49 protein-coding genes, 2 tRNA genes and 1 pseudogene (1 of these 52 running past the window's edge) are annotated in these 57671 nt (G+C 48.6%); 41 read left to right on the forward strand and 11 right to left on the reverse strand.

Annotation, left to right across the window (positions count from 1 at the left end; genetic code table 11):
- Positions 1-64: 64 nt before the first annotated feature.
- Together PGS38_RS09625 and uvrB are read left to right on the forward strand one after the other, a co-directional pair.
- Positions 65-388: pseudogene (locus PGS38_RS09625) on the forward strand (HEPN domain-containing protein); the annotation flags it as partial.
- Positions 389-848: 460 nt separating this feature from the next.
- A complete protein-coding gene (uvrB, locus tag PGS38_RS09630; protein WP_055228290.1) occupies positions 849-2849 on the forward strand; it encodes an excinuclease ABC subunit UvrB in 2001 nt (666 codons plus the stop codon).
- Positions 2850-3060: 211 nt separating this feature from the next.
- Here uvrB and PGS38_RS09635 read toward each other — a convergent pair whose 3' ends face one another.
- The gene (locus PGS38_RS09635; RefSeq protein WP_055228291.1) at positions 3061-3279 is read right to left on the reverse strand and encodes a helix-turn-helix domain-containing protein; all 219 of its coding nucleotides are present in this window, start codon (positions 3277-3279) and stop codon (positions 3061-3063) included.
- A gap of 172 nt (positions 3280-3451) precedes the next feature.
- Between PGS38_RS09635 and PGS38_RS09640 the strand changes: the two genes are divergently transcribed.
- The gene (locus PGS38_RS09640) at positions 3452-3817 is read left to right on the forward strand and encodes a hypothetical protein (RefSeq protein WP_022461735.1); all 366 of its coding nucleotides are present in this window, start codon (positions 3452-3454) and stop codon (positions 3815-3817) included.
- Between the two features lie 77 nt (positions 3818-3894).
- Here the strand turns inward: PGS38_RS09640 and PGS38_RS09645 are convergent, their stop codons facing one another.
- Positions 3895-4113 (reverse strand): helix-turn-helix domain-containing protein, encoded by a 219-nt coding sequence (locus tag PGS38_RS09645; RefSeq protein WP_055218403.1) that lies wholly within the window; start codon positions 4111-4113, stop codon positions 3895-3897.
- A gap of 284 nt (positions 4114-4397) precedes the next feature.
- Here PGS38_RS09645 and hrcA point away from each other — a divergent pair, with 284 nt between their 5' ends.
- From hrcA to PGS38_RS09710, 13 genes are all read left to right on the forward strand, one after another.
- Complete coding sequence (hrcA, locus tag PGS38_RS09650; protein ID WP_022461073.1) at positions 4398-5456, forward strand: heat-inducible transcriptional repressor HrcA; 1059 nt, start codon at positions 4398-4400, stop codon at positions 5454-5456.
- A 49-nt stretch (positions 5457-5505) separates the two neighbouring features.
- A complete protein-coding gene (gene grpE / locus PGS38_RS09655; RefSeq protein WP_055218747.1) occupies positions 5506-6117 on the forward strand; it encodes a nucleotide exchange factor GrpE in 612 nt (203 codons plus the stop codon).
- A gap of 66 nt (positions 6118-6183) precedes the next feature.
- Complete coding sequence (gene dnaK, locus PGS38_RS09660) at positions 6184-8061, forward strand: molecular chaperone DnaK (protein WP_118641121.1); 1878 nt, start codon at positions 6184-6186, stop codon at positions 8059-8061.
- A gap of 255 nt (positions 8062-8316) precedes the next feature.
- Positions 8317-9525, forward strand: a complete 1209-nt coding sequence (gene dnaJ / locus PGS38_RS09665) for a molecular chaperone DnaJ (RefSeq protein ID WP_117761695.1) — start codon at positions 8317-8319, stop codon at positions 9523-9525.
- 167 nt (positions 9526-9692) lie between these two features.
- Entirely contained in the window at positions 9693-10469 is a 777-nt protein-coding gene (gene hisA, locus PGS38_RS09670) for a phosphoribosylformimino-5-aminoimidazole carboxamide ribotide isomerase (protein WP_117761694.1), read from the forward strand.
- A gap of 301 nt (positions 10470-10770) precedes the next feature.
- Positions 10771-11298: a ribosome hibernation-promoting factor, HPF/YfiA family gene (hpf, locus tag PGS38_RS09675; protein ID WP_055218411.1), complete on the forward strand. Its 528-nt coding sequence runs from the start codon at positions 10771-10773 to the stop codon at positions 11296-11298.
- A 234-nt stretch (positions 11299-11532) separates the two neighbouring features.
- The gene (secA, locus tag PGS38_RS09680; RefSeq protein WP_055218413.1) at positions 11533-14103 is read left to right on the forward strand and encodes a preprotein translocase subunit SecA; all 2571 of its coding nucleotides are present in this window, start codon (positions 11533-11535) and stop codon (positions 14101-14103) included.
- Between the two features lie 141 nt (positions 14104-14244).
- Positions 14245-15352, forward strand: a protein-coding gene (gene prfB, locus PGS38_RS09685; protein ID WP_117509617.1) for a peptide chain release factor 2 whose coding sequence is annotated in 2 segments (ribosomal slippage) — positions 14245-14295 and positions 14297-15352 — 1107 coding nt in all. Because the reading frame shifts where the segments join, the coding sequence is not laid out codon by codon here.
- Positions 15353-15463: 111 nt separating this feature from the next.
- Entirely contained in the window at positions 15464-16717 is a 1254-nt protein-coding gene (locus tag PGS38_RS09690) for an SPFH domain-containing protein (protein WP_022461321.1), read from the forward strand.
- Positions 16718-16773: 56 nt separating this feature from the next.
- Positions 16774-17883, forward strand: a complete 1110-nt coding sequence (locus PGS38_RS09695; protein WP_055218422.1) for a TFIIB-type zinc ribbon-containing protein — start codon at positions 16774-16776, stop codon at positions 17881-17883.
- Complete coding sequence (locus tag PGS38_RS09700; protein WP_117804610.1) at positions 17880-18725, forward strand: TPM domain-containing protein; 846 nt, start codon at positions 17880-17882, stop codon at positions 18723-18725. Before PGS38_RS09695 ends, PGS38_RS09700 begins: the two co-directional genes overlap by 4 nt.
- A gap of 106 nt (positions 18726-18831) precedes the next feature.
- Entirely contained in the window at positions 18832-19278 is a 447-nt protein-coding gene (locus PGS38_RS09705; RefSeq protein WP_118666415.1) for an ACT domain-containing protein, read from the forward strand.
- A 30-nt stretch (positions 19279-19308) separates the two neighbouring features.
- Positions 19309-20526: a homoserine dehydrogenase gene (locus tag PGS38_RS09710; protein ID WP_119188677.1), complete on the forward strand. Its 1218-nt coding sequence runs from the start codon at positions 19309-19311 to the stop codon at positions 20524-20526.
- Between the two features lie 321 nt (positions 20527-20847).
- Here PGS38_RS09710 and PGS38_RS09715 read toward each other — a convergent pair whose 3' ends face one another.
- Positions 20848-21666 (reverse strand): DUF975 family protein, encoded by an 819-nt coding sequence (locus tag PGS38_RS09715; RefSeq protein ID WP_118666414.1) that lies wholly within the window; start codon positions 21664-21666, stop codon positions 20848-20850.
- Positions 21667-21685: 19 nt separating this feature from the next.
- Entirely contained in the window at positions 21686-22162 is a 477-nt protein-coding gene (locus PGS38_RS09720; RefSeq protein ID WP_119188676.1) for a DUF4190 domain-containing protein, read from the reverse strand.
- A gap of 209 nt (positions 22163-22371) precedes the next feature.
- Here PGS38_RS09720 and PGS38_RS09725 point away from each other — a divergent pair, with 209 nt between their 5' ends.
- From PGS38_RS09725 to PGS38_RS09740, 4 genes are all read left to right on the forward strand, one after another.
- On the forward strand, positions 22372-24516 hold the full coding sequence (locus PGS38_RS09725; protein WP_022461314.1) for a Tex family protein: 2145 nt from the start codon (positions 22372-22374) through the stop codon (positions 24514-24516).
- Between the two features lie 66 nt (positions 24517-24582).
- On the forward strand, positions 24583-25347 hold the full coding sequence (locus tag PGS38_RS09730) for a YlmH family RNA-binding protein (protein WP_270476197.1): 765 nt from the start codon (positions 24583-24585) through the stop codon (positions 25345-25347).
- A gap of 164 nt (positions 25348-25511) precedes the next feature.
- Positions 25512-26597: a tryptophan--tRNA ligase gene (trpS, locus tag PGS38_RS09735; RefSeq protein WP_022461312.1), complete on the forward strand. Its 1086-nt coding sequence runs from the start codon at positions 25512-25514 to the stop codon at positions 26595-26597.
- 102 nt (positions 26598-26699) lie between these two features.
- On the forward strand, positions 26700-27395 hold the full coding sequence (locus PGS38_RS09740) for an anaerobic ribonucleoside-triphosphate reductase activating protein (RefSeq protein WP_055228308.1): 696 nt from the start codon (positions 26700-26702) through the stop codon (positions 27393-27395).
- Positions 27396-27403: 8 nt separating this feature from the next.
- Here the strand turns inward: PGS38_RS09740 and PGS38_RS09745 are convergent, their stop codons facing one another.
- Positions 27404-28642, reverse strand: a complete 1239-nt coding sequence (locus PGS38_RS09745; RefSeq protein WP_270476198.1) for a DUF6128 domain-containing protein — start codon at positions 28640-28642, stop codon at positions 27404-27406.
- A 50-nt stretch (positions 28643-28692) separates the two neighbouring features.
- On the opposite strand from PGS38_RS09745, the gene tadA reads away from it, so the two are divergent.
- The 12 genes from tadA (at position 28693) to PGS38_RS09805 (ending at position 44261) form a co-directional block, all read left to right on the forward strand.
- The gene (gene tadA, locus PGS38_RS09750) at positions 28693-29241 is read left to right on the forward strand and encodes a tRNA adenosine(34) deaminase TadA (protein WP_055218439.1); all 549 of its coding nucleotides are present in this window, start codon (positions 28693-28695) and stop codon (positions 29239-29241) included.
- Between the two features lie 179 nt (positions 29242-29420).
- A tRNA-Ser gene (locus PGS38_RS09755) sits at positions 29421-29506 on the forward strand.
- A 172-nt stretch (positions 29507-29678) separates the two neighbouring features.
- Entirely contained in the window at positions 29679-31112 is a 1434-nt protein-coding gene (locus tag PGS38_RS09760) for an RsmF rRNA methyltransferase first C-terminal domain-containing protein (RefSeq protein WP_119188670.1), read from the forward strand.
- 190 nt (positions 31113-31302) lie between these two features.
- On the forward strand, positions 31303-32586 hold the full coding sequence (locus PGS38_RS09765; protein ID WP_270476200.1) for a PcsB-like coiled-coil domain-containing protein: 1284 nt from the start codon (positions 31303-31305) through the stop codon (positions 32584-32586).
- A 236-nt stretch (positions 32587-32822) separates the two neighbouring features.
- Positions 32823-32896, forward strand: a tRNA-Pro gene (locus PGS38_RS09770).
- A gap of 99 nt (positions 32897-32995) precedes the next feature.
- Positions 32996-33781 (forward strand): Cof-type HAD-IIB family hydrolase, encoded by a 786-nt coding sequence (locus tag PGS38_RS09775; RefSeq protein WP_242857168.1) that lies wholly within the window; start codon positions 32996-32998, stop codon positions 33779-33781.
- Between the two features lie 510 nt (positions 33782-34291).
- Positions 34292-37498, forward strand: a complete 3207-nt coding sequence (locus PGS38_RS09780) for a response regulator (protein WP_270476202.1) — start codon at positions 34292-34294, stop codon at positions 37496-37498.
- Positions 37499-37556: 58 nt separating this feature from the next.
- Complete coding sequence (locus tag PGS38_RS09785) at positions 37557-39401, forward strand: ABC transporter substrate-binding protein (RefSeq protein ID WP_270476204.1); 1845 nt, start codon at positions 37557-37559, stop codon at positions 39399-39401.
- A gap of 146 nt (positions 39402-39547) precedes the next feature.
- Positions 39548-41689 carry an ATP-binding protein gene (locus tag PGS38_RS09790; RefSeq protein WP_270476205.1) on the forward strand — a complete coding sequence of 714 codons (2142 nt, stop codon included), beginning with the start codon at positions 39548-39550 and terminating at the stop codon, positions 41687-41689.
- Between the two features lie 173 nt (positions 41690-41862).
- Positions 41863-42327, forward strand: a complete 465-nt coding sequence (locus PGS38_RS09795) for a MarR family winged helix-turn-helix transcriptional regulator (RefSeq protein WP_022463031.1) — start codon at positions 41863-41865, stop codon at positions 42325-42327.
- Positions 42311-43660, forward strand: a complete 1350-nt coding sequence (locus tag PGS38_RS09800) for an MATE family efflux transporter (protein WP_118641097.1) — start codon at positions 42311-42313, stop codon at positions 43658-43660. The genes PGS38_RS09795 and PGS38_RS09800 overlap by 17 nt, the downstream gene beginning before the upstream one ends.
- 163 nt (positions 43661-43823) lie before the next feature.
- Positions 43824-44261 (forward strand): MarR family winged helix-turn-helix transcriptional regulator, encoded by a 438-nt coding sequence (locus tag PGS38_RS09805; RefSeq protein WP_022463033.1) that lies wholly within the window; start codon positions 43824-43826, stop codon positions 44259-44261.
- A 90-nt stretch (positions 44262-44351) separates the two neighbouring features.
- Here PGS38_RS09805 and PGS38_RS09810 read toward each other — a convergent pair whose 3' ends face one another.
- Both PGS38_RS09810 and PGS38_RS09815 read right to left on the reverse strand, forming a co-directional pair.
- Positions 44352-44993: an endonuclease III domain-containing protein gene (locus PGS38_RS09810; protein ID WP_117509586.1), complete on the reverse strand. Its 642-nt coding sequence runs from the start codon at positions 44991-44993 to the stop codon at positions 44352-44354.
- A gap of 45 nt (positions 44994-45038) precedes the next feature.
- Positions 45039-45914 (reverse strand): AraC family transcriptional regulator, encoded by an 876-nt coding sequence (locus tag PGS38_RS09815; RefSeq protein ID WP_117509585.1) that lies wholly within the window; start codon positions 45912-45914, stop codon positions 45039-45041.
- Between the two features lie 167 nt (positions 45915-46081).
- On the opposite strand from PGS38_RS09815, the gene PGS38_RS09820 reads away from it, so the two are divergent.
- The 3 genes from PGS38_RS09820 to PGS38_RS09830 all read left to right on the forward strand — a co-directional run bounded on the left by PGS38_RS09820 (position 46082) and on the right by PGS38_RS09830 (position 51766).
- Positions 46082-47032, forward strand: a complete 951-nt coding sequence (locus PGS38_RS09820) for an MraY family glycosyltransferase (protein ID WP_118641095.1) — start codon at positions 46082-46084, stop codon at positions 47030-47032.
- Positions 47033-47335: 303 nt separating this feature from the next.
- Positions 47336-49654: an alpha-xylosidase gene (gene yicI / locus PGS38_RS09825; RefSeq protein WP_118641091.1), complete on the forward strand. Its 2319-nt coding sequence runs from the start codon at positions 47336-47338 to the stop codon at positions 49652-49654.
- 84 nt (positions 49655-49738) lie between these two features.
- On the forward strand, positions 49739-51766 hold the full coding sequence (locus PGS38_RS09830) for a glycoside hydrolase family 31 protein (protein WP_118641089.1): 2028 nt from the start codon (positions 49739-49741) through the stop codon (positions 51764-51766).
- An 84-nt stretch (positions 51767-51850) separates the two neighbouring features.
- On the opposite strand, the gene PGS38_RS09835 is transcribed toward PGS38_RS09830, so the two are convergent.
- Complete coding sequence (locus PGS38_RS09835; RefSeq protein WP_118641087.1) at positions 51851-52672, reverse strand: HipA domain-containing protein; 822 nt, start codon at positions 52670-52672, stop codon at positions 51851-51853.
- A complete protein-coding gene (locus PGS38_RS09840; RefSeq protein ID WP_118641085.1) occupies positions 52653-53288 on the reverse strand; it encodes a helix-turn-helix domain-containing protein in 636 nt (211 codons plus the stop codon). Before PGS38_RS09840 ends, PGS38_RS09835 begins: the two co-directional genes overlap by 20 nt.
- Before the next feature lie 149 nt (positions 53289-53437).
- On the opposite strand from PGS38_RS09840, the gene PGS38_RS09845 reads away from it, so the two are divergent.
- Positions 53438-53713, forward strand: coding sequence for a hypothetical protein (locus PGS38_RS09845; RefSeq protein WP_118641083.1), 276 nt, complete (start codon positions 53438-53440; stop codon positions 53711-53713).
- On the opposite strand, the gene PGS38_RS09850 is transcribed toward PGS38_RS09845, so the two are convergent.
- Together PGS38_RS09850 and PGS38_RS09855 are read right to left on the reverse strand one after the other, a co-directional pair.
- Positions 53699-53899, reverse strand: coding sequence for a hypothetical protein (locus PGS38_RS09850; RefSeq protein ID WP_147398277.1), 201 nt, complete (start codon positions 53897-53899; stop codon positions 53699-53701). The genes PGS38_RS09845 and PGS38_RS09850 overlap by 15 nt on opposite strands.
- Positions 53900-53937: 38 nt before the next feature.
- Positions 53938-54180 (reverse strand): hypothetical protein, encoded by a 243-nt coding sequence (locus PGS38_RS09855; RefSeq protein WP_055265060.1) that lies wholly within the window; start codon positions 54178-54180, stop codon positions 53938-53940.
- Positions 54181-54316: 136 nt separating this feature from the next.
- Between PGS38_RS09855 and PGS38_RS09860 the strand changes: the two genes are divergently transcribed.
- The 5 genes from PGS38_RS09860 to PGS38_RS09880 all read left to right on the forward strand — a co-directional run.
- Positions 54317-54799, forward strand: coding sequence for a glycoside hydrolase family 3 N-terminal domain-containing protein (locus PGS38_RS09860; protein ID WP_416388409.1), 483 nt, complete (start codon positions 54317-54319; stop codon positions 54797-54799).
- A 206-nt stretch (positions 54800-55005) separates the two neighbouring features.
- A complete protein-coding gene (locus PGS38_RS09865) occupies positions 55006-55269 on the forward strand; it encodes an IreB family regulatory phosphoprotein (protein WP_022461716.1) in 264 nt (87 codons plus the stop codon).
- Positions 55270-55280: 11 nt separating this feature from the next.
- Entirely contained in the window at positions 55281-55724 is a 444-nt protein-coding gene (gene ruvX / locus PGS38_RS09870) for a Holliday junction resolvase RuvX (protein ID WP_022461717.1), read from the forward strand.
- Between the two features lie 15 nt (positions 55725-55739).
- Positions 55740-56000, forward strand: a complete 261-nt coding sequence (locus tag PGS38_RS09875) for a DUF1292 domain-containing protein (protein WP_022461718.1) — start codon at positions 55740-55742, stop codon at positions 55998-56000.
- 178 nt (positions 56001-56178) lie between these two features.
- Positions 56179-57671: the 5' portion of a ribonuclease J gene (locus PGS38_RS09880; RefSeq protein ID WP_055218756.1), read on the forward strand. It continues 172 nt past the right edge of the window; 1493 of the gene's 1665 nt are visible here — the first part of the coding sequence; the start codon lies at positions 56179-56181; the stop codon falls past the right edge of the window.

Here is a 57671-nt window from a genome sequence, read left to right on the forward strand (position 1 = left end):
GCCGATATTTTGTCTGCCGCCTAAAGCGGTCTGAAGCACGTGACTTTAGTCATGTGAGGTTCACGATTATAAAGGAGCCAATAACAGGGCATACTATTCTATTTTTCATGCAATTAAGGCAGTACATGCTGTAAGCGGTAAAGCATATAAAAGGCATAAGGATGCTGTGGCTAACTTCAATAAGGATTATGTGAAAACATCAGTGTTTCCAAGAGAAATGGGAAGGAAAATCGGACAGGCAGAAGAGATTCGCCATGCCAGCGATTATGATGATTTTTATATTGCAAGTAAAGAAGAATCAGAACGGCAGATTTCAGTTGCAGATGAATTTATAATTCTGGCAGAAAAATATTGTATGGAACAGCTTGAAAAACAAAAGGAAAATTGAAATGAACGAGGATGCCCCTCAGGGTTTGAAGCCCTGAGGGATATTTTATGTAAAAGTATATTATTCTAATAAGCGCAACGGATGCTCCACATACCACAATGGAAATATTATAGCTGAGGAGATTCCGCCGGAATTGCTTTCTTATATGGAAGAAGTATTACCGGAAAAGAAGGAGCTGGATACGGAAATTGTTCTGGATACAATGATAAATGTAAATGAATTTTTGAAGAACTAATGTTCGCATCATATATACAATTTTAAATTTCCATGATATAATATCTCTTACATTTGAGTGTTAATTCGTCCACGTTAGTTTTACTACTTTTTATCAGTCTATAAAATATCGGGTGGTGAACAGAATTCGTCGAGAGGCATATTCGGCTAAAATCAGAGAATGTGCTTCGACGAATTTCTGACTGATAGACGAACTTTTTTGATATAAAAACCAGGAGGTGCTTTTTTGCAGAATTCACAACAAATATTCAAATTACACTCCGAATACCAGCCTACAGGCGACCAGCCCCAGGCAATCGAAAAACTGGTCAAAGGCTTTCAAGAAGGCAATCAATGCGAGACTTTGCTGGGCGTTACAGGTTCCGGCAAGACCTTTACCATGGCAAATGTTATTGCACAGTTAAATAAGCCAACCTTGATCATAGCGCACAATAAAACACTTGCAGCACAGCTGTACGGTGAGTTTAAGGAATTCTTCCCTGAGAATGCAGTAGAATATTTTGTCTCCTACTACGACTACTACCAGCCGGAGGCTTACGTGCCGTCTTCGGATACGTATATTGCGAAGGACTCTGCGCGGAACGATGAGATTGATAAGCTGCGGCTTTCCGCGACTTCTGCACTGAGTGAGCGGAACGATGTCATTGTGGTTTCCAGTGTTTCGTGTATCTATGGAATCGGAAGCCCGAAGGACTACATGGAGATGATTATTTCGCTCCGCCCGGGAATGGAAAAGGACCGGGACGATGTGATCCGGCAGTTGATTGATATTCAGTATGACCGGAATGATATGGATTTCCACCGCGGTACGTTCCGCGTGCGCGGTGATGTATTGGAGATTTTTCCGGCGGAAGAGACGGACAAGGCGGTGCGCGTCGAGTTCTTCGGGGATGAGATTGACCGTCTGGTGCAGATCGATACGCTGACGGGTGAAATCTTATGTGAACTGAACCATATCGCAATCTTTCCGGCCTCCCACTACGTTGTGCCGATGGACACGATCCTGAAAGCAACAGGCGAGATTGAAAAGGATATGGAAGAGCAGGTGAAGTTCTTCAAGCACGAGGGAAAACTGATCGAGGCCCAGCGCATCGAGGAGCGGACCAATTTCGATATTGAGATGCTCAAAGAAACCGGCATCTGTTCCGGCATCGAAAACTATTCGCGTTACCTCTCCGGATTAAAGCCAGGCGAGCCGCCCTACACACTGATGGACTATTTCGGAGATGATTTCCTCATCATCGTGGATGAGTCGCATAAGACTGTTCCGCAGATCCGCAGCATGTATGCCGGCGACCAGTCGCGGAAATCGACGCTGGTGGACTATGGATTCCGTCTGCCGTCCGCAAAAGACAACCGTCCGTTGAACTTCGGCGAGTTCGAGGACCGGATCGATCAGATCCTCTTCGTATCTGCCACGCCGGGCGACTACGAGGCAGACCACGAGCTGCTGCGCGCCGAACAGATCATCCGCCCGACCGGCCTTCTCGACCCGGATGTCGAGGTGCGCCCGGTGGAGGGACAGATCGACGATCTGATTTCGGAAGTAAAGAAAGAAACTGAAAAACACAACAAAGTTCTCGTGACGACGCTGACGAAGCGTATGGCAGAGGATCTGACCGACTATATGAAAGAGGCCGGCATCCGCGTGCGCTACCTGCACTCCGATATCGACACCCTGGAACGGACCGAGATCATCCGTGATATGCGTCTCGATGTCTTCGATGTGCTCGTCGGCATCAACCTTCTGCGTGAGGGTCTCGACATCCCGGAAATCACACTCGTGGCGATCCTGGATGCCGATAAAGAAGGTTTCCTGCGTTCCGAAACCTCCCTGATCCAGACCATCGGCCGTGCCGCGCGAAACAGCGAGGGCCATGTTATCATGTACGCCGATGTGATGACCGATTCCATGCGCCTCGCGATCGACGAGACGAAGCGCCGCCGTGCCCTGCAGGAAGCCTACAACAAAGAACACGGCATCACTCCGACCACCATCAAAAAAGCCGTCCGCGATCTCATCAGCATTTCGAAAGAAGTGGCAAAGACAGAAGAAAAGATGGAAAAAGACCCGGAGTCCATGAGCCGCGAAGAACTGGAAAAACTGATCGGCCAGGTACAGAAACAGATGAAAGCCGCTGCCGCCGAACTCAACTTCGAAATGGCCGCCGAGCTGCGTGACAAAATGATCACACTGAAGAAGAGCCTGGATGACATGGAAGAATAAAAAATGAGAAATAAAAAAGAAGAAAAGAGCATGAAAAAAAGCGTGCCGGAAAAGCGACAGAAAACTTTCCGGCACGCTTTTTTGCGTCCGATTTTGATTCCTTCTTGTTCAGAATTGACGCAAAATAAGAATACCATTATAATATAAAATACGACCAAACGGTCGTATCAAAACGAAAAACACAAAAATAAAAAAGACAACAATAAAAAAATTAATCGCCGAATTTTCTCTTTTTACTGGAAACACTCAGCAGATAGTCGACCGAGCAGTCATAGAACCGTGCAAGCCGGATCACATAGTCGATCGGGATGTCGCGGATTCCTTTTTCGTAGCGGGAATAGACGTCGCGGTTGCATTCGAGCAGGGCAGAAATCTCTTTGATGGTGAGATCCTGATCGATCCGCATATCTTCAATTCTCTGGTATTTCATACGTTGTACCATCCTTTCAGATTCAAACCCATACTACCAAACGGTTGGATGGACAAAGTTAAATCAGATCATATGGTCGCAAATTGGAGAATGGGGCGGGAGAGAGAAACGGCGGGTGAAGACAGCCTGTGCAGAAAACAGAAAAATATGTACGGCAGAAATGGGGGAACGAATGGGAAAAGCAGAAAGAATAGAAATAGAAGATTTTGTCCAGAATATAGTGGAACGGATGGAGACGCCGGAAGCGTTTGAAAAAATGATCAGCCGGGAGGAAGAATGCGAAGCGCAGGGGCAGGAGAGCCGTCTGAGGGATGTGCTGAAGAAAGAATGGCCGGTGGACGAAAAGGGAGAGCGTATCTATCAGATCACTAATATATATGAAGAAAAAGCAGAAGAACTCCTCATTGTAGAACTGTATACCGGCATCCACCTGGAAAACGGAGTCCCGTGCGGGCATTTTACGCTGTATCTCTGCGGGGAGCCGGACGGATGGAAACTCAGCGAAACGCGGATGATGGAATATCTGCAGAATCTGTAAACGAAAAAGCAAAACAAGGAGAACAGGGAAAAGAAAAACTGTCCTCCTGCTTTTGCTGCGGCGGAGACACTGAAAAGTCAGGATCCATACGGCCGCTTCTCATCGCTGATGCCGACCAGATAATCCAGACTGACCTGATACAGCTCCGCCAGACGGATGGCAATGGAGATCGGCAGCTGCCGGACGCCTTTTTCATATCGGGTATACACATCGCGGTTGCAGCCGAGATAGTCGGCAACCTGGCGGATCGTCAGATCGTGGTCCGTGCGCAGATCCTCCAGTCTCTGATATTTCATGATTCATCACCTCTGAGAAAATGCTACTAAATGGTCGTATCGAAATGGCAGAATCCTACCATACGGCTATAGCGCCTTTGAAACAGTAGAATGCAATAAAAAAGAAAAGTCAGATTCCTTTTCAGAAAGAAAACGGTTTATACTTTTTTCACAATTTCTTCATAGAAAAACCGGGAAAAGGTGTTGACAAACAAAAGGCAGAGTGCTATCTTAAGAGCATAGATGTTAGCACTCCACTGAAACGAGTGCTAACAGGACTATACAACAGGAAGGAGCTTATCTTAGTGGATACAGAATTGGATGAAAGAAAAAGAAAAATATTAAAAGCGATCATCCAGACGTATCTGGAAACGGGTGAACCGGTCGGCTCAAGAACGATTTCCAAATACACGGATTTGAATTTAAGCTCCGCCACAATCCGGAATGAAATGTCCGATCTGGAAGAGATGGGTTACATCTTACAGCCCCACACTTCCGCAGGACGCATTCCTTCCGATAAAGGCTACCGCCTCTATGTAGATGAGCTGATGCGGGAAAAAGAACAGGAAGTTGCAGACATCAAAAACATGGTCATTGAAAAAACAGACCGAATGGAAAAAGTTCTGCAGCAGGTTGTCAAAGTCCTCGCTTCATCTACCAACTATGCAACGTTGATTACAGGACCGGAATATCACAGAAATAAAGTGAAATTCATCCAGCTCTCAAAAGTCAATGAAGAGCAGCTCCTGGCCGTCATCGTCGTAGAAGGCAACCTGGTGAAAAACCAGATGATCGACCTCGACGAGACCATCAACGATGAACAGATATTAAAGCTGAACCTGCTTCTGAACACACAGCTCAATGGCCTGACCATTGAAGAAATCAATCTTGGCATGATTAAGAAGATGAAAGAGCAGGCAGGCATCCACTCCGGCATCATCAGCAAAGTGGTCGATACCGTAGCGGAAGCCATCGCAGTCAGCGAAGAAGATGTGCCGGTGTACACCAGCGGCGCAACCAACATTTTCAAGTACCCTGAGCTTTCCGACAGCAGCAAAGCCAGCCAGCTGATCTCCACATTCGAGGAACGGCAGAAACTGGTCGATATGATCAAAGGAGCTGCCGAGGAGCAGGACGGAGAGGAAAATACCGGTATTCAGGTATACATCGGAAATGAATCTTCGATGGAACCCTTACGGGACTGCAGCGTGGTCACCACCACATACGATATGGGAAACGGTATGCGCGGAACAATCGGTATCGTGGGACCAAAGCGGATGGATTACGAAAATGTGGTAGATAACCTGAAAACATTAAAAGTTCAACTGGACGCCGTCTTCAAAAAGCCGGACACAGGTGAGTAGAAAGGTGGAATGATCAGTGAGCGAAGAAAATAGAAAGAAAGAGGAAACCATGGAAGAACCTACACGCGAGATGGAAAAAGAAACCGGAGCAGAGACCGATCTGCCGGAAACCGAACCGGCTGCGGAGCAGGAAGAAGCAAAGAAAGCAGCAGAGGCAAAAGAAGCGGAAGCTGCAGAAGAAACTGCTGAGGATGGCAAAGAACGAAAGTTCTTCAAAAAGAAAAAAGATAAAAAAGATGAGAAAATCGAAGAGCTGACTGACCGCCTGACCCGTCAGATGGCAGAGTTCGATAACTTCCGCAAACGCACCGAAAAAGAAAAAGCAAATATGTATGCCATTGGAGCAAAAGACATCATCGAGAAGATTCTTCCGGTTGTTGACAGCTTCGAGCGCGGACTTGCAACGGTGGAAAACCCGGAGGAAGATCCGTTCGCAGACGGCATGAATAAAGTATACAAACAGTTTACCACAGCACTCGATGAACTCGGTGTAACCGTGATCGAGGCCGTTGGAAAGGAATTCGATCCGAACCTGCACAACGCAGTGATGCATGTGGAGGATGAGGAAGCCGGCGAGAACATCGTCGTAGAAGAGTTCCTGAAGGGCTACATGTACAAAGGTTCCGTAGTCCGTCACAGTATGGTCAAGGTGGCTAACTAAGCCTTGAAGATAAATAAATAGAAATTAAACCATTTTTTAGCATAATTCATTGAGGAGGAAACAACAATGGGCAAAATTATTGGTATTGACTTAGGAACAACAAACAGCTGTGTAGCCGTTATGGAAGGTGGAAAACCAACCGTTATCGCAAACGCAGAGGGTGAAAGAACAACTCCATCTATCGTAGCATTCACAAAAACAGGTGACCGTCTGGTCGGCGAGCCGGCAAAACGTCAGGCTGTAACAAACGCAGACAGAACCATCCGTTCCATCAAACGTGAGATGGGTACTGATTATAAAGTAGACATCGAAGGAAAGAAATACTCTCCGCAGGAGATCTCCGCTATGATCCTTCAGAAACTGAAAGGTGATGCAGAGAACTACCTTGGTGAGAAAGTAACAGAAGCAGTTATCACCGTTCCGGCTTACTTCAACGACGCACAGCGTCAGGCTACCAAAGATGCCGGTAAAATCGCAGGTCTTGATGTAAAACGTATCATCAACGAGCCTACCGCAGCAGCTCTGGCATACGGACTGGATAACGAGAAAGAGCAGAAGATCATGGTATACGACCTTGGCGGCGGTACTTTCGATGTTTCCATCATCGAGATCGGTGACGGTGTTATCGAAGTTCTTTCCACAGCAGGAAACAACCGTCTGGGCGGCGATGACTTCGACCAGAAAGTAACAGATTATATCCTCGCTGAGTTCAAAAAACAGGAAGGTGTAGATCTTTCCAACGACAAGATGGCTCTGCAGAGAATCAGAGAAGCAGCAGAGAAAGCAAAGAAAGAGCTTTCCAGCGCAACTACAACCAACATCAACCTGCCGTTCATCACTGCAACCGCAGATGGCCCGAAACATCTTGATATGAACCTGACAAAGGCTAAATTCGATGAGCTGACCCACGACCTGGTAGAGAAAACCGCAGAGCCGGTACAGAGAGCACTTTCTGATGCAGGCCTTCAGGCATCCGAGCTTTCCAAAGTCCTTCTGGTAGGCGGATCTACCCGTATCCCGGCTGTACAGGATAAAGTAAGACAGCTGACCGGACATGAGCCGAGCAAGAGCCTGAACCCGGATGAGTGCGTAGCACTTGGTGCTTCCGTACAGGGTGGTAAACTTGCAGGAGACGCCGGCGCAGGCGATATCCTTCTTCTGGATGTAACTCCACTGTCTCTGTCCATCGAGACCATGGGAGGTATTGCAACTCGTCTGATCGAGCGTAACACCACAATCCCGACCAAGAAGAGCCAGATCTTCTCCACAGCAGCAGATAACCAGACTGCAGTAGATATCAACGTTGTACAGGGTGAGCGTCAGTTCGCGAAAGACAACAAATCCCTCGGCCAGTTCCGTCTGGATGGAATTCCGCCAGCAAGAAGAGGCGTTCCGCAGATCGAGGTTACCTTTGATATCGATGCCAACGGTATCGTAAATGTATCTGCAAAAGACCTGGGAACAGGAAAAGAGCAGCACATCACCATCACCGCAGGCTCTAACATGTCCGACAGCGAGATCGACAAAGCAGTCAAAGAAGCTGCTGAGTTCGAGGCTCAGGATAAGAAACGAAAAGAAGCAATCGACGCAAGAAACGATGCAGACTCCATGGTATTCCAGACCGAGAAAGCAATCGAGGAAGTCGGCGACAAGCTTGATGCAAACGACAAAACAGCAGTAGAAGCTGACCTGAACGCACTGAAAGATCTCATTGCAAAATGCAATCCGGAAGAGATGACCGATGCACAGGTAGCTGATCTGAAAGCAGCTCAGGAAAAACTGATGACAAGCGCTCAGAAACTGTTTGCAAAACTGTATGAGCAGCAGGGCGGCGCAGCAGGCGCTGGTGCTGGAGCAGCAGGTGCAGGCCCGGATATGGGAAATGCAGGAGCGGCAGGCGGCCATGACGACGATGTCGTAGACGCTGACTACAAAGAGGTTTAACAAATCAGACCCGGTGAAATACCGACTGTGAGTTGAAACAATAAATAAGATACAGAAAGGGCCCTGTGAGGCTGGTATTTACGGGGGACGGATCCGATTCCGCCCCCTGTATTTATGTCGATGGACAGGACAGCCGTTTGCTTTTGCGGAAGTACTGGCATTGTCCTTTGACATGTGTTATAGTAAAATATGTTTGAGCATAAACAGATGCTGAAACAGTATTTTGCGAAACAGAAATGAAAAAGGTGAACATAAATGGCAGAAAAAAGAGATTATTATGAGGTGCTTGGTGTAGACCGCGGAGCGGACGATGCAACCTTGAAAAAAGCATACCGTAAACTGGCAAAAAAGTATCATCCGGATATGAACCCGGGCGACAAAGAGGCCGAGGCAAAATTTAAAGAGGCGACAGAAGCCTATGGCGTGCTGAGTGATCCGGACAAACGGCGTCAGTACGATCAGTTTGGCCACGCTGCATTTGAAAACGGCGGTGGCGGCGCAGGAGCCGGCGGATTCGGCGGCTTCGACTTTGGCGGCGGAGATATGGGTGATATCTTCGGCGATATTTTCGGCGACCTGTTCGGTGGCGGCGGAAGCAGAAGAAGAGCAAACAATGGACCGATGAAGGGAGCAAACCTCCGCGCTGTTGTCCACATTACGTTTGAGGAAGCTGTTTTCGGATGCCAGAAAGAGCTCGAGATCAACCTGAAGGATACCTGTACAACGTGCCACGGAACCGGCGCAAAACCAGGAACTTCACCGGAGACATGCTCCAAATGTAACGGAACTGGTCAGATTACGTACACACAGCAGACCATGTTCGGTTCTGTGAGAAACGTGACGACCTGTCCGGATTGTAACGGAACCGGAAAGATCATTCGCGATAAATGTACCGCATGCCACGGCACGGGCTATACATCCAGCAGAAAACGCATTCAGGTCAACATTCCGGCTGGAATCGACGATGGACAGAGCATCCGGATCCGTGAAAAAGGTGAGCCGGGTGTAAACGGCGGACCGAGAGGAGATTTGCTTGTCGAGGTTCAGGTAACCCGTCATCCGATCTTCCAGAGACAGGATATGAACATCTTCTCCACTGCACCGATTACGTTTGCCCAGGCAGCACTCGGCGGTGATGTGAAGATCAGCACCGTTGACGGGGACGTTCTCTACACTGTAAAACCGGGAACCCAGACCGATACGAAGATCCGTCTGAAGGGAAAAGGTGTTCCGTCCCTTCGCAACAGCAATGTGCGCGGTGATCACTACGTAACACTCGTAGTCCAGACTCCGACGAAACTGAATGAGAAAGCAAAAGAGGCCCTCCGCGCCTTCGACGAAGCCTGCGGAAACCGCCCGGCAGCAGAAGAAAAAGCAGCCGACGGCGAAACTGCAGAGCAGCCGAAGAAGAAAAAAGGCTTTATGGATAAAGTGAAAGAGGCCTTTGAGGACATCGATAAATAAAGAACGGTGGCAAGCCGGAAAAGAAAGAAGAATCTGTGGAAAAAGCAGGTTCTTCTTTCTTTTCTATGAAAGAACCATGAAAATTTGGTGAATTTATACACAGAATGGTCGGATTTTGATATAATGTGGAAAACTTAAGGGGAGAGAAAAGAAAGGAAACGGGGAAAATGAGATTTCGACCATGTATTGATATTCATAACGGAAAAGTAAAACAGATTGTCGGGGGATCGCTGAAAGATCAGGGAAATCAGGCGAGCGAGAATTTTGTCTCGGAGCAGGATGCGTCGTACTATGCGCAGCTGTACGAAGAGCAGGGCATTACGGGCGGCCATGTGATTCTGCTGAACAAGGAAGGTACCGAGTTTTACGAGGAGACGAAGCGCCAGGCATTGCTGGCACTCTCGACGTACCCGGGCGGCCTGCAGGTGGGAGGCGGCATTGATGCGGAGAATGCGTGCGAGTTTCTGACAGCGGGGGCAAGCCATGTGATTGTGACTTCGTATGTGTTCCGCGACGGCCATGTGTTCTATGAAAATCTGGACAAGCTGGTGACGACGGTAGGAAAGCAGCGGCTGACACTGGATTTAAGCTGCCGGAAGCGGGACGGAAAATACTATATCGTGACGGACCGCTGGCAGAAGTTCACGGACGAAGAAGTGACAGAGGAACTGCTGCATCACCTGTCAGAATACTGTGATGAGTTCCTGATCCATGCCGTGGATGTCGAGGGAAAGGCTTCCGGCATTGAGACGGAGCTGGTGGAACTGCTTGCGAAGATGAAAGATTTTCCGGTGACGTACGCCGGCGGCGTGGGAAGTTTTGAAGACCTGGAGCTGCTCAAAAAACTGGGAAACAACCACGTCGATGTGACAATTGGCAGTGCACTGGATCTGTTCGGCGGCAAAATGAAGTTTGAAGACGTGCTGGCAGTATGCCGCCGGTAAGCGGAAACGGACGTTCACCCGCGCCATTCGCAAAACCGCGCTTTCAGCGCTCTCCGCTGCTGCGCAGCTCCTTTTTGCTCATAACCAGGCGCTCCCTTTGTATCTTATTCTTGACAGATTTTCATGCGAGCATGAAATCTGTCAAAAATAAGATACAAGTGAACTGTAACAGAAAAAACTCTAAAATATTCATGAATTTTCTAAATACTATTGCAAATAGAGACAACTATTGCTATAATTAGAGTTACTTACAGGGGAAGTGAAGAACCTGTAAAATTTGAGAGCAAAGGGGTTGGGCATAATGAAAATTACCATCAGCGGAAAAAATATTGACGTGACAGAGGGATTAAAAGCCGCGGTCAACGAAAAACTTGGCAAACTGGAGAAATATTTTACGCCTGACACAAATGTCATTGTAACCTTAAGCGTAGAGAAAGAAAGACAGAAAATTGAGGTTACCATTCCGGTAAAAGGAAATATCATCCGTTCCGAGCAGGTAAGCAACGATATGTACGTATCCATCGATCTGGTAGAGGAAGTCATCGAACGCCAGCTTCGCAAATACAAAAACAAAATTGCCGACAAACAGCAGGAAGCAGGAAACTTCCAGAAAGAATATCTGGAGCATGACTATCTGGAGGACGAAGACATCCAGATCATCCGTACGAAAAAATTCGGCATGAAACCAATGTATCCGGAAGATGCCTGCGTACAGATGGAACTTCTTGGACACACCTTCTTCGTATTCCGCAATGCAGAGACCGACGAAGTAAACGTCGTTTACAAGAGAAAGAACAACACCTACGGTCTGATCGAGCCGGAGTGCTGAAAAGTAAATAAAGAATGAACAGTCACCCTGTTTCCAGCTTAGAAAAGCTGTGAAACAGGGTGACTTTTTCGCGGAAAGGGCCGGAAAGTCCGGGAAAAGCCGTAAAAACAGCGGAAAACCGGGGAACGGCACCAAATGTTTACGAAAAATTCATTGTTATCTTGTGCCAGAAGTGGTAGAATAGTACCATATGTTAATATGGCAATTAATAGAGAAAGCAGGAGCAAACATTCTATGAAATTCACAGAAAAACTTTTTGGTACGCACAGTGAGCGCGAGCTGAAACGAATCTATCCAATTGTAGACAAAATCGAAGCTCTCCGCCCGACCATGCAGGCGCTGACCGATGAAGAGCTGCGTGCCAAGACAAAGGAATATAAAGACCGCTACAACGGAGGCGAATCCCTGGATTCCATTCTCCCGGAAGCATTCGCAACCGTCCGCGAGGCAGCAAAACGTTCCCTCGGTATGGAACACCACCGCGTACAGCTGATCGGTGGTATTATCCTCCATCAGGGCCGTATCGCTGAGATGAAAACCGGTGAAGGAAAAACCCTCGTTTCCACCCTTCCGGCTTACCTGAATGCACTGACCGGACGCGGTGTCCACATTGTTACCGTCAACGATTACCTGGCAAACCGAGATGCTGAGTGGATGGGCAAAGTCCACAGATTCCTCGGTTTGACCGTCGGTGTCGTTCTGAACGATATGAAGAACGATGAGCGCCGCCAGCAGTATGCATGCGACATCACCTACATCACCAACAACGAACTTGGTTTCGATTACCTGCGTGACAACATGGTGATCTACAAGGAGCAGCTCGTACAGAGAGAGCTTGCTTACTGTATCATCGACGAGGTCGACTCCGTCCTGATCGACGAGGCAAGAACACCTCTGATTATTTCCGGACAGAGCAGCAAATCCACCAAGCTGTACGAGACCGCAGATATTCTGGCACACCAGATGCAGCGCGGCGAGGCAAGCGGCGAGATGACCAAGATGACCGCGATCATGGGCGAGGAGATCGAGGAGACCGGAGACTTCATCGTCAACGAGAAGGACAAATTCGTTACCCTGACCGATGACGGTGTGAAGAAAGTCGAGAACTTCTTCCATATCGAGAATCTCTCCGATCCGGAGAACCTGGAGATCCAGCACAACGTGATCCTGGCGCTGCGTGCCAATTATCTGATGCACCGCGACAAGGACTACGTAGTCAAAGACGACGAGGTTCTGATCGTCGATGAGTTCACCGGCCGTATCATGCCGGGCCGCCGTTATTCCGATGGTCTGCATCAGGCAATCGAGGCAAAAGAGCACGTTAAAGTAAGAAGAGAGAGCAAGACTCTGGCAACCATCACGTTCCAGAACTTCTTTAACAAATACGAGAAAAAAGCCGGCATGACCGGTACTGCCCTCACCGAGGAGCAGGAGTTCCGTGACATCTACGGCATGGACGTTATCGAGATCCCGACCAACCGCCCGGTCATCCGTGTGGATATGGACGATGCCGTATACATGACGAAAAAAGAGAAATTCCACGCAGTCGTAGAGGAAGTCAAAGAGGCACATGCCGTGAACCAGCCGGTTCTGGTTGGTACCATCACCATTGAGACTTCCGAGCTGATCAGCAAAATGCTGCGCCGCGAGGGAATTCCGCATCAGGTCTTAAATGCGAAGTTCCATGAGCTCGAGGCAGAAATCGTAGCCCATGCCGGCGAGGCAGGAGCCGTTACCATCGCGACCAACATGGCCGGCCGTGGTACCGATATCAAGCTGGATGATGTGGCAAAAGCTGCCGGCGGCTTAAAGATCATCGGCACCGAGCGTCATGAGTCCCGCCGTATCGACAATCAGCTCCGCGGTCGTTCCGGCCGTCAGGGAGACCCGGGTGAGTCCCGTTTCTACATTTCCCTGGAAGACGATCTGATGAGACTCTTCGGTTCCGAAAAACTGATGGGCATTTTCAAATCCCTCGGCGTACCGGAAAATGAGCAGATCGAGCACAAGATGCTTTCTTCCGCCATCGAAAAAGCGCAGAAGAAGATCGAGGGCAACAACTACGGAATCCGTAAAAACCTGCTCGACTATGACCAGGTCAACAACGAGCAGCGTGAGATCATCTACAAAGAGAGACGCCGCGTTCTGGACGGCGAGAGCATGAGAGACACCATCTTCAAGATGATTGCCGACACCATCGACAATACCGTAGATCTCTGCATCGGCGAGAACACCGAGCAGTCCGAGTGGGATCTGACAGAATTAAATGAGATGCTGCTCTCCATCATGCCGGTGAAGGCAGTGACAAAAGAGCGCGTAGAGAAGATTTCCAAAAACGAGCTGAAACAGCAGTTAAAAGAGGAAGCTGTTAAACTCTACGAGGAGAAAGAAGCAGAATTCCCGGAGGAGGAGCAGATTCGTGAGCTTGAGCGTGTCGTTCTTCTGAAGGTTATCGACCAGAAGTGGATGGATCATATCGATGATATGGATCAGCTCCGCGAGGGTATCGGCCTGCAGGCATACGGCCAGAGAGACCCGAAGGTTGAGTACAAGATGGCAGCTTACGACATGTTTAACGAAATGCTCGAGTCCATCCAGCAGGATACCGTCCGTCTCCTGTTCCATGTACGTGTTGAGCAGAAAGTAGAACGTGAGCAGGTAGCCAAAGTGACCGGAACCAACAAAGACGAGTCCGGCCCGAGAAAACCGGTACAGCGCGCAGAGCGTAAGATCTATCCAAACGATCCATGCCCGTGCGGAAGCGGCAAGAAGTACAAACAGTGCTGCGGAAGAAAACCGGTTTGATAAAAGCAGAACAGCAGTGAGACGGATGAGCACGATCCGTTTGACAAAGCACGCAGCTTCCCTACCAGAAGCTGCGTGTCATACAAAATATAAAACAGAAAGCAGGTGAAGCTTGTGGTAGTTGAATTAGACCAGTTCAAAATGGAACTTGGCACATACGATAAACCATTAGTGGAAGTGAGGGATTCACTTTGACCTCGCTAACAAAGAGCAGAGGATCGAAGAATTAGAGCGTAAAATGGAGGAACCCAATTTCTGGGACAACCCCGAAGAAGCGCAGGAGCAGATGAAACAGCTGAGCAGCATGAAAGAGGACAGAGATACGTATCAGAAACTGGTATCCGCCAAAGAAGATATGGAAACTCTGATCGAGATGGGACAGGAGGAGGATGACGATTCCGTTGTTCCGGAAATCGCGGAAATGATGGAAGAGTTCAAGGCATCCTTCGATGCCATCCGCATCAAAACCCTGCTGTCCGGCGAATTTGACAAGGACAATGCGATCATCAAACTGAACGCAGGTGCAGGCGGAACCGAGGCGTGCGACTGGTGCGGCATGCTGTACCGTATGTACACCAGATGGGCAGAACGCAAAGGCTTTACGATCGAGGAACTCGACTTTCTGGACGGTGATGAGGCCGGTGTGAAGTCCGTGACATTCCAGGTCAACGGCGAAAACGCTTACGGTTATCTGAAATCCGAAAAAGGAGTTCACCGTCTCGTCCGTATTTCTCCGTTCAACGCGGCAGGAAAACGCCAGACATCGTTCGTATCGTGCGATGTTATGCCGGATATCGACAAAGAGATCGATGTTGAGGTTCGTGATGAGGATATTCGTATTGATACGTACCGTTCCAGCGGTGCCGGCGGACAGCACATCAACAAGACGTCATCGGCGATCCGAATCACGCATATGCCGACCGGCATCGTGGTTACGTGCCAGAATGAGCGTTCCCAGTTCCAGAACAAGGACAAGGCAATGCAGATGCTGAAAGCAAAATTGTATATGCTGAAACTCCAGGAGCAGGCAGATAAGCTGAGCGACATCCGCGGCGAAGTAACCGAGATCGGCTGGGGCAACCAGATCCGTTCTTACGTTATGCAGCCATACACCATGGTCAAAGACCACCGTACCAACGCAGAGACCGGAAACGTCGATGCAGTCATGGACGGCGGAATTGATCTGTTTATCAACGCATATCTGAAGTGGATTGCCCTCGGAACCGGAGCGAAAGAGGAAGAAGCATAATTCGGCTGTGGGCAGAGCACAGTGACAAGTAAAATAAGGAGCATTTTCACCAACAGAGGACGGAAATGCTCCTTTCTGTTTTGAAGCCAAAGGCAAACAGGAGGTAAAAGTATGGGTATTATCAGAGCAGCAGTCAATGCAGTACACGGCAGTTTCGCCGATCAGTGGCTGGAGACCGTGGAACCGTATGAGATGGGGGAACATACGGTATTTACAGAGGGAATTCTGGTAAGAAAAGGCCAGAATAAAAAGGGAAGCCAGACGATTTCAAACGGTTCTGTGATCCATGTCTATGACAATCAGTTTATGATGCTGGTGGACGGCGGAAAGATCATTGATTACACCGCAGAGCCGGGCTACTTTACCGTAGACCAGTCATCGTCTCCGTCGATGTTCAGCGGATCGCTTGACGCAGCCGTAAAAGATACGTTTGAGCGCCTGAAATTCGGCGGCCAGACCCCGCATGAGCAGAGAGTTTTCTATATTAATCTGCAGGAAATCAAGGGAATCAAATTCGGAACGAGAAATCCGGTCAACTATTTCGACCAGTTCTACAATGCCGAGCTGTTCCTTCGGGCACACGGTTCCTATTCCATCCGCATCATCGATCCGCTCCGCTTCTACGCAGAGGCTGTGCCGAGAAACGCATCCCGCGTAGAGATCGAGGATATCAACGAGCAGTATATGAACGAATTTTTAGAGGGCCTGCAGTCCTCGATCAATCAGATGGCAGCCGACGGCATCCGCATTTCGTTCGCAGCATCCAAGAGCGCCGAGCTGTCCCGCTACATGGCAGATGCGATGGATGAGAGCTGGCGGGCAATGCGCGGCATGGAGATCCAGTCCGTGGCAATCGCAAGCCTTTCCTACGATGAAGCTTCCCAGAAACTGATCCAGATGCGCAACGAAGGTGCGATGATGTCTGATCCATCGATCCGTGAGGGCTATGTACAGGGAGCGATGGCACGCAGTATGGAGAAAGCAGCAGCCAACCCAAACGGAGCCATGAACGGCTTTATGGGTGTTCAGATGGGCATGAATGCCTTCGGTTCCTCGTTTGCATCGGCGTCCGCTTCGAATCAGCAGCAGATGCAGCAGCAGGCGGCAGCCAAGGCACAGCAGGAAGCTGCAAAAGGCGTATGGAAATGCTCCTGCGGAACGGAGAACACCGGCAATTTCTGCTCAAACTGCGGAAGTGCAAAGCCGATGGTGTGGATCTGCGGCAAGTGTGGAACCGAGAACAGCGGTAAATTCTGTTCGAACTGTGGCAGCCCGAAACCGGAAGCGGCAGGAAAATGGGTCTGCGCATGCGGAACGGAGAATACCGGCAAGTTCTGCTCGAACTGCGGAAAACCAAGACAGTAAAAGAAAACAGATAACCATCCAATACAACAGCGGCTCCGGGGAAGGAGGGATAGAATATGGAGGTTATTACATACAAATGCCCGAACTGCGGAGGCGATCTGACCTTCGATCCGGCAAGCGGAAAGTATAAATGCGAGTACTGCCTGTCCTCGTTTACACAGGAAGAAGCCGAAAAGGCGAACCCGAAAGCAGCGGAAGCGCTGAACGGGGAGGACGATGCTGCCGGTGCACAGGAAGCATCCGATGCACAGAAGGAAAGCAGTACGGAGGAAACAAAAGGGGAAACAGAGCAGGGCGAAGCAGTTGTCTACACCTGCCCGAACTGCGGCGCCGAGATTGTGACCGATGCGACGACGGCAGCGACATACTGTTTCTACTGCCACAATCCGGTGGTGCTTTCAGGCCGGCTTTCGGGAGAATATATGCCGGATTTTGTGCTGCCGTTCAAAATCAGCAAGGAGCAGGCAATCGAGAAATTTTTGTCATTTACCCGGAAGAAACACTTTATTCCGAAGGACTTTTTCGAAAAGAGTCAGGTACAGAAGATGACAGGTGTCTATTTCCCGTACTGGATTTACGGCGGAGACTTTGAGACGGATTACATAGCGCGCGGCCGGAAGGTGAGAGTCTGGCAGACCGGTGATGTGGAGTACACAGAGACCAGCATCTACGATGTCCGCCGGGAGGGAGAGGTCCGTGTGGACGGTCTGTCGCGTAACGCTCTGAACAAGGCAGACCGCGATCTGATCGAATGCGTACAGCCATACCGTCTGGAGGAGATGCAGCCGTTTTCCATGGGGTACCTTTCCGGCTTTCAGGCGGAAAAGCGTGATATCGAACAGCAGCAGATCGCACCGGAACTGAAAAAAGAACTGGAGACGATGGCACGCGGCGCCATGCGGAATGAGGCGAACGAATATATCTCCCTCGAGCAGGAAAAAATGAACCTTTCCCCGAAGCAGGAGAACTGGCGTTACGTCCTGTTTCCCGTCTGGACGCTGACGTATCCGGGAAAGGACGGGAAGGTTTACTACTATGCGATGAACGGCCAGACCGGAACGATCAACGGCGATTTTCCCTATGAGCGGAAGAGAGCCCTTCTGACGTCGGCTGTGAGTGCTCTTCTGGTCCTGATTGTGATGCTGATAGGAGGGTATTTCGCATGAGAAGAATGAAAAAAGCAGGACAATATCTGCTCGGAATTTTTGCGGCCCTTCTGCTGTGCGGAGTTTTTTCTGTGAATATTGTAAAAGCCGAATCCCAGTATGTCTACGACAATGCATCACTTTTTTCCGATGAGGAGGAGCAGGACCTCGAGAGATCCTGTACAGAGTTCGAGCGCAATACAAAGCTCCATATGGTCATCCTGACCGAGCGCAGCAGTGGTTCCGAGGACTGTCAGGCGATTGCAGATGATTTTTATGACAAAAAGTATCCGAAAGAGCCAAACGGTGTCTGCTTCCTCATCGATATGGGACAGCGCCAGATTGTGATTTCGACATCTGGTATTATGCAGTATTACATGTCCGATGCGGAAATTGATGATATCCTGCAGGCGGCGCAGGGCTACGCGAAAGACGGCGACTATGCGGGAACCTTTGCAAAAATGATTACGATGACGCAGGAATGCTTCGACCGAGGCGTTTCCGATGCGGACTATCTGATTACAGAAGACGGTTCCATTATTCATTACCGCAAAATCAACAGCACGGAAGCTCTTATTTCTGTTATCGCAGCGGCTGCGACAGGAATTCTTGTTTATTTTGGAATCTGGAAGAGCTACAGACGAAAGAAAAACCGTGGTGCAAAGAGCTATGCGGATCTGAAACGCGTAAACATCAGAGACCGCAGGGATGCGCTGATCGACCGTCATGTATCGATGCACAAAATCCAGAAGGATGATGGAAACCACGGCGGAGGCGTTTCTGGCGGCGGAGGTGGCGGCGGAAGCACCGTTCACACTTCGTCGAGCGGAAACAGTCACGGCGGCGGAAGCATTGGCTTCTGAAAACCGATTCGAAAAAATTCCTTGCGTATTGTGTCGGAATATGATACGATCTTTCCTGTGAAAACAAATGTATTTCCTGGAAAGAGTATAAAGGTAGAGGATTGCCATGAGAGAAGAGAAAACAAAGTACTATGTAATCAAAGAAAAAGCGGTTCCCGAGGTTCTTTTGAAGGTCATCGAGGCCAAACGGCTGATGGATATGCAGGAGCTTACCGTGCAGCAGGCAACGGAAAAAGCGGGAATCAGCAGAAGCTCTTTCTATAAATACAAAGATGATATTCTTCCTTTTCATGACAACGCAAAAGGAAAAACGATTACATTTATTCTGCAGATGGACGATGAGCCGGGACTGCTTTCCGATGTGCTGAAGATTATTGCCGGGTTTCACGGAAACATTCTGACCATTCATCAGACCATCCCGTTAAACGGCGTGGCATCGCTGACGATCAGCGTGGATATCGCGGAAGACCGGGGAGACGCCTCGGAGATGATTAACGAGATTGAGTCCAGACAGGGAGTTCATTATTTTAAAATATTAGGACAGGAGTCCTGAAAAAGAAAAAGCAAGAGAGGGACAAAAGAGATGATTCAGATTGCAGTATTAGGATATGGCACGGTTGGTTCCGGTGTGGTAGAAGTGATCAACACGAACCATGACAGCATCAACAAGAGAGCAGAGAACGAAATTAATATCAAATATGTCCTGGATTTAAGAGATTTCCCGGGAGATCCGGTTGAAAAAGTGCTGGTACACGATTACGAAGTGATCGCAAACGACCCGGAGGTTGATATTGTTGTTGAAGTAATGGGCGGTGTGGAGCCGGCTTACACCTTCACAAAACGTGCGCTGGAGGCTGGAAAGAGCGTCTGCACATCCAACAAAGAGCTGGTGGCAAGATACGGTACCGAGCTTCTTGCAATTGCAAAAGAGCACGGCGCAAACTATCTGTTTGAGGCAAGCTGCGGCGGCGGTATCCCGATCATCCGTCCGTTAAACTCCTCCTTGACTGCAGATGAGATCGATGAAGTAACTGGTATCTTAAATGGTACCACGAACTATATCTTAAGCAAAATGGCAAGCGACGGTTCCGATTTCGCGGATGTATTAAAAGAGGCACAGCGCCTCGGCTACGCAGAGCGCAACCCGGAAGCAGATGTAGAAGGCTACGATGCGTGCCGTAAAATTGCGATTCTTTCTTCTCTTGCTTATGGAAAAGAAGTCAATTACGAAGAGGTTTACACCGAGGGAATCACAAAGATCACCGCAGAGGACATCAAATATGCGACTTCGATGGGAACCGCGATCAAGCTGCTTGCAACAAGCCGCAAGGTGGGTGATCAGTATTACGCTATGGTAAGCCCGGTGATGATTGACGCGAAAAACCCGCTGTACAGCGTAAACGGTGTCTTCAATGCCATCTTCATCCACGGAAATGTACTGGGTGATGCGATGTTCTACGGAAGTGGAGCAGGAAAGCTCCCGACCGCAAGTGCCGTTGTAGCCGATGTCGTAGACTGTGCAAAGAACAAAGGCAGAAACATCATGATGAGCTGGAGTGAGGAAAAACTGGACCTGCTGCAGATCGATGATGTACAGAGCCGCTTCTTCGTCCGCGTATCCGGCCACGCCGCAGAGCGCCAGGCAGAGATCGAGGAGCTGTTCGGAAAAGTGGAAATCGTAGCAGTTCCAAGCCTATCCGAGGAGTTCGCATTTATTACCGGCGAAATCACAGAGCAGGAGTATCGGGAAAAAGCAGAAAAACTCGATGGAATCAAGAGCAGAATCCGTGCGAGGATTTAACAAATAATAGCAAGGATTCTCCCACCTCTATAGGTGGTGAGATGAATTGCAAATAAGAAAGTTAACGGCAGTGGCGGGCGGAGAGAAATCGGTATCCCCCACTGACATGAGGCAAACCACAGTCAGCATTCTGCTGACATGTCAGACTCTGTGAAATTACCGACTGTGGATTGAAACAACCAAAATAAGCTGCGTAGCAGCTATTGGGTATAGAATGGCGCAGCAAAACGGATTGCGAATATCCGCCTGACGCGAAGATAAGAATAAAAAAAGACGTTTCGCATCTGTCAATGAGACAGGGCGAAACGTCTTTTTTATCAATTAAAGGTCCGTACCGGAACCAAAAGAATCCATATCGTATCCCACAGGTTCTGCTGCCGGATACAGGACATCTTTCCGTTCCTGATAGAACGCAGCCATCGTGATCTGCATATAGGGCATTACCCACAAAAAGCCGATGGCACAGGAACAGGATGCGAGAATCTCAAGCCCTAAGAAACTTAAGAGAAGCAGAATGTAGCGGAAAAAGTTCTTCTTCATCATCGCAAAGCTCTGACGGATCGCCTGGATCGGGCCGATGCCGGGAGCGTCGTTCATCACAAAGGTGGAAAGGGAAAACGGAACCAGCACCAGCGTGGAAACGAGAGAGCCGATCAGCTTGTAAACGTAAACGTTCATCAGAGAAGAAAGCTCGGCTTCGATGGAAAGTGCTGTTCCAAGCGTCAGTTCCGCACTCGGGGAGGAAAGATACTGGAAGCCCGGAATGCTGGAAATCAGGGCGATCACGGAGCTGATGCCGTTGATGATAAGGAACATCAGCACGTACTGGTCCGGGTGGTGATAGAAAGCGTAGAGCATATCACCGACGGAAATCGGTTCCCCGCGCAGCGTTGAGAGGCAGATCTTTAAGTAGCCCGCCTGAAAGAGGCTGAGGAGCAGGGAAAACAGGAACAGCGTCAGATTCAGGAAAATGATATCGTACAGCGTTGTGCCTGAAAAAATCAGCGTCGGGATGAGGGAGCAGGAGAAGGTGAGAAACAGGTTGATCGCGGTTGCGCCCACCAGCGTGCCGCATCGGCCTGCCATGGCCTCACGGGCCTGCTTTTTCAGTTCTGAAAATTTCTGTTTTTGTCCGTTCATGAAAAATCCTTTCTGGTACCTAGATGGTATTTCCGTCGGTGGTTGTTCCGTTATCCGGTGTCATCTGGTATTCCTGCATGTACTGATTGTAATACCGCTCAAGCAGGTTGGTGCTGCCGCCGCTGACCATGTTGAAAAGCAGGAAAGCATACATGCAGATACCGACAATTATGCCGATGGTACAGCCCGCCAGACCGGCTTTTGCCGTGCCGCTCATGCGTCCTGCGCCGCGGCTTAAAAGGGCGAAGATCACGCCGAGCGAGCCGAAAAACAGGGAACCCATGTTGAGCATGAACAAAAAGGAGCAGATCGCCATGACCATCGAAGCGGCCGCAAGGGCCTGCGAACCCGTCTTGCGCGGCGGCTGTACGGGAGGCTGCTGCTGGTAATGCTGATACGGTCCGGGACGCTGGCCCTCAGGCACGCCGTACGGATGGGAGGACTGATAGGAATCTCCGGACTCATTGGTGTTTGGATTGTAATTTTCTGGTGTCATAAAATGTCCTTTCTTCTGCAAAAAAGCGCGGTTTCACACGCAGTCTGTCAAAAAAGCTATAGTAAAGATTTTATCATGTAAGGTTGACAAAAACAAGACCTATTGATAAGGTAATAGAGTGGCTGTTCCGCCAAGGGTCCCGCTTTTTATGCGGGAAAAACAGAGAAGGAACAGCGTGTTTTGGAAGAGACAACAGGAGGAATTTACCTATGGATATGAATCAGGTATTGGCAGCTGAGCTGAACGTCAAACCGTGGCAGGTAGAAGCTGCAGTGAAACTGATTGACGAGGGAAACACGATCCCTTTTATTTCACGATATCGAAAAGAAGCAACAGGTTCCTTAAACGATGAGATACTGCGAAATCTGTACGATCGTCTGATGTACCTGCGCAGTTTAAATGACCGCAAGGCCGTTGTCCTTGCGAGCATCGAGGAGCAGGGCAAGCTGACCGCAGAACTGAAAAAATCCATCGAAGAGGCCGCAACTCTCGTGGTCGTAGAGGATTTATACCGCCCGTACCGTCCGAAACGCCGGACGCGTGCGACGATCGCAAAAGAAAAAGGACTGGAGCCGCTGGCGAATATCATTCTTCTGCAGATGACAAAAGAGCCGCTCGAAAAAGAGGCAGAGGCTTTTGTTTCAGAAGAAAAGGAAGTCAAAACGGCAAAAGACGCCATTGCTGGTGCCTGCGACATCATCGCCGAGAGCATTTCCGATGAGGCCGATTACCGTATGGAGATCCGCCGCAGAACCGAGGCGAAGGGCCTGATCGTCTCGACAGCAAAGGATGAGAAAGCAGAGTCCGTTTACGAGAATTACTATGAGTTTTCCGAGCCGGTATCGAAAATTGCCGGACACCGTGTGCTGGCACTGAACCGCGGTGAGAAAGAAAAATTCCTGAACGTCAAAATTGAGGCGCCGACGGAAGAAATCCTGCGTTATCTCGAGAAAAAAATCATCACCAAAGAGAATCCGCAGACAAAGCCGGTTCTGCAGGCGACCATCGAGGATGCCTACAACCGTCTGATCGCTCCGGCCATCGAGCGTGAGGTCAGAAATCAGCTCACCGAAAAGGCAGAGGATGGTGCGATCAAGGTCTTTGGAAAGAACCTTGAGCAGCTTCTGATGCAGCCGCCGATCGCAGGCCAGGTTGTCCTTGGATGGGACCCGGCGTTCCGTACGGGATGCAAGCTGGCCGTTGTCGATGCGACCGGAAAAGTGCTCGATACCACCGTGGTTTACCCGACCGCGCCGACGAACGAGAAGAAGATTGCAGCAGCAAAAGCGACCGTAAAAGATCTGATCCACAAATACGGCGTCACCCTGATTTCTGTCGGAAACGGAACTGCAAGCCGTGAGTCCGAGCAGATCATCGTCGAGATCTTAAAAGAGATTCCGGAGAAGGTTGCGTATGTGATCACAAACGAGGCAGGAGCGTCTGTTTACTCCGCAAGCAAGCTGGCAACCGAGGAATTTCCAAACTTTGATGTCGGACAGCGAAGCGCCGCTTCCATCGCACGCCGTGTGCAGGATCCGCTGGCAGAGCTTGTCAAAATTGATCCGAAATCGATCGGCGTCGGCCAGTATCAGCACGATATGAACCAGAAGAAGCTCGGCGAGGCGCTCGGCGGTGTCGTTGAGGATTGCGTCAATAAAGTCGGTGTGGATCTGAACACGGCATCTGCGTCGCTGCTGGAATACATTTCCGGTGTCAGCAAGGTGATAGCAAAAAACATCGTGGCATACCGCGAGGAGAACGGCCGTTTCGAGAGCAGAAAAGAGCTCCTGAAAGTGGCAAAACTCGGACCGAAGGCGTTTGAGCAGTGCGCGGGCTTTATGCGCATCACCGGCGGCAAAAATCCGCTGGACGGCACAAGCGTTCATCCGGAGAGCTACGAGGCAGTCGAGAAGCTGTTTGCAAAGTTAAATATGAAGACAGAGCAGATCAGCGAGGGACCGACGGCGTTCTTCATCAAAGATTACAAGAAGATGGCAGAGGAGATCGGTGTCGGCGAGATTACGCTGCGCGATATCATCAAAGAGCTGCAGAAGCCTGGCCGTGACCCGCGTGACGAGATGCCGCGCCCGATCCTGCGCACTGACGTGCTCGATATGAAGGACCTGAAGGTCGGCATGATCTTAAAGGGAACCGTGCGCAACGTCATTGACTTCGGTGCATTCGTCGATATCGGCGTGCATCAGGACGGACTCGTCCACATTTCCCAGATGACGAAACGCTTCATCAAGCATCCGCTGGAGGCTGTGAGCGTCGGAGATATCGTGGAAGTGAAGGTCATCAGCCTTGATCTGGCGAAGAAGCGGATCGGACTGTCGATGCTGCTGGATAAATAAAGTGTGATACGTGGGCTGCCCGAAAGAAAACAGGGGCAGCCCGCGGTGTATCAAAGGGGGATTACCATGAATGAGGAAGAAGTGCTGGTCGGACGGATTCAGGATCTGGCAGAGCAGTGTTATCACAGGGATGTTCCGTCACACACGGAGTTTCTGACGCTGGCGGAGCAGGATCTGTTCTACCGTACGGTAAATAAAATCCCGGGCGTGCGTTACGTGCTGTCCGGCGAATACGAGGCGGCAGAGCGGAAAGCGGCGCTGTTTCTGCCATCCTATGCAGAGGACGGTGATGCGTCGATGCTTCCGATCGCAGTCGTGCGCATCAGCCCGCTGAATGAAAAATTTGCGGATGCGCTGTCACACCGTGATTTCTTAGGATCACTGATGAATCTCGGCGTGGAGCGGTATAAGCTGGGAGACATTCTGATCGATGGAAACCAGGCGTATCTGATCTGTATGGCGGATATGGCGGACTACATCTGTGCGGAGCTGAAAAAAGTGCGCCATACGAGCGTGTACTGTGAAGTCGAGGCGGGACTGCCGGAGGAGCTGACGGAGCCGAAAACCGAGCGGAAAGAAGGCTCCGTCGCTTCCGTGCGGCTCGATGCGGTGCTGTCGCTGGCGTTCAGCAGTTCGCGGAGCAAAATGGTGCCGCTGATCGAGGGCGGCCAGGTGTTTATCAACGGAAAGCTGGTGACGTCGCCGAGCGCGTCATTAAAAGAGGACGATCTCGTGACCGTGCGCCATATGGGAAAATTCCGCTATGTTGGCGTGCAGAATCAGACGAAAAAGGGAAGGCTGTACGTGGCTGTTGAACGATTTGTCTCATAATAGATATTTTGAGGGATTTTACAGGAAAAGACCATTGACAGTGTTTGTAAAAAGACGGTATTATAGAGGGTATGTAGAAGGTCCGCAGTTATGAGAATTTTCATGAAATTTTTCATACAGAAGCGGACTGCGAAGATTACGTATCAGGAAGGCAGGAAGAAAAAATGGGAAAAATTATACTGACCGGCGACCGACCGACCGGCAAGCTGCATGTAGGACATTACGTTGGTTCACTGCGCCGCCGCGTGGAGCTGCAGAACTCCGGTGAATTCGATAAAATTTACATCATGATTGCAGACGCACAGGCGCTGACCGACAATGCGGACAACCCGGAGAAGGTGCGCCAGAACATTCTGGAGGTAGCACTGGATTACCTTTCCTGCGGACTTGATCCGGAAAAGAGCACCATCTTTATCCAGTCTCAGATTCCGGAACTGTGTGAGCTTTCTTTCTATTATATGAATCTCGTTACGGTTTCCAGACTGCAGAGAAACCCAACCGTAAAATCGGAGATCCAGATGAGAAACTTTGAGGCGAGCATCCCGGTTGGATTCTTCACCTACCCGATCAGCCAGGCAGCCGATATCACTGCATTCAAGGCAACGACCGTTCCGGTTGGAGAGGATCAGATGCCGATGATCGAGCAGACACAGGAGATCGTCCACAAATTCAATACGGTTTATGGCGAGGCACTTGTGCAGCCGAAGATTATGCTGCCGGAGAATGATTCCTGCAGACGTCTGCCGGGTATCGACGGAAAAGCGAAGATGAGTAAATCGCTCGGAAACTGCATTTACCTGTCCGAGGAGCCGGATGAGATCAAGAAAAAAGTCATGAGCATGTACACCGACCCGGATCACATCAAGATCACCGACCCGGGCAAGATCGAGGGAAATACCGTATTTACTTATCTCGATGCATTCTGCCAGCCGGAGCACTTCGAGCGCTATCTGCCGGATTACGCAAATCTCGACGAGCTGAAAGCACATTACCAGAGAGGCGGCCTTGGCGATGTCAAAGTGAAGAAGTTCCTGAACAATGTACTGCAGGAGACCCTAGAGCCGATCCGTAACCGCAGAAAAGAGCTGGAAAAAGACATTCCGGCGATCTACGAGATGCTGAAAAAAGGCAGCGAAGAGGCAGAAAAAGTTGCCGCTCAGACACTGGCGGATGTCAAAGCAGCCATGAAAATCAACTATTTTGATGATCTGGACCTGATCCGTTCCCAGGCAGAGCGTTACGGCAAATAATTACCAATAGAAGATAAATGGAAAAAGCGGACATTATGGTTCCGCTTTTTCTGTTGCAGGGCGGACGAGGGTTCGGATTCCTGCGGTCAGAGAGGATAGCATATGGTCATACATGGATTTCAAAAGCTGACGCTGCTGGATTACCCGGGCAAGGTGGCGTGCACATTGTTTTCGGGCGGATGTAATTTCCGCTGCCCGTTCTGCCAGAACGGAAATCTCGTGCAGCATCCCGAATGGGAGCCGGTGATTCCGGAGGAGGAGATTTTTGCAGTGCTCGAAAAGCGGCGCGGCGTGCTGGACGGCGTCTGCGTGACGGGCGGTGAGCCGACGCTGGATCCGGATCTGGAGCGGTTCGTGACGAAAATTAAGGAACTGGGATATCTTGTGAAGCTCGATACGAATGGATACCGGCCGGAGATTTTGAAAAAGCTGGTGGAAGAGAAGAAAATCGATTACGTCGCCATGGACATCAAAAACGCGCCGTCCCGGTACGGCGAGACGGCGGGCGTGAAAAAGATCGATGTGATGCGGATCAATGAGTCGGTCGAGTTTTTAAAGAGCGGCGTGGTGGACTATGAGTTCCGGACAACGCTCTGCAAAGAGCTGCATGGAAGGGAAGAGATCGAAGCGATCGGAAAGTGGCTTTCCGGGGCAAAACGGTACTTCCTGCAGAATTACCGGGAATCGGATTATGTGATTGATCCGAGGTTCTCGGGGTATGCGAGGGAGCAGCTCGAGCGGTTCTGCGAGATCCTGCGCGGAAAGATTGAGACGGTGGAGATCCGCGGCGTGGATTAAAAAACGCTTTAAAGCGTGCGGTACCAGTAGCCGAAGCGGGCATCGGGCGCGAGCTCGGAGGGGCGCATCGCCTGCTTGAAGTGGAAAAAGCCAAAGAGGCTTGCCATGAACTGCTCATTCGGCGTGTAGACGCCGGGGACACCGAAATACCAGAGTTCCTGCTGGTCGCGGTTCCGGGCGAGGAGCAGATGGCGATAGGACGAGGAGCCATGGAGGACGAAGCGGTTCGCATCCACCGAAAGACCGGCGGCGCGGAGCTGTGGAAGATCGTCGAGTGAGAGGCGCAGGCAGTCGGTCAGATCATCATCTGGGAACGGGTGGAACTCCGGGAACTGGTCCTGAAGCTGGAGATAGAGAGCAGCGCGGGACGGCGGCACGGCTGCTGCGGCGGGAAAATCGGCGGAAGTCATATGTAGCGGCTGGGCGGCAGAATCCGGGATGGGCTGCGGCGGTTCCGGGTTGGCAGAGGGATAGCTTTCTGCGGTTTTCACAGATTCCGCGGATGCGGGATGGAGAGTGTTGGCGGATGATTGCGTGATCCTGTCTGCAGGAACGGTGTTTACCGTGTCAGTTGATGTGGATTCTGTGGAGACGGTGGATTCCGGGTTGGAATTTTGTGGATAAAGTTCGGAATTGCTGCTGAATTCTGTGGAAAGTTCATCGAACTGTGCTTTTGAAGCGTCTGATGATGGCAGGGACTGCGCAGGTACGGCGGGATCCAGAGGTTCGGGTGTTTCGGCAGTTTTCTCTTCGGTCGGTCTGGTACCATTGTCTGCGGATGTTTTGGGCTCCTGCGGGAGCGTGGGAGCGAAAAACTCCGGCTGAATCGGAAGATCGTCCCACTGGGTGGCGATGACGCCGGTCTGGCGGCAGAGCAGGATCAGACCGCCAAGCTCGTCGAGCGTGACATCCGTCTGCCCAATGGCATCGGAGTGCGTGAAGAGTTTTCCACTCGTAGAAGAGCGCCCCGCAAGGAGATTTCCGAGCGGAATGCCGTACATCCGCCCTGACCGGCGGATAAATCCGTAGACCGTGACCGAGGTCTCCGGCGGAAGCGACGGCGATTTGATCTGGAAGTCCATGCGGCAGAAGCCGTTCTGCGACTCCACGCGGACAAAGCCGCAGCATCCGCCCTTGCGGTTGTTCGGGTATTCGTATAGATAGGCAATGAAACGCCGGTAATCAGACATAAAAACCTCCTGCATAGAAGTAAAAAGAGTAGAAAAAGATACTGCGCTACAGTTCACGATATGCGGGAAGGACAGAAAATATACGCAGAGAAGAAAGGAAGTGCACAATGGAAGAAGAAACAAAGCTGGAAACGCCGGAGGAAAAAGCGCACCGGAAAGAACGGGAACGCTTCATGCGCCAGGCGATTACGCAGGCGAAGAAAGCGGAAAAGCTGATGGAAGTGCCGATCGGCTGTGTGATTGTGTACGAGGGAAAGGTGATTGCGCGGGGCTATAACCGCAGAAATACGGATAAAAACACGCTGTCCCACGCGGAACTGAATGCGATCCGGAAAGCAAGCAAAAAGCTCGGCGACTGGCGGCTGGAGGGCTGTACGTTGTATGTCACCCTGGAACCGTGCCAGATGTGCGCCGGTGCGATCGTACAGGCGAGAGTCAGCGAAGTCGTCATCGGCAGCATGAACCCGAAGGCGGGCTGCGCGGGATCGATCTTAAATATGCTGGAAATGCACGAGTTTAACCATCAGGTGAAGGTCGAGCGCGGCGTGCTGAAAGAAGAGTGCTCGGAGATGCTGAGTGCGTTTTTCCGGAGACTGCGGGTGGTGAAAAAGAAGAAAAAAGAAGAGAGGAAGAGGGTGGAAGAAGGGAAAGAATAAAAGAAGAGGCAGCATCGGGATGGGATGCTGCCTGAGGAAGATTATTTGTTTGAGTAAGTTGCACTTTCGAATATTTCCGTAAAAAATACAATCCCCGTATTTCCATCGGAAACCAATGAAAAAATCATTGACGAATCGTAGAAAAAGCACTATAATATATGATGTATTTGACAAAATACGGAGAAGTACCCAAGAGGCTGAAGGGTCTGGCTTCGAACACCAGTAGGTCGGAAACGGCGCAAGGGTTCAAATCCCTTCTTCTCCGCTATGCAAAAAAGAGACAGCAAAAAGATTGAAAAATCGAAAAAGCTGTCTCTTTTTCTGTGAGAAATTATGAAATAGATGCAAAACAAAAGAAACAAAGACAGAAAAAACATCGCCAGTTCACGAAAAGGGACCGATGCACAACAAAGCAAAATAAAAAGGAGAGACAATACATGGCGCAGTTACCACAGGAATTTCTGACCCGCATGCAGGACATGCTGGGCGATGAATTTGATGCATTTTTAACTTCCTACGACGCACCCCGCACAGCCGGGCTGCGTGTAAATACAAAAAAATGCCGGACCGAAGATTTCCCACCGCTTGTTCCGGGAATGTGGAAGAAAATTCCGTGGATTCCAAACGGCTATTTCGTGCCGGACGGCATGCGCATGGGCCAGTCTCCGCTGTATGCGGCAGGCGTCTTCTATCTGCAGGAGCCAAGCGCCATGACCCCGGCGTCCCGCCTCCCGATCGAACCGGGTGAGCGTGTGCTCGATCTCTGCGCCGCACCGGGCGGCAAAGCGACGGAGCTGAATGCGCGCCTGAAAGGAACCGGCCTTCTCGTCGCCAATGACATCAGCAACGCCCGCGCCAAAGCACTGCTGCGCAATCTGGAGCTGTTCGGAAGTGAAAACGTGCTTGTCACCAATGAGACACCGGCAGGCCTTGCAGACGTCTTCCCGGGCTTCTTCGATAAAATCCTCGTGGATGCACCGTGCTCCGGCGAGGGCATGTTCCGGAAAGATGAGGCAGTCATCGGCACCTGGACCCCGGAGCGGCCGGATTTCTTTGCGGATCTGCAGCGAGAGATCACCTCGAATGCTGTCAAAATGCTGCGTCCGGGCGGCCTCATGATGTATTCGACGTGTACCTTCGCCCCGCAGGAGGACGAGGGAACCGTTTCTTTTCTTCTGGAAAACTTCCCGGAAATGGAACTGATCGAGATGGAAGGCTACGAAGGTTTTTCAAAAGGCAATCCAGTCTGGGGAAACGGCGATCCGGAGATCGAAAAGACCGTGCGCATCTGGCCGCATAAAATGAACGGCGAGGGCCATTACCTTGCCCTGTTCCGCAAAAAAGGCGAAGCCATTCCTTATGAGACAGAAGAAAAACCGATCGAAAAGAAAAACAAAAAACAGAAAAACCGGAAAAAAGACCGCGGAACGGAAGCACCGGGTCCGTCGAAAGCAGAAAAACAGATCCTTTCCGATTTCCTGTCCCGGATGACAGCACCGATCCCGGTGGAGGAACTGGAAGTCCGCGCCGGAAAAGTATACCATTCCCCGTCCCTGCCGGATGGCGTGCGGAATCTTCATTTCCTGCGGAACGGTCTGTATCTCGGTGAACTGAAAAAAGACCGTTTCGAGCCGTCACAGCCGTTTGCCGTGACACTCTCCGCGGACAAGTTCAAAGATTACATGAATTTAAAGGCAGATGACGAGCGTACCGAAAAATATCTCCACGGTGAGACAATTTCCGTAGAGCCGGGAGAGACCGCATCGCCGTCGGGCTGGAAGCTGGTCTGCGTCGATGGATTCGGCCTTGGATGGGGCAAACTGGTCAATGGGACCTTGAAAAATAAGTACCCTGTTGGATGGAGAAAGTAGAAAAATCATGTCAGTGTTTGCAGGAAAAATGTCGAAATATTACAAAGTTATTAACAGAAATTAAAAAAGACTTTCATTTCAGACATACTTGTGTTATAATGGCAAAGTACGGCGGGAAAAAAGACCCATTTTCCGCAGTAACTGGGAGTGACAATCAGCAACAGAACGTAATAAGTATGAGGTGTACGACATGAAAAAAAAGAAATTATTCAGCCTGGTTTTGGCCACAGTGCTTACGGCAGCAACCGTTCTGCCATGCTATGGTGCCAGTACAAAGGAGAAAATTTCAAATGCTCAGGCAGAACAGGCTGCCGCACAGTCTCAGCTTGACAGCATACAGAGCAGGATTGACGAACTCAATTCCAAAAAGGGACAATCAGAAGAATATCTTTCCGAACTGAACCAGCAGCTGGACGATCTGCAGAACCGTCTGCAGGAGCTTCAGGATCAGTATGATGCGAAGCAGAACGAACTGGTACAGATTCAGGCAGATCTGGAAGATGCAAAAGCAAAAGAAGAAGAGCAGTACGAGGCGATGAAGCTCCGTATCCAGTATATGTATGAAAATTCTTCCGGAAACGGATACATGGCAATGCTCTTTTCTTCCAAAAGCATTTCAGAGCTGATCAGCCGGGCAGAATACATACAGAAAATTTCCGATTTCGACCGCGATCTTATGCAGGAGTATGAGGACACGGTAGACCAGGTAAAAGAAAAAGAAACACAGGTGCAGGAAGAGCAGGCAGCGATCGTAGAACTGCAGCAGCAGAGCAGCGATCAGCAGGAAGCCATTCAGGAGCTGTACGCAGCAGCTTATCAGGAACTCCGTACCTACTCCGCAGAGCTGGACGATGCAAAATCCAGCGAGAGTGCACTGGTAGATGAAATCAACAGCAAAGCAGATGCAATCAACGACCTGATCCGTCAGGCGAAAGAAGAGGAGATTGCAGCGCAGAAGAAAGCAGAAGAGGAAGCCGCCGCACAGCAGGCTGCCGCAGAAGCTGAGGCAGAGGCCGCCAGAAAACAGGCAGCCGAGGCCGCAAGAGTCGCAGCCGCAGAAGCAGCAAATGCCGCAGCGAAAGCAGATACCGATACAAGCAGCAGCTCCGGAAGCAGTTCTTCGGACAGCAGCGCATCCTCCACGACAACGGGGAGTCCATCCGCGTCAGATACTTCCAGCAGCTCCTCCAGCGGAACATACCTTGGAAGATTTAAACTGACAGGCTATTGCTCCTGTTCCATCTGTACCGGACAGTGGTCCGGCGGATCCACCGCGAGCGGAACCACACCGACCGCCGGCAGAACGATCGCCATGGGCGGTGTACCATTTGGCACAAAACTGATGATCAACGGCCAGGTTTACACGGTAGAAGACCGCGGAACCGCTTACGGCCACGTAGACATCTTCTGCAGCAGCCATTCCGAGGCGCTGAGCTTCGGCGTGCAGTATGCAGATGTATATCAGCTGAGCTGAGAAACAAAGATAAGAGATATGCCGGAACAGAACTTCCGGCATATCTCTTTTTTTGACTTTCTCAGAAACTGTCATTCTAAAAGAACACCAAAAAGGCCGCAAACCCGTGTGAAATGTACCTTTTGAAGCAATAATAAAAAAAATTAAAAAAATTTCAAAAAAGGTGTTGACATTCCTATAGACATCATATATAATAGCTATTGTTGACGGACGAGAGTTCAGAAAACAAATAAAATCGAAGCGTGGCTCAGTTTGGTAGAGCGCTGCGTTCGGGACGCAGAGGTCGTGGGTTCGAATCCCGTCGCTTCGACTGGAATGAAAATGCCGAAAGCCTTGACAATCAAGAGCTTCGGCATTTTTTCGTATGTCAGAAAGAGAACAGGAAACAGTACACGAGGAGGAAATTTTTGTGAAAGCATTATTTTTTGATATTGATGGAACGTTACTGAGTGAGATTACAAAAGAAATTCCGCAGAGCGCGCTCGATGCATTGAAAAAGACAGCGGAAAAAGGAAATCTTACGTTTATTAATACCGGCCGCACCTGGTCGGAGCTGCCCGAGGAGCTGAAAAAGCTTCCGTTTTCCGGATTTCTGTGCGGCTGCGGGACCTATCTGCGCCGGGACGGCGAAATCCTGATGCATCAGACGATTCCGAAAAAGCGCTGTGAGGAAATCCCGGTTATTTTAAAGGAGTGCAGGATCGGCATGATTCTGGAGGGAACGGATAATGTTTATTTTTCGTCGGAGGTATCCCGTTTTCGGGAGGTCGAGCAGACCCGTGCCTATTTCGCTGCTGTCGGAATCGGACTCGCGGAGACAGCGGAGACAAAAGGAATCATTTACGATAAATTTTGTATCGTAACTGATGCACAGTCTGATATAGAACGTATGTACCGTGAATTTGAGCAGGAGTTTGATATCATGGATCGCCGCGGCGGTGTATACGAAATCGTTCCGCACGGCTGCAGCAAAGGAACAGCTGTGGACTATGCGCTGAAACAGTTTCAGCTGGAGAAAGAAGATGCATACGTATTTGGCGACAGCAGCAACGACCTTACCATGTTCCGGTGCGGCGCACACACCATTGCGCTTGGAAAACATGATGAGATTCTGGATCCGTACACAGAGTACGTAACCGATACCGTCGAGCGGGACGGCGTGGCAAAGGCGATGGAGCATTACGGATTGATCTGACAGAAAAAAAGAAAGCGAAGGGGCGCATTTGAAAAGAAATTTTCAGGTGCGCCCCTTTGGTTGCAATTTTCTGAAAAAGGAAACAAGAAAAGCAGCGTCTGAAAAGGTATGTGCATTGCAAAGTAAAAAATTTCATGGTAATATAAAAATGAGTTTTTATGTATATTTGTAATGATACCAGGAGGTGAGCGTTCAGAAGTTCCATGGAAACAGAAAAAAATCAGATAAATAAAAAAAGCCTCAGATACCGTTTTACAGCAGGAACGATCGGAGTAAGTGTCTGGCAGCAGGAATGAATGCTCACTTGGCAAAGCCTATAAAAATTGAAAACATAAAGAGAATTTTGTGTGAATATTGTGTGTAGTGGCTGCAACTTCTCAAATCCGTATACCTGTTTTTCACGTTTTGTAGGATATTATAACGTAAATGTAAAACTGGCAGGGACAGGTTCTCTGTATACAGATAAAAGCAGGATAATGAAGTATAAAACAGAGAGAGGATTTTTATAAAATGGAAAAGTATGAAGACAAAATATATTCTTTAGGTGAGGCTGTAACGGGACAGACACAGGCTATGTCACAGGCCGTACAGAAAACACTGGAAAATAATGGCGGGGTAGGTATAATGACAGGATCTTATGACCAAAACCTGTCTATTTTGTCTGTGAATAATCTGCTGTTGCATAGTACAGGATATACATTCGATACTTTCATGGAACAGACAAAAGGCTCATTGAGAAACTTCTTTTATGACGAGGAAGATAGACAGGAGCGAGACCATTTTTTGCAGCTTCACGGAACAGGGGAAGCACAGATCCTTACAGCAGACGGTACAGTGAAAAATGTACGGCTTTGTAAAGAGGATGCGACAGATGAGGCGGGCAGACAGATCTGGGTTATGTCCGTACAGGTCAACTGGGATCATGTAAATTTGACACTGCTCAATGAGGCTATCTGTTCCGGCTTCTGGTATTTTGACTGTGACGAAAACAGTGAGATTGTGAATGCAAACTGGAGTCATGAATTCCGAAAAATGCTTGGCTATCATGACACTCTGGACTTTCCGAATAAACTGGAATCCTGGTCAGATCTTCTGCATCCACAGGATAAAGAAAGAGTAATGGTGCAGCTTCAGGCGGCAATTAAGGATAAGACGAACCAGATAAAATACCAGGTAGAGTATCGTATGAGAATGAAGGATAATCAATACCAGTGGTTTCGGGCATCGGCAGAAGTAATACGCCGTCTGGATGGTTCTGCCAGCAGGATTGCCGGGATTTTTATTAACATTGATGCGGAAAAAAAAGAGGCCATGCAGGCACAAAAATCTGCTGCTTTCCACCGGGCTTTTACGAAAGCAGACCTGTGTGAGTATTATGTAAATCTGGAAGCGAATACTTTTGATACCTTTAAGGTTGAACCGTCCCTGATGACAGTCTTTGAACAGAGTCATACATGGGATGAACTGATCCGTCATTTTGTGGATTCCTATGTTGTGGAGACAGATAAGAAGGCGGTATCCTCTTTTTACGACCGTGGTTATATTGCAGAAAGGCTGAAGGGTCTGGAAACCGAATTGGCTTTAGAGTGCCGTATCACTCTGAATGGAGAAGAACGATGGGTCCGCAATGTGATCATACGCGGCGAGATCGAGGACTCAGAATATGCCATGATCTTTCTGCGTGATATCACAGAGACAAAGGTAGAGAGCGCACGGCATCTGCAGATGGCGGCGGATAATGCTTCCATGGAGCAGATAATTCAGAGTATTGTGCGTCTGGTTGACCGCTTTGTTGTCTGTGATCTGGAAAATGACAGATATGAATTCTATAACCTGAATGGACAGATGATATATAAACCTTTGGGATTCTATCATGATTTTCAGATGCAGGTTCTTGAAAAATATAAGACACTGGAACCATTGGAAACTATGGACATCCTGATCGCACCGGAAAATATCCAGAAGAATCTGAAAAGTGAAAATGATATTTATAAGTTTGAGTATTGCAGCCTGGATGAAAAGACTTATAAAATCGCTTCTTATATTCCTTTGGAATGGAAGAATGGAAAGCTGGTAAAGGTATTGATGGCATCCATGGATGTGACACAGGAGAAGAAAGCAGAGATTGAATCCCGTCAGGCACTGAAAGAGGCTTACCGGTCTGCAGAAAATGCAAACCGTGCGAAAACAGAATTCCTTTCCAATATGTCCCACGATATCCGGACACCGATGAATGCCATTGTCGGCCTGACAGCAATTGCAGGAGCAAATATTGAGAGCCAGGACAGAGTCATTGAATGTCTCAGCAAAATTACAAAATCAAGCCGTCATCTGCTGGGGCTGATTAATGAAGTGCTGGATATGGCACGTATTGAAAGTGGAAAAATGACGCTGGCACAGGAGGATTTCAATCTGCCAGATCTGGTGGATAATCTTATAACACTCACAAAACCGGTGATTGATGAACATAAACACAATTTAGATATACATATTAATCACATTGAACATGAGAGTGTCTGTGGTGACAGCCTGAGAATCCAGCAGGTATTTGTGAATCTGATGAGTAATGCGATCAAGTATACACCGGATGGTGGGAATATTACTTTTTCCATAGAGGAAAAGCCAAATGGATTTTCGGAACTTGGATGCTATGAATTTACGATTGAGGATAATGGGATCGGTATGTCACCGGAATTCCAGAAAATCATGTTTGATCCTTTCAGCCGCGCAGATGACCATCGGACAACCAGAGTCCAGGGAACAGGTCTGGGAATGGCAATCAGCAGAAATATTGTGAACCTGATGAATGGTAATATTAAAGTGGAAAGCACCTTACATAAGGGAACTAAAATTACAGTAACAATTTATCTGGAACTTCAGGAAAAAGAAAAAGAACAGGACAGAAATCTGATGAATCTACCTGTTCTGGTTGTGGATGATGATAAGACATGCTGTGAAAGTACAGTTGCCACATTGAAGGAGATTGGGATTACAGGCGAATGGGTTCTCTCCGGCAGAGAAGCCGTTGAGCGCTGTTATGCACATCATGAGCTAAAAAATGATTACTTTGCTGTTATTTTAGATTGGAAAATGCCGGATATGGACGGAATTGAAACAGCCAGACAGATCCGGAAACGGATAGGGAAAGAGATTACCATTATTGTACTGACATCTTATGAATTCAGCGAGATCGAAGAAGAAGCAAAGGCTGCAGGCGTAGATGCTTTTATTGCAAAACCGCTGTTCCGTTCCCGTTTGACGGCTGCATTGCGGCAGTTTACTTCTGGCAGAAAAGAAAAAACAGCAAGAAATTATCTGGATGAGCTGTCTGAAGCAGATTACACAGGAAAAAGAATTCTGCTGGTCGAGGATAATGAGTTAAACAGAGAAATTGCCGTTGAAATTCTGCAGATGACAGGGGCGGAAGTGGAAACGGCAGAAAATGGAAAAATTGCAGTTGAAAAAGTAGAAGCTTCTCCGAAAGGCTTGTATGACCTTATTTTTATGGATATCCAAATGCCCGTCATGAATGGTTATGAGGCAACCGCAGCAATCAGGAGCCTTCCGGGTGAACAGGGAAAACTACCGATTGTTGCCATGACAGCAAATGCTTTTGCAGAAGATGTACAGCTGGCAAAAAATACAGGCATGAATGGACATATCGCGAAACCGCTGGATATGAATAAGCTGAATGATGTTCTGGAAAACTGGCTGTAATTGTTTCCAAATTATTGAATTAATGATTTTATCAGGAAAGAATGAGGAAAATACGAGGATGAAAAAGGCAAAACAATGTCTGATAGCATTACTGTCAGGTGTGCTTTTAGCAATTACTGTTTTGTCTGGCTGTGGACAATCTCAAAAAGCAGTATCTAAAAATGACGATCACCTTACCGTGTATCTGTGGGAAAATCGTTTGATGAAAAATATTGTACCCTATATCCATGAGCAGTTTCCAGATCAGGATATTGAGTTCATTACCGGTAACAACGATACCGATTTATATAGCTATTTTGAGGAACATGGTGAACTGCCGGATATCATAACCGTACGTCGATTTTCTGGAAAAGATGCACAGGATCTGGAGCCATATCTAATGGATTTTGCTTCTTATGATGTGGTTTCCAGGTATTACTCTTATGCATTGCAATATTACAAAAATTCAAAAGATGAGATCCAGTGGCTGCCTGTCTGCGGTATACCGCAGACGATTATTGCCAACAAGACATTGTTTGAACAGTATGGAATCAAGATACCGAAAAACTATAAGGAATATGCACAGGCATGCCAGCAATTTTATGATAATGGTATAAAACCGTATTCCCTGGATCTTGCAGAAGACTGGTCCGCTCATGAGGTGATTCAGACAGGTGCAATTGGGGAATTCATGAGTCTGGATGGAATCGAATGGAGAAGCTCAGCTGAAAGTGCATCAGGGGATATCGCGTTTGATGATGCGTTATGGAAACGTATTTTTTCAGAAACCAATACATTTTTGAAGGACTCACATTTTACAAGTGATGATATCAGCGTCGATATTAATACTGCAACGCAGATGTTCCTTGAGGGAAAAGCAGCAATGTTTCATGGTTATCCGGCACTTATGCAGGAATTTCAGGAACAGATGGATGCAGAATTAACTCGTATACCGTTTTTTTCACAGATTTCGGATGAAGCTTTTATAAATATGACCCCTTCTCTGAATATTGCATTTAACAAAGAACTGGAAAAAGATCAGGAAAAACTGGACCTGGCATTCGATGTCCTGGAGTGTATGATTTCAAAAGAAGGACAAACATTGATCGCAGATGGAAAGGGTGTAATTTCATTAAATGTAGATGTTCCAAACATGATGGAAGATGTACCTGGACTGGAAGATGAAATTAATAATAATTCTGTTTATATCCGATATTCTGCTCAAAAATCATTTGATGCCAGTCTTGAGGCTGTTCACGGATTATTGTCAGGGGAAATGGATGAAACACAGGCTTATGATGCTTTTCGCAGCACAATGAACAGTAAGGATTCAAAAGAAAAAAACACAATAAATTTTGAAAATGAATATACCATTTCGCTAAATGATAAAAACGGTCGTGATGCGGCATCTTCTATTTTAACTACGATTAGAGAAGAAAATGATGCTCAGCTGGCTTTGGCACCATATTATTATTTTACTTCCTCCATTTACAAAGGGGAGTGTACCTGCAGCCGGGTTGGTCTGATGACAGCAAAGAGTTTAGATACACCATTATACCTGGCAAAAATCAATGGCAAAGAGATTTATGAACTTGCGGAGAAATATCTTGCTGATTCTGATGAGAAATTCCATATAACCAATAAATATGAATTACCAATTGCATCCGGTATGAAATTAATCGTCAGGCAGGAGGAAAACGGATTCTCATTAAAGGACATAGAAGTAAATAAGAAAAAAATAGACAAAGACAAGGAGTACTCTATTCTTCTTGCAGAAACCACAATGTCTGTTTTGAAAAAAATAAATCCGGAATGTGAGATCAGGCAGCTTGGAAACACAACATTATCAAGTGCATGGACCGCAGCAATGGAAAACGGACAGCAGCCGTCAGCACCGGAAGATTATATAGAGGTTGAAAAATAAAAGTGGGAACAGAACAGGCGAAAACAAAAAGAAAAAAGATGATAGTACCATTGTTCTTTTTAATTCTTATCTTTTTAAACTTAATTTTTGTAAAGCTCCTTTTGAACAGGATGAACAGCTATATCGCAGAAAACGGGAAAAGCAGTATGGGAGCAGTTGTTGAACAGATACAGCAGACCTATGATCTGCAGGTGAATGGATACTACAGTCGGCTGCATATGCTTGAGGATTCTCTTACTCAAGAGGGAGTGAGATCTATTGAACTGGATAGAAACAAGAAGTTCTTTGAGGCATGGCAGAAAGAATCTGAAAGTACACTTATATTTCTCCAGGAAAATGGAAAGGCAATAACCACTGATGGAACAAAACTTCGGGTTGACATGCCAAGTAAACTTTTGTTGGATTTGAGGAACGGATATAATATTGGAAAATTGGTTTCTCTTGATTACAACCAGAAGAAAAAAGATGGTTATCTGGTTGCAATTCCATGTCAGGAATATACGATTAATGGGGAAACTTATACGGCAATTGGAACCTTGTATGATCATTCAAAATTAGATTCCATGTTAAGTGTGAAAAGCTATAACGGGAATGCGTATCTGTTTATGCTGGATAACGACGGAAATATTACTTATACAAATCAGAAAGAAGATAAATTTTTCAGGAACTATTTCTTGTTAAAGCATTTAAAAGGAGATCAGGCTATCACTGAGGAAGAGGCTGATTCTCTTCAAAAAAAGCTGGATGGCAGAGAACGGGGGGTAGAACTTGTGGAAAGTGACAAACCTTACTATCTGGGATACTGTCCAATAGAAAATAATAACACCATGCTGATCTGTATTGTAGAAAAGAGTGTTGTAGATAATGTACTGAGAGATTACCAGAAAACAATAGTGTTTGAAACAATACTCATGGCAGGCTTTATACTTTTGCTTTTTGCCGGATTATTCTACAGTATTTCCAGACGCAGTCTTGCTGAGCAAAAAGCTGAATACGAAAAAAGAAATAATGAGATTCAGACGCAGGCAATGAAGGAAATGGAGGAGTCCAATAAAAAACTGAAAAAAGCAAAGGACATTACAACGGAAGCCTTGCAGACCGCTGAAAATGCAAATAAGGCGAAAACAGATTTCCTGTCCAATATGTCACATGATATTCGTACACCAATGAATGCAATTATCGGCATGACATCATTGATCAGACATGATGCCGGTAATAAAGCGAAAGTAATAGAGTATGCAGATAAAATAGACATTTCATCACAGCATCTGTTAGGAATCATTAATAATGTTCTGGATATGAGCAAAATTGAGGCAGGAAAAACAGTTTTTAAGTATACCGATTTTTCCATCTTGGATTTTATTACAGAACTCAATACCATATTCCATTCACAGATAGACGAAAAAAATCAGACTCTTACAATCATAAAAGAAAACATCCGGCACGAGTGGGTGAACGGAGATCAGGTTCATCTGATGCAGATTTTCAGCAACTTGGTTTCTAATGCAGTGAAGTACACGCAGGAAGGTGGAAAAATTCAGTTTCTGGTAGAAGAATGTGAGACAAAGTCATCTGTCTACGCAAAGTACCGTTTCTTGGTCAGCGATAATGGCATGGGAATGTCGGCAGATTTCAAAGATACAATTTTTGATGCTTTTACTCGTGCTGAAAGTTCTATGACGAATAAGATACAGGGAACTGGTCTTGGAATGGCTATTACCAAAAATCTGGTTGAAGCAATGGGAGGCACCATTGATGTGGAGAGTGAACTGGGCCAGGGAAGCTGTTTTGAGGTTCTTATAGATCTGAGAATAGCAGAAGATAGATTTGTTTCTTCAGCAGAACAGGCAGAAAAGGATGAACCGGCTGGCAATGTCCTGAAAGGAATGAGGTTTCTGTGTGCAGAGGACAATGAGCTGAATGCAGAAATCCTGATGGAATTGTTAAAGATTGAGGGTGCAGAGTGTACAATCTGTGAAAATGGTAAAAGGGTCTTAGAGGCATTTGAGCAGTCTGCTCCGGGGGATTATGACATGATCCTGATGGATGTGCAGATGCCGGTTATGAATGGTTATGAGGCAACAAAAGCAATCCGAAGAAGCTCCCATGAACTGGCAAAGACAATTCCAATCATTGCTATGACCGCCAATGCGTTTTCTGAGGATATTCAGCATTCTCTGGCAGCCGGTATGAATGCCCATGTTTCAAAACCGGTTGAGATGAAGGTACTGGAAAAGACGATCAGAAGCATAAAATCCGGCGGGGGGCACCGAAATGCAGCTCATTGAACAGTGACAAATGGATATGGAAAAGAGCTGATGAAAGAATCTCGCATTGCCAGAACTTTCAATCAGCTCTTTTTTATCATCAGTTCCCTCTTGACATTTTTTCATTTCCTGCTATACTTATCAAAGATAATTACTAAAGATAACTAAATTTCAAGAAGAAAGGACCATTTTCCATGACACAGGAAAAATTAAAGCAGTTCCTGGATGCGTGTTTTGATGCAAAGCGTCTGATCGAGAAGCTCCCGGACCTGCCGGACGGTATGAAGCCGCGGCAAGTGCATGTGCTGGATGCGGTGAATGAGATTCAGAAAAAGCAGGGCTTCTGCCGCGTCAGCGACATCAGCAGCTATATGAACACAACGCTGCCGAGCATCACCAAGCTGGTGCAGGAACTGGAGGAGAGAAATCTTCTCGTGAAACAGGCGGATGAAAAAGATAAGCGCGTGATCAACCTGACACTGACCGAAGAGGGAAAAGAGTTTGTGGAACTCCGCGTGACGCACTTTCACGGGGAATGGGCATCCCGCCTGCCAGATCTGGACGACGCGGTGGTGGACGAATTTGTGCATGCAATCACACGGATGCAGGAAACGATGCCGGGAATAAAAGGAGTGAAAAACAATGGCAAAAGAAAATAAGAAAGAAATATCGTTTGTAGAGGGACCGATTTTCCAGTCCCTGATCCGCTTTGCGCTGCCGGTGCTCGGCGCGCTGATTCTGCAGGCGGCTTACGGTGCGGTCGACCTTCTCGTGGTCGGCTGGTTCGGCGATGCGTCGAGTATTTCCGCTGTCGGAACCGGAAGCAACTTCATGCAGATGGTAACACTTATCATCACCAGCCTTGCGATGGGTTCGACCGTTATGATCGGCCAGCACATCGGCGAGGGCAAGCCGGATAAGGCCGGCAAAACCGTGGGAACCTCGATTGTTCTGTTCGCCATCATCGGTATCGCCATGACGGTGATTCTGGAGCTGTTCGCAGGTCCGATTGCCAATATTTTACAGGTCCCGGCGGAGTCTTTTGACAAAACCGTCCTCTACCTGCGGATCTGTTCCGGCGGTATTCTGATCATCATCGCGTACAACGTCATCAGCAGCGTGCTTCGCGGAATCGGTAATGCAAATCTGCCGCTTTTATTCGTCGGCATCGCCTGCGCAGCCAATATTGCCGGAGATCTGTTCTTCGTCGGTGTGCTGAAACTGGACGTTGCGGGAGCAGCGCTTGCGACGGTTCTGGCGCAGCTGATTTCTGTCATCGCCTCCATGGGTGTGTTGAAAAAAGGCAATCTGCCGATTGAATTCAAAAAAGAAGACTGCCGCATCGACCATGACGAGCTGAAGAAAGTCCTGAACGTCGGTGTGCCGATCGCGCTGCAGGAGACGACCGTACAGATTTCCTTCCTTGTGATCAACTCGATCATCAACGGCATGGGCCTTATGCCGTCCGCCGGATACGGTGTGGCGCAGAAGCTGACCTCATTCATCATGCTGATCCCGTCCTCTGTGATGCAGTCTGTGTCAGCATTCGTGGCACAGAACACCGGAGCCGGAAAGAAAGACCGCGCGTGGAAGGGCTTCCTCACCGCAATCGCAACGGGCTGCTCTCTTGGAGTTGTGATTTTCTGCATCGGTTTCTTCGGTGGAAGTGTCATCTCCAGAATCTTCACGAGCGATCCGGCCGTTATCGAGCAGAGCGCCGCTTACCTGCGCGGTTTCGCACCGGAATGTATTCTGACCTGTGTGCTGTTCAGCAGCATCGGATACTTCAACGGCCGCGGCATCAGCATCCCGGTTATGATCCAGGGAATCACCTCCGCCTGCCTGATCCGTATTCCGCTGGCGCTGTTCTTCTCACACCTGCCGAATACGAACCTGACCTTCGTCGGCATGTCCACCCCGATCACAACCGTATACGGCATCTGCTTTTTCATGATCTGTTTTACACGGTTAAAGAAAAAAGGGCAGATGTAATTGAATCAAACATAACAGAACTGCCTAGGAAACGGCACGGAGCGATCCGCCGTTTCCCAGGCAGTTTTTGGTATTGTTTGTCTGGAACTTTTTTGATACAATACAGACAGAAAGAGCGGAACCCTGTTCAGAAGGGACAGAACAGACGGAAAGGGGAAGAGGAGTGGATAACAGAGAAATCATCAATGAGACACTGGTCCATCTGTTTCACGAGATACAAAAACTGGAAGAAGAGGCGATCATCACCGAGGATTTCAAGGATCTGACGAACAACGATATGCACATCATAGAAGCCGTCGGCCTGGAGGGCGGCAATATGTCATCAATCGCGGCAAAGCTCGACATCACGGTCGGATCGCTGACAACGTCGATGAACAGTCTGGTGAAAAAAGGCTACACCGAGCGGGAGCGCAGCGAGAAGGACCGCCGGATCGTCTACATCCACCTGACCGGAAAGGGACGGCAGGCATTCCATCATCACGCAAAATTCCACGAGCAGATGACGGATGCCGTGATGGCGGAACTCGGAGAAGAGGAAGTGCAGGTGCTCGGGAAAACGCTGAAAGCGCTGACGGACTTCTTTCGGTCGTATAAAAAATAGAAACAAAAAGGCTTTTGCAGCCGGGACAGAATCAGAAAAATCTGTCCGGTATGCAAAAGCCTTTTTCGCATGGAAACGCATAGAAAAATGCTATTTTTCTACGCCGTTCTTCTCACAGATATCCGCGAGCACACACCGTTCACAGTGCGGTGTCGTCCGCGCAGTACAGACCTCGCGTCCGTGCTCCACAAACCGGTGGCAGAGCGAGCTTCCTTCTTCCGGCGGCACAATTTTCCAGAGTGCCATCTCCACCTTCTTCGGATCCTTGCAGTCATGCACGAGCCCGATGCGGTTGCACAGTCGGATGCAGTGCGTATCCGTCACAATCGCAGGCTTTTTGAATACATCGCCCATAATCAGGTTCGCACTTTTCCGTCCCACGCCCGGGAGCTTCAAAAGTGCGTTAAAGTCATCCGGCACCTGGCTGTGGTACTCGTCGCGCAGCATGCGCATGCAGGCGTTGATGTCGCGTGCCTTGCTCTTTCCAAGACCGCACGGCCGCACAATTTCCTCGATTTCCTCCGGTGTCGCGTTTGCCAGCGCATCGATATCAGGATACTTTGCGTAGAGATCCTCCACCACAACATTGACCCGCGCATCGGTGCACTGTGCGGCCAGGCGGACACTGACGAGCAGCTTCCACGCCTGGTCATAGTCAAGCGTACAGTCGGCGTCAGGATATTCTTGTTTCAAACGTTCAATGACGGCAAGCGCCAGTTTTTCTTTTGTCATCGTGTTAAACTCCCATTCTCAAAGATATTAAAACAGCGAAAGCTATCAGGATCCTTTCTCGCGTGCTGCCTTCCGAAGCTGCAGCGGCGTCGTGTGAAACCGCTCGCGGAAGAGGCGGTGAAATAGCTTATCGTTTGTAAAACCATGCTTTTCCGCGAGCGTGCCGACCGGCAGATCCGTGGCGATCAGGTCGCGGTAGATGCGGGAAAGACGGTAGGAATTCAAGTATTCCAGATACGTCGTTTCCATGTTCTGGCGGAAGAACCGGCAGAAATATTCCGGCTGCAGCGAGACAACATCGGCAGCCTCCTTCAGCGTAATCGGCCGCTGGTAATTTTCCTGCGTGTACGTCAGAATCGTATCGAGCCGTGTCTGCGTCCGGGAGCTCATCGGGTGGTGCGCAAGCGGGCTCTTCTCGGAAAATTTCGTGTAGAGCAGATCGAGAAACGTAAAAAGCTCCCGCTGGAACGTCAGCAGATAGCCGTCGGGCATTTCGTCATGAAGCTGCATCATCGAAAGCAGAAGACGCCGGAGCTGGCTGATATTTTTCTGCACTTCCGGATTCGTACTGTCGTAGTCAATCGAGAACCAGAGCTGTGACGGATCAGGCAGATAGTTCGCAAGGAACGCATCCGGAATCTGCATCAGAATCGAGCGGTTTCCCGTGGACGGACAGCGCGCCGTGTGGATACGCCCGGAATTGATCAGCAGAAATTGACCCGGAAGGACGGTCTTTGTGCGGTCCGAGAGCGTGACAATGGAGGAACCCTCCAGAATATAAATAATTTCCAGCGCGTCGTGCCAGTGCGGCGGCGAAAAACTGCCGAAATCGTCGGTTACACGAAATTCGATGCTGCGGTTCGGCTGCAGCGTGATGTGTTCCTGGCGTGTCTGGCGCGGCAGATGATCTTTGCGTGGCATAAAAAACTCCTTTTTTGTTCAACTTAGTGTATCACTATCTTATCACGAAACCCCCGAATTGGGTATAGCAATTTTTGTATGAAGTTGTTATAATAAATGAACACAAAGCCACGTCACATACGGCTTCGTGCAAACTCAATCTAAAGAAAAGTGAAGGAAGAAAACGTATGTATCAAGTATGGAGTAATTTTTTAAATCCCGGCCAGATCGCCATGCTGGGAATCGTGGTCACCTTTCTGCTGACCTTTCTGGCGTTAAAGCATCCATTTTCCTTTCTGCCGAGCGATCACGGCAGAGAATTTGCCGTAAACGGCGGCCTCTCCCGCGGAAAACTGCGCGGCGTCGGCCTCGTGATCGTCATCTGTTTCCTGATCGGAAGCGTATTGTTCCTGCCTCTTGGCGCCGAGTATGTGATCTACGCGATCCTGCTCGTCTGCATCATGCTGAGCGGCTACCTCGATGATGCATCCGAAACCCCGTGGAGCGATTACAAAAAAGGCGCGATTGACCTCGTCATCTCCATTGTGACCGTCATCACCTTTGTGAATTACAATTCCACCACGATCTACTTCGGAAGCATGTCCCTTACCATTCCGAAAGTGGTCTACATAATCCTCGGCATCATCCTGATCTGGATTTCGATCAACGTTACAAACTGTTCCGACGGTGTCGACGGACTCTGCGCGAGCCTTTCCTGCGTGGTCATCTTCGCGTTCAGTATGATTTTCCACGATGTCCTTGGAAGCTTCACCGTAGCCAATTACCTGTTCGTGGCAGCGCTTCTCGCGTACCTGTATTTCAATACCTCGCCGAGCAGCATGCTGATGGGCGACGCCGGTTCGAGAGCACTTGGCTTCTACATCGCCATCCTTGCCATGCAGTCCCGCCATCCGTTCTTATATCTGCTGATGGCAGGCGTGATGATCGTCGACGGAGGAATCGGCCTTGTCAAAGTATTTTTACTCCGTTTCCTGAAAATCGCGATCCTCAAAAATACAAGAACACCGCTGCATGACCATGTCCGCCTGAAATACAAATGGTCCGACAGTCAGGTTGTGATCCGCTTTGTGATCCTGCAGATCCTGCTGGCAGTTGTTGCCTATCTGATTGTGGCATAAAGAAAAAACAAAAGAAGAAAGATGGGAGTGTGTCCCGGCAAAAGTAATTGGAAATGCAACAGGATACTTTTGCGGGACACACTCCCGTTTTGCATATTGGAACCAGAAAAAGGTTCAAACCGGAAAAAAGATAATATCGCCGTATTTTTTCACAGAATCCTCCCTGTTTTCGACAGGAAAAGTGTGGTAGGATAAAATTACCAAAAAACGTCAGCCTGAAACAGGAATTCTGTAAAAAATGATGAAAAGAGAGTGCTTTTCATCCTCTGTTTCGGGCGCATCAAATCAGGAGGTAATGAAAAGATGAAATTCACAGAAGGTTACTGGCTTCCGAGTGAAAAAGCAAATGCATCCCATGCAATGCAGGCTTATGAAGTAGAGCAGATTCCAGGCGGTATGCGTATCCTGGCTACCACACGTCCGATCGAGCACAGAGGCATGACCCTGAACCTGCCGACCATCACCGTTGAGTTCGTAGCACATACACCGGACACCATCTCCATGGAGGCATGGCACTACGAAGCCTACGACAACAAAGTTCCGTCCTTCGACAAAACAGAGAGCGTATACGAGGACGTAACTGTAACGATCAACGAGGATGAGGCAGTTCTTGATACCGGAAGCGTACAGGTCCGCGTACAGAGAAAAGGTGTCTTTGCTTACACCTTCGAGGCAGATGGAAAAGTTCTGACCGGAAGCGGCTTCCGCAACCTTTCCTATATCAGATGGGACCGTCAGCAGAGCACCATGCTGCCAGCCCAGAATTACATGACCGAAAAATATCAGCCATATATGGTAAGCGAGCTCTCCCTTGGCGTCGGCGAGTGCGTATACGGCCTTGGCGAGAGATTTACTCCATTCGTAAAAAACGGACAGGTTGTAGACACCTGGAACGAGGACGGCGGTACGGCATCCGAAATCGGCTACAAATGCGTACCGTTCTACATGACAAACAACGGCTACGGTATTCTCGTTGACAGTACCGACAACGTTTCTTTCGAAGTAGCAAGTGAAAAAGTAGAGTATGTCGGCTTCTCCGTACCGGGCGAAAGAATCAAATACTATCTGTTCCACGGACCGTCACCGAAGAAGATCATGAACGAGTACACCGCGCTGACCGGACGCCCGGCACTTCCTCCGGCGTGGTCCTTTGGTCTGTGGCTGTCCACATCCTTTACCACAAACTACGACGAAGAGACTACCACATCCTTCATCGAGGGAATGGAAAAGAGAAATATTCCGCTGAGCGTTTTCCACTTCGACTGCTTCTGGATGCACGAATTCCACTGGTGCGATTTTGAGTGGGACAAGAAATGCTTCCCGGATATTCGCGCAACCTTAAAGAAATATCACGACAAAGGTCTTCACATCTGTGCATGGATCAACCCGTATATTGCACAGGGAACCGCATTCTTCAAAGAAGGCGCTGCAAACGGCTATCTGCTGCAGAGAGCAGACGGAAAAGGCGTATGGCAGACCGACAACTGGCAGGCAGGTATGGGCCTTGTGGACTTTACCAACCCGGATGCGGTTAAATGGTATACCGATAAACTGAGAACTGTTCTGGACTGCGGCGTAGACTGCTTTAAGACCGACTTCGGCGAGAGAATCCCGGTTGACGTTGTTTACCACGACGGAAGCGATCCGCAGGCAATGCACAACTACTATACATACCTGTACAACCAGGCAGTATTCAGCCTGTTAAAAGAAGTAAAAGGTGAGAACGAGGCAGTTCTGTTTGCAAGAAGTGCAACAGCAGGAAGCCAGAAATTCCCGGTACACTGGGGCGGCGACTGCTCTGCAAACTATCCGTCCATGGCAGAAACGCTGCGCGGCGGCCTTTCCTTCGCCATGAGCGGCTTCTCCTTCTGGAGCCATGATATCTCCGGATTCGAGAGCACCGCAACACCGGATCTGTACAAGAGATGGTGCGCATTTGGACTGATGTCTACCCACAGCCGTCTGCACGGATCCACAAGCTACCGTGTGCCGTGGCTGTTCGACGAAGAGTCCTGCGACGTAGTAAAATTCTTCACCAACCTGAAATGCTCGCTGATGCCGTACATTTTCCAGAAATCTGTAGAGGCACACGAGGAAGGAACCCCGGTAATGCGCCCGATGGTATTCGAGTTCATGAACGACCCGGCCGTTCCGTATCTGGATCAGCAGTACATGTTAGGTGATGCCCTTATGGTTGCACCGGTATTCCGCGAGGATAAAGTTGCACAGTACTACCTGCCGGAAGGCACCTGGACTGAGCTTCTGACCGGCGAGACAAAAGAGGGCGGAAGATGGTATCAGGGAACCTACGACTACTTCTCCATGCCGCTGTATGTAAGAGAGAACAGCATCGTAGTAAGAGGAAACTGCGACACCAAACCGGATTACGACTACGCTGACCACGCAACTGTTTGCGTATATCAGTTAAAAGACGCAGCCGAGACAAAAGTTCCGGATATCCACGGAAACAATGTATTCACCGTAAAAGCAGTGAAAGACGGCGACACAGTGAAAGTATCCGTAGAAGGTGCACATACGGAACTCAAAGTAGAAGTATTCGTCGGAAACGAGAAGAAAGAAGCTGTACTCGCAGCAGATGCGAACGAAGTTGTTGTTGCATAAGCATCGGAATGTAAGAATATAGGGAGAGGCACGGAAAAGCAAATTGTTCTGTGACCTCTCTTTTCAAAAAAGGAGAATAAAACAATGCGTTTTCAGACAAAAAATGGTGTGTTAATTGCACAGGCAAACGGAGAAACACTGCGGATTGAGCCGTGGGGAAAAGATTCCTTACGTGTCCGCGCAACCATGCTTCCAGAATTTTCCGGAAAAGACTGGGCGCTGACCGAAGTGCCGGAAAAAACAGAGGCAAAAGCAGAGCAGTTTGAGGTCGATCATCTGGAAATCGACGGATCGATGGGAAAAAGAACCAGCGCATCCATCACCAATGGAAAAATCCGTGCTGTGGTCAACTTTGCAGGAGTTATCACCTTCTACAAAGAAGAACAGGAAATTTTAAGAGAATATCACCGTTGCTACGACGGAACGATCAGCAAAGAGAGCCGCTGCTTAAAAACGGTCAACCGTGAGTGGAAAGGTGTGATCGGCGGAAGCGAATACAGCCTGAACCTGAAATTTGAGAGCAACGACGAAGAGAAGATTTTCGGAATGGGCCAGTATCAGCAGAAATACATGGATCTGAAGGGATGCACCCTGGAGCTGGCGCAGCGGAACTCCCAGATCAGCGTACCATTCGCCGTATCCAGCTTAGGATATGGTATGCTGTGGAACAATCCGGCTGTCGGACAGGTAACCTTCGGAAAGAACTACACCGAATGGACTGCACGCTCGACCAAAGATATGGACTACTGGCTGACCGCAGCCGATACACCGAAAGAGATCCTGGAAAATTACACCGCAGTGACCGGCCGCGCGCCGAAATTCCCGGAGGACCGTATGGGCCTGTGGCAGTGCAAGCTGCGCTACCGTACGCAGGAGGAAGTGCTTGAAGTGGCACGCCGCTACCAGAAGGAAGGCATCAAAATCGATCAGATTGTCATCGATTTCTTCCACTGGACCGTACAGGGCGACTGGAAATTCGATGAAAAATACTGGCCGGATCCAAAAGCCATGGTGGACGAACTGCATTCCATGGGAATCAAAGTTATCGTTTCCGTATGGCCAAGCGTAGACCGGAAGAGCGAGAACTTCTGGCCGATGCTGGACCGCGGCCTGCTGATTAAAACAGAGCGCGGCGCCCTGCAGACGTATGATTTCCAGGGGGACTGCGTGGAAATCGATGTGTTCAACCCGGAAACCAGAAAATACGTCTGGGAAGTCTGCAAGAAAAACTATTATGATTTTGGAATCGATGCCTTCTGGCTGGACAACTCAGAACCGGATTTCGGCGTTTACGATTTCGATCATTACCGCTATATCGACGGACCGGCTCTTTCCTGCAGCAATATCTATCCGCAGCTGTACAGCCGTGTCTTCTATGACGGCATGAAAGCAGAAGGAGAAGAAAATATTGTAAACCTGCTTCGCTGCGCCTGGGCCGGAAGTCAGAAATACGGAAATGTTGTATGGTCCGGCGATGTGCCGAGTACCTTTGAAGCCTTCTATGATCAGCTCCAGGCCGGCCTTAATATGGGTCTTGCCGGCATTCCGTGGTGGACAACCGATATCGGCGGCTTTATGACAGATGATGTCAATGACCCGGATTTCCAGCAGCTTCTGATCCGATGGTATGAGTTTGCCGTTTACTCTGCTGTTCTCCGTATGCACGGCGACCGCGGACCGCACAACATTCCACCGCTCGATGACCGTGACTTTGGCGGCGGCTATCTGTATACCGGCCAGTCCAATGAATTGTGGAGCTATGGAGAAGAAAATTACCGGATCATGAAGAAATATTACGACATCCGCATCAGCATGCACGATTACATCAAACAGCTGTATGACGAGGCATCCGAAAACGGTTCTCCGCTGATCCGTACCATGTTCTATGAGTTCCCGGATGACAAAAAATGCTGGGAGCTGCAGGATCAGTATATGTTCGGAAGCGAATACCTGGTAGCGCCGATTTTCCATCTGAACGAGTTTGAGCGTGAAGTATATCTTCCGGAAGGACGCTGGGAAGACACCAGAGACGGAAAAGTGTACGAAGGCGGACAGACTATCCGTGCCGCTGCACCGATCGATTCGATTCCGGTATTTAAGAAAATGGCATAAGATCGTGTAAAAAGGTCAAAAAAGAAAACAGTACAGAAGACACACACAGCGTGGGGACTTTTCTGTACTGTTTTCTTTTCGACTCTAACTGCGCATCAGATATCCATATTTGCGCATCTGTCGGCGTATGATTTGCTCAACACGCTGGCGGATTTCCAGAGGGTAGTAATCGGCCAGAGAAGCCAGTTCCGTGCAGACATCTTTTGGCGTAAAGGAAAAGTGAAGCTGGATACCGTATAATTCCTCCGCAGCATCCAGCTGTGTATCAAAATCAGAGCTGAAAGGTTTGGCTTCGATGCGTTCTATACAGACATCCATCGGCAGATCCAGAGGATAGTCATTGCTAATGTCTGCAAACAGGCATAAACCCTGATCGAATAGAGGACTTGGAGAATATTGCTCTGTTTCTGTATCATATAGAACAGCGATGTTGTTGGTGTGCCGGTCTTCGTTTAGAAAGAAGGCATCAATTTCCAGCATAGCGGTCAGATATGCACCGAAATTCTGAATTCCCGTCATGTGTTCCATCTGATCTGCCAGAAAACGAATGCGTTCCGCCGGTTCTGAAAAAGCAGCAAGCGTGATTGCCAGACTGTCTCCGGTATTCTGGCGGTACAGTTTTTCCAATGGGATCAGCATCTGATTTGCTTTTAGAAAATCAGGACTGGAACAGCCACTGCGGAGAGTGCCGCGGTATGCAATCCGAACAGGCTGATACAGGACAAACGGATGGGAAAGAGTGCTTTTTTGCAGTAAATGAGACACCAGTGTCTCCGAGAGTCCCTCATATCCCATATAGTCGGATTTGTACCAGATATTACCGATTTTCCACTTGAGCTGGTCCCCTTTTGAGGTGTGATCTGTTTTTTTGACAGGCAGCTGATGATCAAGACGGATCTGTTCCATGGCGTGCCTCCTTATTTTTCAGAATCAGGAGCCATTGCTCGTCACCGGCCATTCGCCCATCTGTTTTTTCAATGATAAGCAGCGGATCATAAAAGGGAAGTCCCATTTCTTTTAAAATGTCTTTGGCATGATCGCGTGTTTTGGGAAAACAGCGGCTTTCCAGAAACCAGGTAAAATCATCCCAGGTCGGATGCTCCACAACGCCAAAGGCACGAAGCGGAATTTTTTTTGTGTAATTCTGGATTGCAATTTTCTCATGACGGAAGTCGATATCAATCGTTGTGCAAAGCTGATCGCGGTAAAGAAAACACATCCGCGTTTTGACATCGGGATCCGTGCTGAAACAGTGAGCACGGGCAATTTGATTGTATACCGTCTGCCTGCTGACCTGAAAGGTGCGCGCGATCTCGGCAATACTTTTTCCCTGCTGCTGCATGGCAGCCATCTGAATGATTTGTGGCAGCGAAAAAGCAGGTTTTCTTCCAGCTGCATGGCGCAGTGCTTCTTTTTTCGCTAACTGCTGGTATTGTTTCGCGTCTTTGGAAAGCTTGCGCAGCTCCTTTGGGTCCGTTGTTCCAAAGATCTCGTAAATCTGTTGCTCAAATGTGTTTTTCATGCAATCACCTCGTTTCTGCCATTACTGTATCACAGAGATCTGAAAGCGTCAAGAAATCATTTATTGACAAAAAACGAACTGATTGAGAAAAGTTACGGCTCGCAGATGTCTGAGAACAGCAATCATGGCGATGAAAGAACTTCCCTGCAGTGCAGGCAAAAGCTTGGCAGAAAAAAGCAAAGGCAGACCCCATTCTGCGTGAAAAACTGCTTCAGACAAGGGAAAATCCGAATCCAATCCACGCATTCTGCGAAATCTGCCATGCCTATGACGTTTCCATCTATGAAATGGATCTTGCCATGGCAGGTGAAGAATTTTACGCAGAAATCAAACGCAGCACCAATGGCGGCGGAGAAAATTCCCCGGCGCTTGAAGGGGAAGATGACTTCTATGAGCTGTTTCTGGCAGCGTTAGAAAATATATGATTTTTTGCGAAGAATGTAAGTATTGATGAGTGTGGAAAGCTGCATGGACAGTGCCTGATGAACCTGCGAAGGGCTTGCCATGTCGTAGACGACACCGTCAAAAACTTTGAAGCGTTTCTCTTCTGGAAGCATTTCATACTGTTCCAGCGTGACTTTTTCGAGCTGTGGTTGAAGAACTGGCGTCATAAAATACACATCTTTTCCCAAAAATGAAATGAAATCGCTTAAAATTCTTTCTTTAAATGTTCTGCGAGAATCGTATCGTAATCGCCTTCGATTTCCTCATCGCGCCCTGCATACCGCAGATTGGTCTCCACGCCGACCGGCTCCACATCGTCTGCAAATTCCCAGATATGATACCGCAGACCGCGGTGCTCAAAGTCGATGCTTCCGCAGTTGTCCTCTTCCGTATAGGAAAACGTGATTTTTTTCTCGTTTAAGACAGATTGAATTTGTGTCATATGCATAAAGCGTGATACCTCCGATTTTGTAGTTATCTGGAATAAAAAACAGCTACATTTGTTTACATTAGTATAGAACAGGGCGGGAGAAAATTCAATCGAAATTCTGGTCAGAATCATCGCAGCAGCTCTCACACGCGGTGTGCAGAGACAGCACGGGGTCGGAACGACCATCAAACATTACGCCTGCAACAATCAGGAAGAAAACCGCCGCGGCGTATCGAGCATCGTCTCCGAGCGCGCTCTGCGTGAGATCTATCTGAAGGGCTTCGAAATTGCAATCAAAGAATCCCAGCCAAAGGCGATCATGACCTCCTACAACAAGGTAAACGGTGTCCACACCGCCAACAGCTACGATCTGTGCACAACCGCTGCAAGAAAGGAATGGGGCTTTGCCGGCATCATCATGACAGACTGGACCACAACAAACGCCGACGGAGGCTCCTCTGCCGCAAAATGCATTGCTGCCGGAAACGATCTTGTGATGCCGGGAACCGAAACCGACCGCCGCGAAATCCTGGATGCGCTGAGTGCCGAAAATGACCAGTATCTCGAGGAAAAAGACCTGACCGCCTGTGCCCAGAGAATCCTGGAAATGATTTTTACTTCCAATTCATATGAATAATGCGGCGTTTTCAGGGATAAAATAACATCAGAAATAGCTGCCGCCTCTTCGCAAAGCAAAATTTTCCATGCGGGCTTTGAATGTTACAGTTCGCTGAGATGCAGTGAACTGTAACATTCAAATAGTTGGGCAATTTCACGATTGAAATTTCCCATAACATGTATTAGAATATAAATGATATCAATAAATACGAGGACGTGAAAAGAATGTCAGGATTAAGTAACACACAATATTTTAAAGTAAAAACAGAGCCGGAGATTCAGGTAAAAGAGGTACTCGAAACCGTTTACAACGCCATGGTAGAAAAAGGGTATAATCCAGTCAACCAGATCGTAGGCTATATCATGTCAGGCGACCCGACGTACATCACAAGCTTTAAGGGGGCCAGAAGCCTGATCATGAAAGTAGAGCGTGATGAACTGGTAGAGGAACTGTTAAAAGAGTACATCAAAAATGAATCCTGGAAGTGAGCGTAATTACTATGAGAATAATGGGATTAGATTACGGCTCAAAAACAGTAGGGGTGGCAGTCAGCGACGCCCTGGGTCTTACTGCGCAGGGAATCGAAATTGTCCGCAGAAAATCGGAGAATAAGCTGCGTCAGACGCTGGCCCGGATTGAAGAGATAGCAAAAGAGTACGGCGTGGAAAAAATCGTACTCGGCTTCCCGAAACATATGAACAACGACATCGGAGAGCGGGCCGAAAAATCTCTCGAGTTCAAAGAAATGCTGGAGAGACGGACAGGTCTGCCCGTTGTCATGTGGGACGAGCGGCTGACAACGGTCGAAGCAGACCGCACCATGATGGAAACCGGAATCCGCAGGGAAAACCGCAAGGAGTACGTAGATATGATTGCAGCTGTTTTTATCCTGCAGGGATATCTGGACTATCTTTCCCATCAGAAGGAATCACAGGAAAACTGAACAAAGGAATATTGTATGGAAAAAATAACATTTGTAACAGATGATGGCGGCAAAGAAGAATTTTACGTGGAGGAGCAGACCAGAATCAACGGAGTCAACTATATTCTGGTATCCGATTCGAAGGACGACGAGGCAAATGCCTATATTCTGAAGGATATCTCCACCGACACCGACGCAGAGGCAGAGTATGTTATGGTAGAAGACGACACCGAATTCGATGCCGTTTCCGGCGTATTTGCTTCCATGTTGGATGACGAGGCAGACATCACCTATTGAACCAGCCGTTTTGAAGCCATACCGGGACGCAGACGAAGCGGGACCGGGACAGCGCTTTAAAGGGCAAATCCTGCAGGTGCGGGATATGCTCCATCAGCCTGAAGTGACGCTCAGGGGATGCGTGCGTGAAGCCGTACCGGTAACGGAATCGTTTGGAAAACATGCGCGGAGGTGCTATTTGAAAAAGAATAATGGAAGTAAATTAAAAATTATACCGCTTGGCGGTCTGGAACAGATCGGTATGAACATCACCGTTTTCGAGTATGAGGACAGTATCATCGTCGTAGACTGCGGACTTGCATTCCCGGAAGACGACATGCTCGGTATCGACCTGGTCATCCCGGATGTAACATATCTGAAAGAAAACATCGACAAAGTCAAAGGCTTCGTCATCACCCACGGCCACGAGGACCATATCGGAGCCCTGCCTTACATCTTAAAAGAAGTGAATGTACCGGTCTACGCCACCAAACTGACGATTGGCCTGATCGAAAACAAATTAAAGGAGCACAACCTGCTCCGCACCACAAAACGGAAAATCATCAAACACGGACAGTCCATCAACCTGGGCGCATTCCGCATTGAGTTTATCAAAACAAACCACAGTATTGCAGATGCAGCAGCACTGGCAATCTACTCCCCGGCTGGCATCATCGTCCACACCGGAGACTTCAAAGTCGACTACACACCAGTCTTTGGTGATGTCATCGACCTGCAGAGATTCGCAGAGATCGGAAAGAAAGGCGTTCTGGCACTGATGTGCGACAGTACCAATGCAGAGCGGCCTGGCTTTACCATGTCCGAGCGGACCGTAGGAAAGACGATCGACGGCCTGTTTGCCGAGCATCAGAATTCCCGAATCATCATCGCAACCTTCGCATCGAACGTTGACCGTGTGCAGCAGATCATCAACTCTGCTTATAAATACGGCCGTAAAGTTGTCATCGAAGGCCGCAGTATGGTCAACATCATCTCCATCGCGCAGGAGCTTGGCTACATCAATATCCCGGAAAATACCCTGATCGATGTGGAGCAGATGAAAAACTACACCGGCGAGCAGCTTGTCCTGATCACCACCGGAAGCCAGGGCGAGTCCATGGCAGCACTGTCCCGTATGGCGGCACACCTGCACAAAAAGATCTCGATCCTGCCGGGCGACACCGTGATCTTCAGTTCCCACCCAATCCCGGGAAATGAAAAAGCCGTTTCAAACGTCATCAACGAACTGTCTGCACAGGGTGCCAACGTCGTATTCCAGGACGTTCACGTATCCGGACATGCCTGCCAGGAGGAAATCAAACTGATCTACTCCCTGGTAAAACCGAAATACGCCATTCCGGTACACGGCGAATACCGCCACTTAAAAGCACACGCAGAAGTAGCACAGAGCCTCGGCATCCCGAAAGAGAACATCTTTCTCATGTATTCCGGTGATGTCATGGAACTCGATGAGGACGGCGCAGCAGTAACTGGCAAAGTCCACACCGGAGCCATCATGGTCGACGGACTCGGCGTTGGTGATGTAGGAAATATCGTCCTGCGTGACCGCCAGCATCTGTCCGAGGACGGAATCATGGTCGTTGTACTGACTCTCGAAAAGAGAACGAACCAGCTTCTGGCCGGCCCGGACATCGTATCCCGCGGTTTCGTCTATGTACGCGAATCCGAGGA

Source organism: Fusicatenibacter saccharivorans (assembly GCF_027667425.1).
GTDB lineage: Bacteria > Bacillota > Clostridia > Lachnospirales > Lachnospiraceae > Fusicatenibacter > Fusicatenibacter saccharivorans.

Excerpts from the sequence above, each read along its gene's own strand:
- PGS38_RS09635 (WP_055228291.1), bottom strand. The coding sequence starts at position 3,279 with ATGAAATACCAGAGAATTGAAGATATGCGGATCGATCAGGATCTCACC.
- PGS38_RS09640 (WP_022461735.1), top strand. The coding sequence starts at position 3,452 with ATGGGAAAAGCAGAAAGAATAGAAATAGAAGATTTTGTCCAGAATATA.
- PGS38_RS09645 (WP_055218403.1), bottom strand. The coding sequence starts at position 4,113 with ATGAAATATCAGAGACTGGAGGATCTGCGCACGGACCACGATCTGACG.
- grpE (WP_055218747.1), top strand. The coding sequence starts at position 5,506 with ATGGAAGAACCTACACGCGAGATGGAAAAAGAAACCGGAGCAGAGACC.
- dnaK (WP_118641121.1), top strand. The coding sequence starts at position 6,184 with ATGGGCAAAATTATTGGTATTGACTTAGGAACAACAAACAGCTGTGTA.
- dnaJ (WP_117761695.1), top strand. The coding sequence starts at position 8,317 with ATGGCAGAAAAAAGAGATTATTATGAGGTGCTTGGTGTAGACCGCGGA.
- hisA (WP_117761694.1), top strand. The coding sequence starts at position 9,693 with ATGAGATTTCGACCATGTATTGATATTCATAACGGAAAAGTAAAACAG.
- hpf (WP_055218411.1), top strand. The coding sequence starts at position 10,771 with ATGAAAATTACCATCAGCGGAAAAAATATTGACGTGACAGAGGGATTA.
- secA (WP_055218413.1), top strand. The coding sequence starts at position 11,533 with ATGAAATTCACAGAAAAACTTTTTGGTACGCACAGTGAGCGCGAGCTG.
- PGS38_RS09690 (WP_022461321.1), top strand. The coding sequence starts at position 15,464 with ATGGGTATTATCAGAGCAGCAGTCAATGCAGTACACGGCAGTTTCGCC.
- PGS38_RS09695 (WP_055218422.1), top strand. The coding sequence starts at position 16,774 with ATGGAGGTTATTACATACAAATGCCCGAACTGCGGAGGCGATCTGACC.
- PGS38_RS09700 (WP_117804610.1), top strand. The coding sequence starts at position 17,880 with ATGAGAAGAATGAAAAAAGCAGGACAATATCTGCTCGGAATTTTTGCG.
- PGS38_RS09705 (WP_118666415.1), top strand. The coding sequence starts at position 18,832 with ATGAGAGAAGAGAAAACAAAGTACTATGTAATCAAAGAAAAAGCGGTT.
- PGS38_RS09710 (WP_119188677.1), top strand. The coding sequence starts at position 19,309 with ATGATTCAGATTGCAGTATTAGGATATGGCACGGTTGGTTCCGGTGTG.
- PGS38_RS09715 (WP_118666414.1), bottom strand. The coding sequence starts at position 21,666 with ATGAACGGACAAAAACAGAAATTTTCAGAACTGAAAAAGCAGGCCCGT.
- PGS38_RS09720 (WP_119188676.1), bottom strand. The coding sequence starts at position 22,162 with ATGACACCAGAAAATTACAATCCAAACACCAATGAGTCCGGAGATTCC.
- PGS38_RS09725 (WP_022461314.1), top strand. The coding sequence starts at position 22,372 with ATGGATATGAATCAGGTATTGGCAGCTGAGCTGAACGTCAAACCGTGG.
- PGS38_RS09730 (WP_270476197.1), top strand. The coding sequence starts at position 24,583 with ATGAATGAGGAAGAAGTGCTGGTCGGACGGATTCAGGATCTGGCAGAG.
- trpS (WP_022461312.1), top strand. The coding sequence starts at position 25,512 with ATGGGAAAAATTATACTGACCGGCGACCGACCGACCGGCAAGCTGCAT.
- PGS38_RS09740 (WP_055228308.1), top strand. The coding sequence starts at position 26,700 with ATGGTCATACATGGATTTCAAAAGCTGACGCTGCTGGATTACCCGGGC.
- tadA (WP_055218439.1), top strand. The coding sequence starts at position 28,693 with ATGGAAGAAGAAACAAAGCTGGAAACGCCGGAGGAAAAAGCGCACCGG.
- PGS38_RS09760 (WP_119188670.1), top strand. The coding sequence starts at position 29,679 with ATGGCGCAGTTACCACAGGAATTTCTGACCCGCATGCAGGACATGCTG.
- PGS38_RS09765 (WP_270476200.1), top strand. The coding sequence starts at position 31,303 with ATGAAAAAAAAGAAATTATTCAGCCTGGTTTTGGCCACAGTGCTTACG.
- PGS38_RS09780 (WP_270476202.1), top strand. The coding sequence starts at position 34,292 with ATGGAAAAGTATGAAGACAAAATATATTCTTTAGGTGAGGCTGTAACG.
- PGS38_RS09785 (WP_270476204.1), top strand. The coding sequence starts at position 37,557 with ATGAAAAAGGCAAAACAATGTCTGATAGCATTACTGTCAGGTGTGCTT.
- PGS38_RS09790 (WP_270476205.1), top strand. The coding sequence starts at position 39,548 with ATGGGAGCAGTTGTTGAACAGATACAGCAGACCTATGATCTGCAGGTG.
- PGS38_RS09795 (WP_022463031.1), top strand. The coding sequence starts at position 41,863 with ATGACACAGGAAAAATTAAAGCAGTTCCTGGATGCGTGTTTTGATGCA.
- PGS38_RS09800 (WP_118641097.1), top strand. The coding sequence starts at position 42,311 with ATGGCAAAAGAAAATAAGAAAGAAATATCGTTTGTAGAGGGACCGATT.
- PGS38_RS09810 (WP_117509586.1), bottom strand. The coding sequence starts at position 44,993 with ATGACAAAAGAAAAACTGGCGCTTGCCGTCATTGAACGTTTGAAACAA.
- PGS38_RS09815 (WP_117509585.1), bottom strand. The coding sequence starts at position 45,914 with ATGCCACGCAAAGATCATCTGCCGCGCCAGACACGCCAGGAACACATC.
- PGS38_RS09820 (WP_118641095.1), top strand. The coding sequence starts at position 46,082 with ATGTATCAAGTATGGAGTAATTTTTTAAATCCCGGCCAGATCGCCATG.
- yicI (WP_118641091.1), top strand. The coding sequence starts at position 47,336 with ATGAAATTCACAGAAGGTTACTGGCTTCCGAGTGAAAAAGCAAATGCA.
- PGS38_RS09830 (WP_118641089.1), top strand. The coding sequence starts at position 49,739 with ATGCGTTTTCAGACAAAAAATGGTGTGTTAATTGCACAGGCAAACGGA.
- PGS38_RS09835 (WP_118641087.1), bottom strand. The coding sequence starts at position 52,672 with ATGGAACAGATCCGTCTTGATCATCAGCTGCCTGTCAAAAAAACAGAT.
- PGS38_RS09840 (WP_118641085.1), bottom strand. The coding sequence starts at position 53,288 with ATGAAAAACACATTTGAGCAACAGATTTACGAGATCTTTGGAACAACG.
- PGS38_RS09850 (WP_147398277.1), bottom strand. The coding sequence starts at position 53,899 with ATGACGCCAGTTCTTCAACCACAGCTCGAAAAAGTCACGCTGGAACAG.
- PGS38_RS09855 (WP_055265060.1), bottom strand. The coding sequence starts at position 54,180 with ATGCATATGACACAAATTCAATCTGTCTTAAACGAGAAAAAAATCACG.
- PGS38_RS09865 (WP_022461716.1), top strand. The coding sequence starts at position 55,006 with ATGTCAGGATTAAGTAACACACAATATTTTAAAGTAAAAACAGAGCCG.
- ruvX (WP_022461717.1), top strand. The coding sequence starts at position 55,281 with ATGAGAATAATGGGATTAGATTACGGCTCAAAAACAGTAGGGGTGGCA.
- PGS38_RS09875 (WP_022461718.1), top strand. The coding sequence starts at position 55,740 with ATGGAAAAAATAACATTTGTAACAGATGATGGCGGCAAAGAAGAATTT.